The organism is Nocardia sp. NPDC056100 (assembly GCF_042266325.1).
GTDB lineage: Bacteria > Actinomycetota > Actinomycetes > Mycobacteriales > Mycobacteriaceae > Nocardia.
In genome coordinates, this window is sequence record NZ_JBHJVY010000003.1 from 1,320,110 (window position 1) to 1,377,780 (window position 57,671).

Annotated in this window: 29 protein-coding genes, 1 tRNA gene and 1 pseudogene (2 of these 31 running past the window's edge); 16 read left to right on the plus strand and 15 right to left on the minus strand. The window is 67.9% G+C overall.

The genetic code is table 11. The annotated features are described in order from the left end of the window. Positions 1-371, plus strand: the final stretch of a protein-coding gene (locus tag ACFC0O_RS28195; protein WP_375962853.1) for an excinuclease ABC subunit UvrA. 2,119 nt of this gene lie to the left of the window's left edge; 371 of the gene's 2,490 nt are visible here — the last part of the coding sequence; the start codon falls outside the window, past its left edge; the stop codon is at positions 369-371. 4 nt (positions 372-375) lie between these two features. Here ACFC0O_RS28195 and ACFC0O_RS28200 read toward each other — a convergent pair whose 3' ends face one another. Further along, positions 376-2,634, minus strand: coding sequence for a M28 family peptidase (locus tag ACFC0O_RS28200; RefSeq protein ID WP_375962855.1), 2,259 nt, complete (start codon positions 2,632-2,634; stop codon positions 376-378). A gap of 41 nt (positions 2,635-2,675) precedes the next feature. Next, on the minus strand, positions 2,676-3,437 hold the full coding sequence (locus ACFC0O_RS28205) for an SDR family oxidoreductase (RefSeq protein WP_375962858.1): 762 nt from the start codon (positions 3,435-3,437) through the stop codon (positions 2,676-2,678). 93 nt (positions 3,438-3,530) lie between these two features. Here ACFC0O_RS28205 and ACFC0O_RS28210 point away from each other — a divergent pair, with 93 nt between their 5' ends. The 6 genes from ACFC0O_RS28210 (at position 3,531) to ACFC0O_RS28235 (ending at position 8,289) form a co-directional block, all read left to right on the plus strand. Further along, positions 3,531-4,367: a helix-turn-helix transcriptional regulator gene (locus ACFC0O_RS28210; protein WP_375962860.1), complete on the plus strand. Its 837-nt coding sequence runs from the start codon at positions 3,531-3,533 to the stop codon at positions 4,365-4,367. 14 nt (positions 4,368-4,381) lie between these two features. Next, the gene (gene hutH, locus ACFC0O_RS28215) at positions 4,382-5,962 is read left to right on the plus strand and encodes a histidine ammonia-lyase (RefSeq protein WP_375962863.1); all 1,581 of its coding nucleotides are present in this window, start codon (positions 4,382-4,384) and stop codon (positions 5,960-5,962) included. A gap of 117 nt (positions 5,963-6,079) precedes the next feature. Then, on the plus strand, positions 6,080-6,736 hold the full coding sequence (locus ACFC0O_RS28220) for a hypothetical protein (RefSeq protein WP_375962865.1): 657 nt from the start codon (positions 6,080-6,082) through the stop codon (positions 6,734-6,736). Positions 6,737-6,777: 41 nt separating this feature from the next. Then, positions 6,778-7,287: a DUF3558 family protein gene (locus ACFC0O_RS28225; RefSeq protein ID WP_375962867.1), complete on the plus strand. Its 510-nt coding sequence runs from the start codon at positions 6,778-6,780 to the stop codon at positions 7,285-7,287. A 4-nt stretch (positions 7,288-7,291) separates the two neighbouring features. Next, positions 7,292-7,801, plus strand: coding sequence for a DUF3558 family protein (locus ACFC0O_RS28230; RefSeq protein ID WP_375962870.1), 510 nt, complete (start codon positions 7,292-7,294; stop codon positions 7,799-7,801). A 59-nt stretch (positions 7,802-7,860) separates the two neighbouring features. Beyond that, positions 7,861-8,289 (plus strand): DUF6636 domain-containing protein, encoded by a 429-nt coding sequence (locus ACFC0O_RS28235; protein ID WP_375962872.1) that lies wholly within the window; start codon positions 7,861-7,863, stop codon positions 8,287-8,289. 6 nt (positions 8,290-8,295) lie between these two features. Here ACFC0O_RS28235 and ACFC0O_RS28240 read toward each other — a convergent pair whose 3' ends face one another. Genes ACFC0O_RS28240 through ACFC0O_RS28250 form a run of 3 tightly spaced genes read right to left on the minus strand, consistent with a single transcriptional unit; the run spans position 8,296 to position 11,532 of the window. After that, positions 8,296-9,993, minus strand: a complete 1,698-nt coding sequence (locus ACFC0O_RS28240; protein WP_375962875.1) for a CocE/NonD family hydrolase — start codon at positions 9,991-9,993, stop codon at positions 8,296-8,298. 12 nt (positions 9,994-10,005) lie between these two features. After that, positions 10,006-10,818 carry an SGNH/GDSL hydrolase family protein gene (locus ACFC0O_RS28245; RefSeq protein ID WP_375962878.1) on the minus strand — a complete coding sequence of 271 codons (813 nt, stop codon included), beginning with the start codon at positions 10,816-10,818 and terminating at the stop codon, positions 10,006-10,008. Between the two features lie 33 nt (positions 10,819-10,851). Beyond that, entirely contained in the window at positions 10,852-11,532 is a 681-nt protein-coding gene (locus ACFC0O_RS28250; protein WP_375962880.1) for a hypothetical protein, read from the minus strand. A gap of 67 nt (positions 11,533-11,599) precedes the next feature. Between ACFC0O_RS28250 and ACFC0O_RS28255 the strand changes: the two genes are divergently transcribed. Then, entirely contained in the window at positions 11,600-12,100 is a 501-nt protein-coding gene (locus ACFC0O_RS28255; RefSeq protein ID WP_364641226.1) for a MarR family winged helix-turn-helix transcriptional regulator, read from the plus strand. 19 nt (positions 12,101-12,119) lie between these two features. On the opposite strand, the gene ACFC0O_RS28260 is transcribed toward ACFC0O_RS28255, so the two are convergent. The 7 genes from ACFC0O_RS28260 to ACFC0O_RS28290 form a co-directional block, all read right to left on the minus strand. Then, a complete protein-coding gene (locus ACFC0O_RS28260; protein ID WP_375962883.1) occupies positions 12,120-13,265 on the minus strand; it encodes an acyl-CoA dehydrogenase family protein in 1,146 nt (381 codons plus the stop codon). Between the two features lie 23 nt (positions 13,266-13,288). Continuing rightward, complete coding sequence (locus ACFC0O_RS28265; RefSeq protein ID WP_375962885.1) at positions 13,289-14,905, minus strand: FAD-dependent oxidoreductase; 1,617 nt, start codon at positions 14,903-14,905, stop codon at positions 13,289-13,291. A gap of 9 nt (positions 14,906-14,914) precedes the next feature. Next, positions 14,915-15,901: a diiron oxygenase gene (locus tag ACFC0O_RS28270; RefSeq protein ID WP_375962888.1), complete on the minus strand. Its 987-nt coding sequence runs from the start codon at positions 15,899-15,901 to the stop codon at positions 14,915-14,917. A 138-nt stretch (positions 15,902-16,039) separates the two neighbouring features. Continuing rightward, positions 16,040-16,999 (minus strand): ADP-ribosylglycohydrolase family protein, encoded by a 960-nt coding sequence (locus ACFC0O_RS28275; RefSeq protein ID WP_375962891.1) that lies wholly within the window; start codon positions 16,997-16,999, stop codon positions 16,040-16,042. Between the two features lie 15 nt (positions 17,000-17,014). Then, positions 17,015-17,087: transfer RNA gene (locus tag ACFC0O_RS28280), tRNA-Arg, on the minus strand. A 94-nt stretch (positions 17,088-17,181) separates the two neighbouring features. Next, positions 17,182-18,036 carry an SAM-dependent methyltransferase gene (locus ACFC0O_RS28285; RefSeq protein ID WP_375962894.1) on the minus strand — a complete coding sequence of 285 codons (855 nt, stop codon included), beginning with the start codon at positions 18,034-18,036 and terminating at the stop codon, positions 17,182-17,184. A gap of 109 nt (positions 18,037-18,145) precedes the next feature. After that, entirely contained in the window at positions 18,146-19,615 is a 1,470-nt protein-coding gene (locus ACFC0O_RS28290; protein WP_375962896.1) for a flavin-containing monooxygenase, read from the minus strand. Between the two features lie 494 nt (positions 19,616-20,109). Between ACFC0O_RS28290 and ACFC0O_RS28295 the strand changes: the two genes are divergently transcribed. Further along, positions 20,110-21,747 carry a long-chain fatty acid--CoA ligase gene (locus tag ACFC0O_RS28295; protein WP_375962898.1) on the plus strand — a complete coding sequence of 546 codons (1,638 nt, stop codon included), beginning with the start codon at positions 20,110-20,112 and terminating at the stop codon, positions 21,745-21,747. Positions 21,748-21,930: 183 nt separating this feature from the next. Next, positions 21,931-23,550: an acyl-CoA synthetase gene (locus ACFC0O_RS28300; RefSeq protein WP_375962900.1), complete on the plus strand. Its 1,620-nt coding sequence runs from the start codon at positions 21,931-21,933 to the stop codon at positions 23,548-23,550. A 49-nt stretch (positions 23,551-23,599) separates the two neighbouring features. On the opposite strand, the gene ACFC0O_RS28305 is transcribed toward ACFC0O_RS28300, so the two are convergent. Beyond that, positions 23,600-24,025 carry an EF-hand domain-containing protein gene (locus ACFC0O_RS28305; protein ID WP_375962902.1) on the minus strand — a complete coding sequence of 142 codons (426 nt, stop codon included), beginning with the start codon at positions 24,023-24,025 and terminating at the stop codon, positions 23,600-23,602. Between the two features lie 143 nt (positions 24,026-24,168). Between ACFC0O_RS28305 and ACFC0O_RS28310 the strand changes: the two genes are divergently transcribed. Beyond that, the gene (locus tag ACFC0O_RS28310) at positions 24,169-25,545 is read left to right on the plus strand and encodes a protein kinase (RefSeq protein WP_375962904.1); all 1,377 of its coding nucleotides are present in this window, start codon (positions 24,169-24,171) and stop codon (positions 25,543-25,545) included. Between the two features lie 54 nt (positions 25,546-25,599). On the opposite strand, the gene ACFC0O_RS28315 is transcribed toward ACFC0O_RS28310, so the two are convergent. Both ACFC0O_RS28315 and ACFC0O_RS28320 read right to left on the minus strand, forming a co-directional pair. Further along, positions 25,600-25,992: an SCO5389 family protein gene (locus tag ACFC0O_RS28315; protein WP_364641202.1), complete on the minus strand. Its 393-nt coding sequence runs from the start codon at positions 25,990-25,992 to the stop codon at positions 25,600-25,602. A gap of 57 nt (positions 25,993-26,049) precedes the next feature. Next, positions 26,050-27,099, minus strand: a complete 1,050-nt coding sequence (locus tag ACFC0O_RS28320; RefSeq protein ID WP_375962907.1) for a nitronate monooxygenase — start codon at positions 27,097-27,099, stop codon at positions 26,050-26,052. Between the two features lie 279 nt (positions 27,100-27,378). Here ACFC0O_RS28320 and ACFC0O_RS28325 point away from each other — a divergent pair, with 279 nt between their 5' ends. The 5 genes and pseudogenes from ACFC0O_RS28325 to ACFC0O_RS28345 form a co-directional block, all read left to right on the plus strand. Further along, positions 27,379-28,137, plus strand: a complete 759-nt coding sequence (locus tag ACFC0O_RS28325) for a M23 family metallopeptidase (RefSeq protein ID WP_375962909.1) — start codon at positions 27,379-27,381, stop codon at positions 28,135-28,137. Between the two features lie 59 nt (positions 28,138-28,196). Continuing rightward, a complete protein-coding gene (locus tag ACFC0O_RS28330) occupies positions 28,197-29,177 on the plus strand; it encodes a helix-turn-helix transcriptional regulator (RefSeq protein ID WP_364641192.1) in 981 nt (326 codons plus the stop codon). A 198-nt stretch (positions 29,178-29,375) separates the two neighbouring features. Next, entirely contained in the window at positions 29,376-36,695 is a 7,320-nt protein-coding gene (locus ACFC0O_RS28335) for an amino acid adenylation domain-containing protein (RefSeq protein ID WP_375962912.1), read from the plus strand. Between the two features lie 232 nt (positions 36,696-36,927). Continuing rightward, the gene (locus ACFC0O_RS28340; protein WP_375962914.1) at positions 36,928-50,595 is read left to right on the plus strand and encodes an amino acid adenylation domain-containing protein; all 13,668 of its coding nucleotides are present in this window, start codon (positions 36,928-36,930) and stop codon (positions 50,593-50,595) included. A 291-nt stretch (positions 50,596-50,886) separates the two neighbouring features. Next, a pseudogene (locus tag ACFC0O_RS28345) lies at positions 50,887-57,671 on the plus strand (amino acid adenylation domain-containing protein) (its annotated part continues 7,357 nt past the right edge of the window); the annotation flags it as partial.

The window sequence follows — 57,671 nt, forward strand, 5'->3', positions numbered from 1 at the left end:
ACCTCAGCCTCGGCGAACCCACGCCCAGCCTGTCCGGCGGCGAGGCCCAGCGCATGCGCCTGGCCAGTGGCCTGCGCACCGGTCAGCGGCATCTGCTCTATGTCTTCGACGAGCCGACCACCGGCCTGCATCCGCAGGATGTGCGCACCCTGGTCGGTGTGCTCGATCGCCTATTGCACGGTGGCGCGACCATTATCGCCATCGATCACGATCTGGATCTGATCGGCGACGCCGATCACGTCATCGATATGGGACCGGGCGGCGGTCCGGAGGGCGGCCGGATCATCGCCACCGGCACGCCCCGGCAATTGACCACCGCTCCGGACAGCCTGACCGGCCGCTATCTACGCCGTCATCAGCGGCGCGGCTGACCGGTCACAGTCCCGGCACCCGGGTGAACACCGCCGCCGCACTGTCCTGCCGGAAGAAGGCGTCATCGGGATGGCCGCGACCGGGTCCCTGCGTCAGCTTCGAATCGGGCAGCCAGGTGTAGTCGATGAGCGTGAGGTTCAGCGGCCCGGCCGGTGCCACCAGCCGCACCTCGATACCCTCGGCGGGCGGTGCGACGAAATGAAAACTCTTGTGCGGCACCGGGGTCAACTCCCGCCCGGCGACGGTCAGCGAGCTCGGCGCCTGCTCCCAGCGCAGATCGATGGCGGTGGCCCCGCGCGTGGAACGCACTCGCAATCGCACCGTCCGCTGCCCCGAATCGGTGGTGTCCGAAAGGATTTCGGCGACCGGCGCGCTGAGCGCCTCCGGCACCGCCTTTCCGGCGGCCACTATCCCGGGGAACAGATCCGAGTACGGTGCGCCCGGCGCGCCGTCGTTCACGAACTGCCGCGTCCAATCGTCCGGTGCGAGCACCGACAACCATTGCGCGTCACCGTGATCCGCGTCCAGCGCGTACGACACCTGGGTCACCCGGGGATGGTCCACATCGAAACGATCCACCGCCTGCCCCACGGCGGCCAGCACCACGGTGAGCACCACCGCCAGCGCCGGAACGGTCCAGCCGCGTCGTGCGGGCCAACTCCGGATGAGGGTGAGCAGCAGCAGTCCGCCCAGCACCACGATCAGCGGCACCCCCGTGAACGGCGCGGTCATCAGTCCGGCCTGGATACCGGACCAGGCGCTCCCGCCCAGGAACAGCGCCGCCGGAAGCAGCGACACCGTGAGCGTCAGCAACCGCCAGCGCTCCGGCACCACGAAGGTGAGCACCACCCCGAATGCCGCCGCGCACGCCGGGATCACGATGATCTCCGCCGCCGCGGGGGAGTACACCGTGACCCCGGCCCCGGCCGCCACCACACCGGTGAGCAGTCCGATCGCCGCGCCCGTCGCGCCGAACCAGCGGCGCGCCAGCACATAACCGGCGGTCAGTACGGCCACGGTCAATACCGCCACGGCGGCCTGGAAGAACTCCGGCCGATACGGATCCACCGGCCAGGCCCGGTACTCGGGACGGATGAACTGCACCAGCCACCACAGGCCGTACGTCGCGCCGATGGCCACCGGCAGCGCCGCCAATGTCACAGCGGCAGCACCGATCACGCCCTTCACGGTGGCCTCGCCATTGCGGCGCACCTGCCGGATCACCCACCCGATCGCCAGCAGCGACAACACCGCGAGCGTGATGATCACCCAGGCCGGCCACACCACCAGCACGCCGAAAGGCAGTGGGAAATAAGCAGGATTCGAGCGATCGGACGTGTCGCTCAGATCGCGGGCGCCGAAATCCCTTGCCAGCGCGAGGGTATTCTCGCCCACCTGCTGCACGGTGGCGAGATCGACGTGCTCCGGATCGTTCTTGATGTTGTGGTAGTAGGCGCTGCGCCCGGCATACGCCCAGTCCAGCACCGGGAGTCCGGCCTTGTCGAAGGCCACGAAATCGGTGGTGCTGGAGACCCCCGCACCGGCGAGCGCGGTGGTCATCGAATCGGTATTCGGATACGGCGTTCGCGCGGCGGCATCGATCAGCCCGCCGTCGGGCTGGGTGATCCGCCACAGCAGTACGGGTCCGCCCGCACCGCGAACGTCATTGTTGACCACCACACCGTTGCGGTCGTAATTACCCTCCGCGACAAAGGCTTCCGCACCCAGCAGGCCGGGCTCCTCGCCATCGGTGAGCAGGGCGACCACATTGTTGCGCAGGCCGTTCTCGCTGTCCCGCAGCGCGCGCATCGTCTCCACGATGGCCGCGACCCCGACCCCGTCGTCATTCGCGCCCGGTCCGGACTGCACCGAATCGTAGTGCGCCACCAGATAAACGGTGCCCGTCGGATTCGTACCCTTCAGCGTGCCGACGATATTGTCGACTCGCCCGAGGCCGGTGCGATCGGGTTTGAAATCGCCGGGCCAGCGGCCCACACCCGATCGAATCTCGGTTTCCAGCCCCAGTTTTCGCAACTCGCCCGCGAGATAGTCACGCACCCGGTCGTGTTCGGGGGTGCCCACCGGATGGGGTTTGCTCGCGATCTCGCGCACGGTGCCGATCGCCCGGCCCGCCGCGAACACCTCGGGCGGGGCGGATGCCTCGCGATATCCGTGCGGTTGTCCCTGCCAGGCGGTGGCCACCACCACCGCCAGCAGTACTGCGAATGCCAGAAATCCGGAAAGCCCTCGTCCCACCCGCATGGGATCGATACTAGGCATGAAATCCGTGCGGGCGGTGCGGCTCAGGCCTGCTGGGTCGGCAGCACGATGACCTGACGCAGGTTGACGTGCCGCGCGCGGCTGGTGGTGTACGCGATGAGATCGGCGATATCGTCCGCGCTCAGCGCGTCCAGGTACGCGAACATCCCGTCCAGTCCCGAACTCAGTTCCGCATTGTCGATATGCGAACCGAGTTCGGTCGCGGTGAGCCCCGGCTCGATATTGGTCACGCGCACCCGGCGCGGGCCCAGTTCGGTGCGCAGACTCGCCGACAGCTGCGTGAGCGCGGCCTTGGTCGCCCCGTACACCGCGTAGTTCGGGAAGTTCACGTGCGCGCCGATGGAGGAGATATCCACCAGATCGGCGGTGCGCCCGGCATCGGCGGCGGCCAGCAGATCCGGCACGAAGGCCCGGATGACGCGCAGCGCCCCGGTGATATTGGTGTCGATCATGCGCACCCATTCGTCCTCGCGGCCGTCGGCGATCGGATTGGGCAGCATGACGCCCGCCGCGTTCACCACCAGGTCCACCGGGCCGAAGGTCGTGTGCACCCGCTCGGCCGCCGCGCTCACGCTCGCCGGATCGGTGACATCCACCGGCACCGCCAGCGCCGTGCCGCCCTCGGCCTCGATCTTGGCGACCAGGGTCTCCAGCCGATCGGCGCGCCGGGCCAGCAGTGCGACCCGGGCGCCATTGCGGGCCAGCAGCAATGCGGTCGCCTCACCCATGCCGCTGGCGGCCCCGGTGATGACGGCGGTGCGGTTGTTCAGGTTCTCGTAGCTCATGAACTCATCCTGAGCTGGTGAAAAGGGGGCAGCGAGGGGTCCGGTTTTCCTGGGTCCGGCAGTACCAGGATGGAACTCCCTAGGGTGGTGTGCATGGACACCGATCTCGGCGAATTTCTGCAATCCCGGCGCGCTCGCATCGCGCCCGCCGACGCCGGGCTGCGCGAGTACGGCCGCCGCCGGGTGCCGGGCCTGCGCCGCGAGGAAGTGGCGCAGCTGGCCGGGGTCAGCGTGGACTACTACATCCGGCTGGAACAGGGGCGCGGCCGCAATGCCTCCGATGCGGTGCTGGACGCGGTCGCCCGGGCGCTGCGGCTCACCGATCCCGAACGCCTGCACCTGTACGCGCTGGCCCGGCCCACCGGCACCCGGCCGGTCGCATCGGGCGGGGTATATCAGTCCACGGTGCGCGAGGGCACCCGGCTGGTGCTGGACGCGCTGACCGCGCCCGCCTTCGTGCTGGGCCGCCGCATGGATGTGATCGCCTGGAATGCCCTGGGCGACAAGGTTTCCGGATTCTCGTCGGTGCCCGCCGAGGAACGCAATCAGGCCAGATATCTGTTCCTGAACCCGGTCGCCCCCGAGTTCTACCCGGACTGGGAGACCGTCGCGGTCGAGACCGCCGCTTTCCTGCGCCGCGATGCCGGTCTGCATCCGGACGATCCGGCCCTGCACGTCCTGGTCGACGAGCTGAGCGAGCGCAGCGCCGACTTCCGCCGCATCTGGGGCGCGCATCCGGTCAAGGAGAAGACGCACGGCGGCAAGCGGATTCAGCATCCCGAGGCCGGACTGCTGGATATGGGCTACGAATCCCTGCTGCTCCCCGGCGATCCCGATCAATTGCTCGTCGTCTACACCGCCGTCCCCGGCTCGGCCACCGCCGCCGCCTTGGACGCACTCTCGGAAAGCGTCACCAACGCACACGTCTGAGGAAAGGAGAGGTCTTGAGCGCCTCCATCGAACACACCCCCGGCCGGGCGGTCTCTAGTGAAACCGTCACCGTGGGAATCGGACCCGTGAGCCTCGAGGAGGTGGTGCGGGTTGCCCGCCACGGCGCGCCGGTCGAACTTTCGGCCGAGGCGCTCACGGCGATAGCCGAAAGCCGCACCCGCATACAGGAACTCGCGGATGATCCGAAACCGGTGTACGGCGTCTCCACCGGATTCGGCGCGCTCGCCAGCCGCCATATCCCGCAGGAACTGCGAACCCAATTGCAGCGCAGCCTGATCCGATCGCACGCCGCCGGTTCGGGACCGGAGGTCGAGACCGAGGTGGTGCGCGCGCTCATGCTGCTGCGCCTGTCGACACTGGCCACCGGCCGCACCGGCGTCCGCCCCGAGGTCGCGCGCACCTACGCCGCCATGCTGTCCGCCGGGCTGACCCCGGTCGTGTACGAATACGGAAGCCTCGGCTGTTCGGGCGATCTCGCACCGCTGTCGCACTGCGCGCTGGCCGCCATGGGCGAAGGTCAGGTGCGCACCGCCAATGGCGAACTGCTGCCCGCCGCAACGGCTTTGGCGCAGGCCGGTATCGAACCGGTGGTGCTCGCCGAAAAGGAGGGCCTGGCGCTGATCAACGGCACCGACGGCATGCTCGGCATGCTGGTGCTGGCCCTGGACGATCTGGACGCCCTGCTGCGCCTGGCCGATATCGCCGCCGCCATGAGCGTGGAGGGCCAACTCGGCACCGACCGGGTCTTCGCCGCCGATCTGCAAGCCCTGCGCCCGCATCCGGGTCAGGCCGTGGCCGCCGCGAATATGACCCGGCTGCTGGCCGATTCGGAAATCGTGGCCAGCCATCGCGGCCCGGACTGCGCCCGCGTCCAGGACGCCTATTCGCTGCGCTGCGCACCCCAGGTCGCGGGCGCGGCGCGGGACACCGCCGCGCACGCCCGCACCGTCGCGCTGCGCGAACTCGCCAGTGCCGTGGACAATCCCGTCGTCACCCTGGACGGCCGGGTCGAATCCAATGGCAATTTCCACGGCGCGCCCATCGCCTACGTGCTGGATTTCCTGGCCATCGTGGTCGCGGATGTGGCGAGCATCAGCGAGCGCCGCACCGACCGCTTCCTGGATGTGGCCCGCAATCACGGTCTGAACGCCTTCCTCGCCGACGATCCGGGCGTGGACAGCGGGCATATGATCGCCCAATACACCCAGGCCGCAATCGTTTCCGAGCTCAAGCGGCTCGCCGCCCCGGCCAGCGTGGATTCCATCCCCTCCTCGGCCATGCAGGAGGATCACGTCTCGATGGGGTGGTCCGCGGCCCGTAAACTACGTCGCGCCATCGACGGCCTGACCAGGGTGCTGGCCATCGAAATCCTCACCGCCGCACGGGGAATCGATATGCGTGTCCCGTTGACACCCGGCCCGGCCACGGCCGCGGTCATCGCCGCGCTGCGCGCCGAGGTCCCGGGCCCGGGTCCGGATCGCTACCTGGCCCCCGATATCGAATCGGCCGTGCGCCTCGCCGCCACCGGTGTGCTGGTGGCGGCGGCCGAAGGGGTCACCGGGTCGCTGGGCTGAACGATCCGGACCGGATGATTTCCGTCCATCCCGCAATCGGTATCGGCCCAGCACCGGGCCGGTATCGACTGCACAGCTTCCGGTCCGCACACTGTTTCGCGTGGTAGAACCGGGTTTATGACGGAGGCGGTCGGCACCGGGGCGGTGCCCACAGCGGCGGGACGCTCGGCGGAATTCTGGGGTTACCTCATGTGGGGCCTCGCGGGTTTGGCGATCGCCCTGCCCGAATTGGCATCGGTGTTCCGGGTGGCGGGCTGGCCCACCATTTCGGCGACCATCGGACATCTGCAAACCCAGCATTCGGTGGTGCGCGTGGTGGTGGTGTTCGTCATCGTGGTGATCGCGTACTACGCGGTCCCGCAATTGCTGATCAGCCCGAAACCCGTGGCGCGCACCGTGGCCGGGCGGCCAACCACCGCGAACGGACGCGTCACCACCGACACCGGGAATGTGGAACTGCTGGGCGCGGGCTACCTCGTGCTCGCCGCGGTGGCGCTGATCCTCGGTGTTTTGTTCGCCGCCGGTGACCGGAGTATGTCCCCGGACTCGTATCTCGGGGCGTACGTGCTGTACGGCGTCATCGCGCTCGTCTGGGTCGTGATCCCGAGCATCCTGTCGCTGTTCTTCAGCAGGGACGTCCCGTTCCCCACGCTCTTCCGGACGATCGGCTATCTGGAACGGCGCGCACACCCCGTCGCGGCGGTCCTACTCGCCCTGCTTGTGGTGTTGCTGCTGCACCTGGCGTTCTATCCGTGGCCGCGCGTGGTGAGCTAGCACCCGCGCACAGCGGGCCCCGCGTCGCTACTATCGCAATCGTGCGAGCGCGAATGGCGGGACCGGGTCTGGCGCTGCTCGCCGCACTGGTGCTGTCCGCCTGCGGAGCGAGCGACAGCGGCACACCCGCCGCCGCGCCAAGCAGTACACCGCACGAGATAACGCCCGCGCTCGATGTCGGCCTGTGCGGTTCGGCGGACGCGAACCAGGTCGGCGCGCTGTCCGGATTCGGCGCGGTCACGCTGATCAGTAGTGATCCGCTGCTGTGCCGGTGGGAGACATCGGACGGGTCGAGTATCGCCTTCCGCTGGTTCCGCAACAGCCCGATCGGCGAATATCGCTCCGAGGCAGGGGCTTCCGCCGGTCGAGCGGGGATCGATATCGTCGGCCGCGCCGGTTTCAGCTGGCAGGCCGCACACGCCTGTGAAGCTGCGGTGCAGACCGGCGATACCGACTTCATATCCTGGACAGTCGATTCCGTCGCCGTCACCGGAGCGAACGCCTGCGCCGCGGCCGACCGGCTGGCCTCCGCGACCCTGGCGAAACGGTAATCCCATGCGCGGCAATCGAATCGCGATCGCGGCACTACTCCTGACGGCCGGTGTGCTGACCGGCTGCTCCACGAATTCACCACCCGCACCCGTCGCCGCGCCGGTGGAGGACAACACCTTGGCGGGCTGCGGACCGCTGCCCACCGCCACCATCGAGCGCACCGTCGCGGCAACGGTTCTGCGGCAACAGCTTTCACCCACCATCTGCTCGTGGACCGGGGTTTCGGCCACCGGCAACCCGATCGACCTCACCTACGGCTGGCTGAAGAAGAACTCCCTCATGTTCGATCGCCAGACCGCCACCGATCTCGGCTACACCACCGACAATGCCGTGGTGAAGAGCTTCGGCGGCTTCTACTGGCACGACCCCCGCGATCCGGGAGCCTGCGGCCTGTCCGCCGCGGACTCCGGCACCGTCACCTGGTGGGTGCACAATCGCGACCATTCGGCGCAACCCGACCCGTGTGCCGCCGCGTTACAACTCATGCTGAATACCGTCCAGCTCGACGGTTGAGCGGTCGCCATTAGCGGGGCATAAGGTTTTCGAAATCGGCCGCGCACACTATCGATGCCATGAAAGCCACATACCTTTCGGCGGTCGTCGGTGCCGCCGCCATCGCCGCCGCCACCTTCGGTGTCGACGCCGGAACCGCGAATGCCGCGAGCCTGAGCCAATTCATCGCACCGTCCGGCAATATCGGCTGTCTCGTCGGGCCCGAGGGTGCGGTATGCCAGATCAGGGATCATTCGTACCTGTCACCGCAGCGTCCGGACAACTGCCACGGCGCGTACGGCGATGTGCTCGCCGTACAGAATGAGCGCGCGCGCATCACCTGCCACACCGACGCGCCGATCGATTTCCATTCGCCCATCGTCGATTACGGTCAGCAGGTCCGGCAGGGGAACTTCGTCTGCACCGTGAGCCTGCAAGATGTGCAGTGCGTCAACGTCACCACCGGGCACGGTTTCCAGATCGCCCGGGAGTTCTACACCGTGTACTGAACGCGACTACGAGCCGACGACGGGCAGTACCAGCGCCTGATCCGGTCCGGCCGCGATGGTGAGGCGATGGACCGCGGAGGGCGCGTCGAACCCTTCCGCGCTACCCGAGAGCTGTAGTCGCAGACTGTGACCCGGCGCTATCCGGTGCACCAGCCCGGACAGGCTGATGGTGATCGGATCCCGCAGGCTGGTGATCCGCGCGGGGGAGATGAGTCCGTCGATCAGGGCCGAACTCCCATCCGCCGCAACGTCATACAGCGATGCGAAGACCACCGCCGCATCCGCGACGCTCCCGTTCAACGGCTGTTCGGCACTCAGTCGGACGGTGAGCTTCGGAATGCCCGCGATATCCAGGGCGGTATCGACCGGTGCGGTGGTCCAGGACAGTGCGGTGCCGCCCGGACCTGTTGTCAGAGTCTGATCCCCGGGCAGCACCCCGGCCCGATCACCGATGAGTCGTGAATCGCCGGACAGGAACATGGTGCGCGGGGTGCCCACATCGGCGTTGTCGGCGGTACCGTACGCCGCCGCCGGATCACCGGTGAAGGGAATCCAATTGCGGTAGTAGGCGAATCGCGGCCCGGTATCACCGTCGCCGTCCCGCAGATAGCGCTCGAACCATGCACTCTGGCGGGCATCCCAGTAATTCAACGCCGGATCGACCACACCCACCTTCGACCCCGGCTCGGGTGTCAGCACCGAATGTCCGGCCGACATCCAGATCATCCTGGTCTCGGTGCCTTGGGCGCGCAGGCCGTCGTAGCTGGCGCGTGCCTCGTTGAGGTTGAAGAGCGTGTCCTGTTCACCCTGGATCAGCAGCACCGGAATCCGGATTTTGCCCAGATAGCTCGCCGGCGAATCCGCGCGCAGCATATCCACCTGTTCCGGGGTGGGATATCCGTTGCCGGACACCACATCCCGCAGCCCGCACAGTTCGGCCATCCCGGCCCGGCAGTTCGCGCCGCCGGAGAGCCGGTTCATCCACTGCGTCTTCGGCGCGCCCGGCACCGCCGTCGACACCCCCGAGGTCTGCCCGGTTCCATTGGGGACCAGCGAGTAGGACAGGTCGTTCCAGGTGATCATCGGCGAGATGGTGTCGATGCGCGGATCCCGTGCGGCCGCGGCGAATTGCACCGCGCCACCGTAGGAACCGCCGACCATACCCACCCGCGGATCATGCGGGCCGCTGTGCCCGTCGTGATCGGTCCTGTCGTGCACCACGTAATCCGGCGATGTCACCGGCTGGGTGTGCGCGGCATCCCGGAACGCGATGCCGTCCACCCCGCCGAGGAAATCCACCAGTCGGGCGGCGGCCTTCCCGTCGAAGTCGGGGCTGTCCAGATATACCTGACAGCCCGAACCGCCCTGCCCCAGACCGGAATACGCCAGCACCGCGTATCCGTGCGCGGCATAGTAGTTGCCGTACATGGCGACCTGCTCCTTGGACCCGCCCAGCCCGTTCGTGCTGAGCAGGGCGGGCACCGGATGCGCCGCGCTCGCATCCACCGGGGTGTAGAGATCGCCGACCACATCGCACGCCGTCTTATCGTCCGGTCCCACCGCGGTCGCGAAATGCAGTGTCTCCTTGCGGAATTCACCGGAGGGAGGCGGCTGCGCAGGCTGCGGCGCGGATGAGCACGCCGTGGCGGCGATCAGCACGGCGGCGGCAACGGCGGGAAAAGCGATCGATCGATTACTCGCCATTGCGACATTTTCTCACTCCAGGCGCGCCAATTCCGCGACCACGACGCGCGCCACGGCCACCTGTCCGGCGGGGGTGAGGTGCACGCCGTCCGATTCGAACAGGCGCTGCCCGGGTGTCGGATGCGTGACCGCGAGCGTATCGATCACCACCTCCGGCCGGGCGTCCAGCGCCGCCGCGGTATCCAGCTGATCCTTGGCCCGCCAGCTGATCCCGGCCGCCCGGAACGGCGCGAACTCGGCCAGCAGCGCCTCATCCACATCGGTGGGCGTGAGCCATACCCACCGGGCAGCCGCGCCGCGCTCCCGCAGCAGGTCGAAGTTCCGCACCGTCTCCCCGGCGCTGACCACGCGCACCGCATCCGCGCCCACCCGCTGCGTATCGTTCGCGCCCAGCTGGCACAGCACCCAGTCGGGCCGCACGAATCCCAGTGCGCCCGAACTCTTCAGCACCTGCGTGGTGGTGGCCCCGGAGACGGCGAGATTGGTGAAGGCGATTCCGTCACCGGGCCGGCGCAGCCACACCAGCTGCTTCAGGATCTCGAACCAGGACAGCCGATCGGCGGTGCTGCTCTCCCCGAGCGCGAGCACCCGCTGTCCGGGTGCGAACGGCAGTCGATCCACCTGTTCGGCGATGTCCGGTTCGGTGAGCAGATCGGCGGCCGCGGCCCGGGTGCGCGTGTCCAGCTCCTCCAGTTGGTCCCGGTATTCGTCGGTGTCGATACCGAAGAGTCCCGCGATACGCGCCTCGTCCAGACCGTTGAGATACGGCAGCGACAGCTCGGGCTTCTGGAATCGCACCAGCTTGGCGGTGAGTTCGTTCGTCATCACATCTCCTGTAAATCGCTGGGGTGTAGGGGTTTACGCGCGTGCGAGCCGGAATCCGGCGATGATCAGCCAGATCATCCCGGTGAACCGTGCGATGGGCAGCAGGAAGGCGGCGGCGGTGAAGGTCAGCGACACCGTGGTCAACAGGCCGACGCAGGCGATCGCCAATCCGATGCGAACCAGCAAGGGTGAGAGCGCTTTCCGTGGCAGCGCGCTGATCGCGATGCCCGCGATGAGCAGTCCCGTCGACAGCACGTTCGCCGGGCCGCCGACCAGGAACGCCAGGGTGTGCAGCGCTCGCACGGTGGCCGGATCCGCGGTCACCTCCGGCACCGTCAGCACCCAGCTGATGGTGCCCGAGCTGAACAGGAACACCGCCGCCAGCGCACCGCCCACGGTGGCGAGCGCGGGACCGAAGCCCTCGGCCTGCCGGCGCAACCGCGGCGTGATCGCGGCCACGAACAGGGTGAGCGGGATCGCGCTCGCGTATTGCAACACCGCGCCGGTGCGCACGGCCGAGCGATGGTCGCGGAAGTAGTCGAGCGCATCGCCCGCATCCGCGAAGGGGGAGGGGAACGGGCTGCCACCGGCCCGGATGGTGCTGATGGCGAGCCCCGCCACGAACACCGCGGCGAAGGCGGCCGCGAGCGCGCCGAGCGGTGGTTCCAGGCTGCGCGCGGGATAGGCGACTGGGGATTCGGCTGCTACGGCCATGGCTATCCATTCTCAGAAGTGAATCGTTCTCTACTGTGAACGATTATCTGATGTGTACGATAACGCCGTGGTCGATGCGGAGCAAGAGGGTTCGGGAAAGACGCGGCCGGACCGCCCGATGCGGGCGGCGGGCTTCCAGCTCGCACAGCTGGGCGCGCACGCGGCCCAGCGTTTCGCCGAGCGCATCTCCGAAATCGGGCTCACGCCACCGGAAGTCGGGATTCTGCGGATGATCGCGGCCCAGCCCGGGCGCAGCCAGCGCTCACTGGCCGAGGAATTGGGCGTGGTGCCCAGCCGGGTGGTCGCCCTGATCGATCCGCTCGACAAGCGGGGCTGGATCGAACGCCGCCGCAGCGCCGCCGACCGCCGCAATCACGAACTGCACCTCACCCCGGAGGGCGGGAAAATGCTGGCGGGGATGGCGAAGATGGCCGTCGCGCACGAGACCGAACTCTTCGAGGGCCTGACCGACGCCGAATACGAGCAGCTCAGCGTGCTGCTCCGGAAACTTGCCGCGGAACGCGGACTGACCCCGGGTGTGCACCCGGGGTATCGAACGCTCGGCTAGCGGCCGAGAAGGACAACGCTCACAGCGTGCGGGCGATGATCTCCTTCATGATCTCGTTGGTGCCCGCGTAGATCTTCTGCACCCGGTTGTCCACCCACAGCCGGGAGATCGGGTACTCGGTCATGTAGCCGTAGCCGCCGTGCAATTGCAGGCATTCGTCGATATTGGCCATGGCACGCTCGGTGGTCCACCATTTGGCCATCGCGACGGTCTGGATATCGAGTTCACCGCGCACATGCCGGGCGATGCAGTCATCGGTGAACACCCGCATGATCCGCGCCTCGGTGGCGACCTCGGCGAGGGTGAATTTGGTGTTCTGGAACGCGAAGATCGGCTTGCCGAACGCCTCTCGCTCCTTGGTGTACGAAATCGTATGCGCGAGAGCGGTTTCCACCGCGACCGTGGAACCCACCGCGAGAATCAGCCGCTCCTGCGGCAGCTGCTGCATGAGCTGGACGAAACCCTGCCCCTCGACCGCGCCCAGCAGATTCGTCACCGGCACCCGCACGGCGTCGAAGAACAGTTCCGAGGTGTCCTGCCCGCGCTGGCCGATCTTGTCCAGCACTCGGCCGCGCCGGAAGCCCGCGCGATCACCCTCCACGATGATGAGCGAAATGCCTGCCGCCCCAGCGGTTCCGGTCTTGGCCACCACCAGGATCAGATCGGCCTGACCGCCATTGGTGATGAACGTCTTGGAACCGTCGACGATGTACTCGTCCCCATCCCGCACCGCGCGCGTTTTGACGTTCTGCAAATCCGAACCGGTACCGGGTTCGGTCATGGCGATCGCGCCGATCACCTCACCCGAGGCCATGCGCGGCAGCCAGGCTCGCTTCTGCTCCTCGGTGCCGTACGCGAGCAGATAGTGCGCCACGATCCCGCTGTGCAGCGCCGCGCCCCAGGACGAATCGCCGATCCGGGCCTGCTCCTCGATCAGCACCGCCTCATGCGCGAAAGTGCCGCCGCCACCGCCGTATTCCTCGGGAATGGACATGCACAGCAGCCCCAGCGCACCGGCGATCTGCCACAGATCGCGATCCACATGATGCTGTTCGATGAACCGCTCCTTATGCGGCGCGATCTCCTTCTCGCAGAAGGAACGCGCCAGTTCGCGCAGGGCGTCGAGATCATCGTCGAGCCAGCAGGAACGATAGGGGCTTGTCACTTCGGTAACTCTCTTCTTCGATATCAGATGGTGGCGGGCGTCAGGCGTAGTGCTCTGCGCCACAGGGGTTTTGCGGTCTCCGGTGGGCGGTAGCCCGCGATCCGGGCAGTGAGCAGTGCGCGCAATGCGGCGTCATCGCGCACCGGGAACCGGGCCGGATCGCGCTCGGCGTCGGCGAGCAGGGTGTCGACGGTCTCGCGCGAGCAGGATTTATTGGTGCCCAGGAATCCGCTGGGCCCCCGCTTGATCCAGCCCGCGACGTAGGTGCCGGGGACGGCGTCCCCGGAGGCCGGATCGACCACGCGCCCACCGCGATGCGGGACGGTGGCGGTGACCGCGTCGAACGGCAGATCACGCACCGGGGTGCCGCGATAGCCGACCGAGCGCAGCACCAGCCCGGCCTCGAGGGTTTCGTGATCGCCGGTCGGGACCGCGTGGGCCTCGCCATCGGTATGGACGATTTCATTGCGGGCCAAGATGATTCCGCGCACCCGGTCCGGGCCGAGCAGTTCGATCGGAGTGCGCAGGTACCGCAGGATGATGCGGCGTTCACCGTCCGCGCGCATCGCTCCGGCATGGGCCCGCGCGAGTTCGATCTTCGCCCACTCGTGCGGTGCGGGCAGTGGCCCGATCAGTTCGTTGGGGTGTCCGCTGATCGCGACTTCCGCGGGGAGCGTGTGCAATCGGGCATCGGGATGTCGTGCCAGGCCCGCGAGTTCGGGCATGGTGTACGCGGCCTGCGCCATGCCCCGGCGGCCGATCACGACGACTTCGCGAATCCGGCTGCGCCGCAACGCCTGTAGCGCGTGCGGCGCTATCGCGGTGGCAGCCAGTCGATTCGGATCAGTGGTGAGAACGCGCGCCACGTCCAGTGCCACATTGCCGTTGCCGATCACGATCGCCCGCTCATGGCTCAGGTCGAATTCGCGCCCGGCGTACTCCGGATGCCCGTTGTACCAGGCCACCAGTTCGGTCGCGGAGGCGCTGCCGGGCAGGTCCTCGCCTGGAATGCCCAGGGTGCGGTCGGTGGCCGCGCCGACCGCGTAGATCACCGCGTGGTGATGCTCGAGCAGTTCGGCATGGCTGATATCGCGGCCGACCTCGACGCCGAGGTGGTACGCGAAACCATCCTGGCGCGCGATGGTGTCGAACACCTCGGTGACCTGACGGGTCGCGGTGTGATCGGGTGCCACCCCGAATCGGGCCAGCCCGTGCGGTCGTGACAGCCGCTCGAAGACATTGACGCGAATTCCGGGATGCCGCAGCAGTTCATCGGCGGCGTACATGGCGGCCGGACCCGAGCCGGCGATCGCGACGCGCAGCGGTGTGCGCGCCGGACGCAGGCGCGGGATGGACGGCACCGGGGCCATCGGCGGACGCGGGCGCGGCCCGGAGTAGAAGTCCGCGTTCAACCCCACGAAAACCTGTTGGCCCGCAGTCAGTTTGGTGTGCGGGACAATCGCGTCGACCGGGCAGGCCGCCGCGCACGCCCCGCAGTCCACGCAGGCGGCCGGATCGATGTACAGCATTTCGGCCCGGCCGAAATCGGGTTCGTCCGGTGTCGGGTGAATGCAGTTGACCGGGCAGGCGTACACGCACGAGGCGTCATTGCAGCACGACTGCGTGACGATATGTGGCACGGGCGCGGCTCAGTGCGCCGTGCGGGCGGGCTCGCTGCGGTAGCGCGAGGCCGGGCCGTCGATGCGGCTGATCTTCCACAGCACGCGCGCGATCGGATTCATCAGATCCAGCTCGTAGGCCAGCATGCGCACATCGGCGAAGAAGTCGCGCAACACCTTTCGCGATTCCGGGCTGTTCCAGAAGACCTCGTTCACCACTTCGCGCGGAACATCGCAGTCCCGCCGAAACTTTCGGGTCGGCACCGCGATGAGATCGCAGATGATCCGCATGGTCGGCGCGAAAACCAGGGACAGCACGAACTTCTTGAACCGGCCCATGCGCGGCACCGCGTTCTCCAGATAGTTGTGCGCGAAGCTGATGTGCCGGGCCTCCTCGGCCACGTGGATCGACATCACCCGCTCGATCATGGGATGCGCCTCCGCACCCGCCCGCAGCAGCGTTTTCTGCGCGTGATCGATCGGCTCCTCGCCCGCCAGCACCATGACGAAGAACCACTCCGGGAAGATCCCGGCCAGGAACGGCACCAGCGGCCCGACGTATTTCACCCAGGTGCGCATGCCACCGACATCCATGCCGATCCGGTTCACCACCTCCTGGAACATCATGGTGTGGTTGCACTCTTCAATGGATTCGTGTGTGCAGTAACGGAATTCGGGCGAACCATTGGGCAGCTGGAATACGTACTGCATGAGGCCGCGAATCAGGATGTTCTCGAATTGCAGGCCGACCTTCGCCACATTGGCCTGTCGCCACATACCGATGTAGATCTGGCGTTCCTTGGGGAGTGCGCGATACCAGGGATGCGCCCCGAACGGATCCGACGGCGGCAGAATCCACCGCTCGTCATCCGCCCGCACCGCGAAGTCCGGATCGTCCCAAGAGATATCCACATAGGGGTCGAACCGCTTGTGCACGGATCCGTAGGACAGGGTCGCCAGTGTCTCGATGTAGTGCTCGTCGTTCCGGGCCGTCGCGATATGCGCTGTGGTTTCCATCCCCGCCACTCCTGATCGATTGACCGTGACATGGTGTCGCGATCATGTCATGGCACGACGGTACCCCGGTGGATGCCGCATGGGCAAGGGTGACCGCGACACTATGTAGCGGTCAATGAAAAAGGGCAGGCTGACCGGCTAGGACTTACCGGACAGCCATCGCCGCAACCGCCCGGTCGCGGATTTTCCGGGTCCTGCGGACCGCACCGGCGGCAGCCAACCGGGCAACGGTTCCCGTGCCGCCAGCCACGCCGCGGGCAACCCGCCCGCGCGTCCCCCGGTATGCGCCGCCACGATCCCGCCGACGATCGCGCTCGTCGTATCGGTGTCCCCGCCCGCCCCGACGCAGGTCGCGACGGCCGCTCGATAGTCGTCGAGATGCGTTGCCGCCACCCACATCGCGAACGGCACGGTGTCCTGCGCCGTCACCCGAATCCCGGTGCCCAATTCCGCGGCGGCCTGTTCGGCCGAGCCGCCGAGCAGCCCGCGCGCCCGCCGAATCCCCTGTGCGGTCTCGCCATTGCCGAGTCGATCGAGCACCGAATCGATGAATTCCCCAGGGGCAGGCCGCTTTCCGGTGAGTCGTCCGCGCGCCGCCGTCGCGGCCGCGAGCGCCACCGCCACCGCACCGGCCACGCCCTCTCGATGCGCATGGGTGACCTGCGCCGACCGAACAGCCTCGGCCACAACCCTTTCCACATCCTCGGCATAGAACGCGCCCAATGGCGCGACCCGCATGGCCGCACCGTTCCCGCACGAACCGTCACCGCCGAACGCCGCCGCGGTCACCTGCCGCCAGGGCATCCCGCGTCCGATCCGCCCGAGCGTGTCCACGGTCATGAACCCGTAGTCCCGTCGCTGATCACAGCGCTCCGCGAACCTGACGGCAATCCGATCCTGATCGATCTCCCCGAATTCGAGCAGTTCCCCGACCACCGTGCACGCCATCTCGGTGTCATCGGTCCACTCCCACCGCCCCGGCGGCAACTCCCCACCGCGCAGCTCCGCCACGGACCGTCGCAGAATCGGAAATTCGGCCCCCACCGCATCCCCCACGGAAAGCCCGTCGAGTGCGTCCAGCATCAAATCGACATGCACCGCACGGACTCTAAGTGCCCTCGGCAGGAATCGAACCTGCGACCTACCCTTTAGGAGAGGGTTGCTCTATCCCCTGAGCTACGAAGGCTGAACCGGTGGCCGTGGCCGACCCGAACGTCGGGGAGTCTACCTGGTCGGGGGCCGCGAGGGCGCATTCATATCAGTGTGGATGGTTTTGGGTGCTACATCTTGGTGCCGACGGCGATGATGTAGTCGGCCCAGGGGCCCCAGGCCAGCAGGCCGGGACCACTGAAGGTGGCGCGCAGGACCGGATTCACGCGGCGCATGTCCGGATCGCGGAGGCGTTTGCCGAGGTAGCGGGCCAGGGGTGGGTAGACGTCATGGCGGATCGAGTACACCCGGACATTGTCGAAACCTGCCTCGAGCAGTGGCTTCTTATAGCGGCGCAGGTCGTTTCGCATGATGATGTCGGCGGTGACCAGTTTGCCGCCCGGCTTCAGCACCCGGAACGCCTCGGCGAAGAAGCGCGGGTAGGACGGGAAGTGGAAGGCCGATTCGAGTGCGGTGACCTTGGTGCAGGATTCGTCATGGCGCGGCAGGTCGATCGCGGAACCGTATTCGAAGCTGATCTGATCGCTCAGGCCGAGTTCGGCGGCGCGGCGGGTGGCGATCTCGATCTGCTCGGTGGCGATATTCATGCCGATGATCTGCTGCGGGCCGAATTCGCGCGCCCACAGGAAATCCTGATCGCCGTATCCGAAGCCGATATCGAGCTGGATATCGTCGGCGCCGAGTTCGGCTTCGCGCGCTACCAGCCGGGCCAGATCGCGGCTGGCCTCGTCCAGGCTGGCCGGATTGTCGTGCCAGTAGCCGAGATTGATGAACAGCGAATCCTCGCCGAAGAGATTGCGCGGGCCGACCACGTCGTAGACCCGGCCGACCCGGGTGCCCGCCGGCAGGAAGGGGACCTTGGCCCATTCGGCGCATTCGCGGGCCCAGCGGGCGGTGCGTTCGGGCAGGGTTTCGACGGGGATGGCGGCGGTCGAGTGGGCCGGGGGCGAAGAGTGCAGCGTCATTGAGACCCTCCGAACGGTCTGCCGATCTCATTGTCTGCGTCTCAGACAATTCTAGATGACGGCAGTAACAGTCTCAGACAGTTCGGGGGGTGAGTCAAGGGTGCGGACCTCAGCGTCCCGGGGCGCGCTCCTCGTCATAATCGGACGGCTTGAAAGTGCTTGTCTTCCAGCGGAAGAGCACCGTGGCCCCGGGCCAGTTATTGGTGATCCGCCCCGACGCGTTGCGATACCAGCTGGAGCAGAAGTTCCAGGGCGTGTCCTTCAAACGCCGCTGCAACCAGTCGTCCCAGGACTGTTCGACCTCGGGCTTGGCGGCCAGGAACCGCCCCGGCTTCGCCGCCAGATACTCCGCCACCTGCCGGATGTACCGGGCCTGCGACTCCAGCATGTAGATGATCGAACCCGAGCCGACATTGGTGTTCGGCCCGTACATCATGAACAGATTCGGGAAGCCCGGCACCGACATGCCCAGGTACGCGCGCGCGCCCTCCGCCGACCACTCATCGGCCAGCTTGCGCCCGTTCAATCCGTAAATATGCATGGGCGCAAGGAATTCCGTGCCCTTGAACCCGGTGCCGTACACGATCACATCCACCGGATGCTCCACCCCGTCCGCGGTGCGGATGCCGGTGGGGGTGACGGCCTCGATGGCGGTGGTCTCCACGTGCACATTGGACTGTCCCAGCGCGGGCATGTACTCGTTCGAGAACAAGCCGCGCTTACAGCCCGCCGCGTAATCGGGAGTCAGCTTGGCGCGCAAGGCCGGATCGGGCACCTGCTTCTCCCGATGCCGATCCGCGAGCGCGATCACCGGCGTCTTCATCGCGGGAATATCGGTGAGCGCCAACGCGAGTACCTCGAACAGCGCCCAGATGGCGAACCGCTCCGCCGCGCGCGTACCGGGCACGTGTTTGAACAGGGTGTGGTGCAGCGCGGTGTACTCGGTGTCGAATTTGGGCAGCACCCAGGCGGCCGAGCGCTGGAACAGCGTCAGCTGCGCGACCTTCGGCTGAATCGCCGGAATGTATTGAATGGCACTGGCTCCCGTGCCGATGCATGCCACGCGTTTGCCGGTGAGGTCGACCGAGTGATCCCATTGCGCGGAGTGGAACGCCGCCCCGGTGAAACTGTCGATGCCCGGCAGATTCGGCATGGCCGGGCGGGAGAGCTGCCCCACCGCCGGAATCAGAATATCCGCGATATGGGTGACGCCGTCGGCGGTGCGCACCCGCCAAATGCCGGACTGCTCATCGAATTCCGCCTCGACGACCTCCACCCCGAACTCGATTTTCGCGGGCAGGCCGTGCTTCTCGGCGACCGTGCGCATGTACTCGTGAATATCGGCCTGATGCGAGAACCGGCGCGGCCAATCGGATTTCGGCTCGAACGACCACGAGTAGAGCGGTGAGGGCACATCGCAGGCGGCTCCGGGATAGGTGTTCTCCCGCCAGACGCCGCCCAGATCGGCGGCCTTCTCCAGAATGGTGAAGTTGGTCAGGCCGTGGCGCTGCAGCTCCAGCGCCATGCCGAGCCCGGCGAACCCGGCGCCGATGATCAGGATGGACGGCTCACGATTCATGATTCGACAGTAAAGCCATCGGCGCTGGTCACGCAGACATCCACGGTCATCGAATCTATATTTTCGGCCATTTCAGCGAGTGTTCGCACCGCATTGTTTGCCCGCACCGGGATCCTCCGGGCTCACCGGAATCTTTCTGGGACGGTGAGCACCGTCTGACCTGCGACGCTGTCGCCGACTGGACAGCCCACCGCTCCACTACCTATATTCACGGAGAATCTTGCTCCAATTTGCTTGTCCTGGTTAGTGATTGGCTATTCTGCGGCGCCGCAGGGGGCGTCGTTGCAAGCTCGCTCCTGGCCGGGACTTCGAGGCCGGCAGGTCATCGCGTAGGCGGTGGCAGGTCGGCGCTGGCTGCGGGTGGCGGAGGTGGGGTCCGCCACCCGCAGCTGTTATCTGCCCAGCCCCGAACCCCCGATGTCCGATTTCAGCTATCCTCCGGGGCAGTGACTCAGTTCACTCTCCAGTAGGGATATGTAGGGAGCGGTTGGGAAATGTTGAGCACAATGCAGGACGAGCAGCTGTCGCTGGCGACACTGCTGAAGTACGCGTCCACCTTCCAGGGTGAGAGCACGATTTCGACCTGGACCGGTGACGGGGTCCGTACCCAGACTTTCTCCGAGATCGGCGCGGACGCGGCCCGTCTTGCCAATGCCTTGCGTGACCTTGGCATCGGTGAGGGTGATCGGGTCGGGACCTTCATGTGGAACAACAACGAGCACATGGTCGTGTACGTGGCGGTGCCGGCGATGGGTGCGGTGCTGCACGCGTTGAACATTCGCTTGTTCCCGGAGCAGTTGGTGTATGTGGCCAATCATGCCGAGGATCAGGTGGTGATCGTCGATGGCACGTTGGTGCCGATGTTCGCGCAGTATCTGCCGAACCTTAAGACGGTGCGGCATGTGATCGTGGCCAACGGTGACGCCTCCAGCTTGACTGCGCCCGAGGGTGTGCAGGTGCATTCGTACGCGGAACTGCTTGCCGCGCAACCTGATACCTATGATTACCCGGTCGTGGACGAGCGGTCGGCGGCGGGCATGTGTTACACCTCGGGCACCACCGGTGACCCCAAGGGTGTGGTCTACTCCCACCGGTCGAATTTCCTGCACGCGATGCAGGTCTGCGCCCCCAACGGTATGGGTTTCAGCGAAGCCGACACGGTGCTGGCGATCGTGCCCCTGTTCCACGCGAACGCGTGGGGTTTGCCGTATGCGGCGATGATGTCGGGTGCGAACCTGCTGATGCCGGACCGTTTCCTGCAGCCGGGTCCGTTGCTGGAGATGATGGCTGCGATCAAGCCGACGTTCGCCGCGGCTGTGCCGACGATCTGGGGTGGTGTGCTGGCGGGGTTGCAGGCCGCGCCGCAGGACATCTCCCACCTGCGCACCTGCGTCGTCGGTGGCGCGGCGGTGCCGCCGTCCATGATGCGTGCCTTCCAGGAGCGGCACGGCGTCAAACTGCTGCATGCCTGGGGCATGACCGAAACCTCCCCGCTCGGTTCCGTGGCGCATCCGCCCGCGACCGCCGAAGGCGATGAGGAATGGGCCTACCGCTACACCCAGGGCCGCTTCCCCGCGGGCGTGCAGGCGCGCCTGGTCGGCGATGACGGCGCAGTGGTGCCGAATGACGGTGTCGCCCTCGGTGAGCTGGAAGTGAAGGGCCCCTGGATCACCGGCTCGTACTACTCGCCGAGCGGCACGGTGGTCGATCCCGACAAGTTCGACGACGGCTGGCTGCGCACCGGGGATGTCGGCAAGATCAGCCCCAATGGCTATCTGACGCTGGTGGATCGGTCCAAGGACGTCATCAAGTCCGGTGGCGAGTGGATCTCCTCGGTGGATCTGGAGAACGCGGTCGTCGGTCATCCGGCGGTCGCCGAAGCCGCGGTCATCGGCATTCCGGATGAGAAGTGGGATGAGCGGCCGCTGGTCGCCGTCGTGCTCGCGGCCGGTGCGGAAGCCAAACCCGAAGAGCTGCGCGACTTTCTGGCCGACAAGTTCGCCAAATGGCAGCTGCCGGAGCACTGGACGTTCATCGACGAGGTGCCCAAGACCTCGGTCGGCAAATTCGACAAGAAGCGGCTGCGGGCGCAGTACGCCGACGGCGCGCTGACGGTCACCACGCTGTCCTGAGTTCCGGTCCGAGGCCCGCATCCACTTTCGGGAGGGTGCGGGCCTCGGCGTGTGCGGTGGCGCGCCGGGCGGGCGCCGCGCGCCGGGGTGCGAGGTTCGACGAGCTCTGGCGGTGGGCAGCGGGCGCGGTTAGTTTGAGGGCAGATGCCCACAGTGGGGTGGGACGTGAGGATGGGGTGTTGTATGACGCTCGGAGTGCTTCGGTCGGTGGGGGAGCGGGCTTATCTCGAGCTCGAATCCGCGCGGTTGTTCCTGGATGCGGGGCTGGCGCGCATCGAATCGCCGACGGTGCTGCTGTCCGCGGCCACCTCGCTGCTGCGCTACGGGACCATCGCCGCCGCACTGCGGCTTTCGGCCGCGCGCTATCCGGAGCGCACCGCGCTGATCGACGAACTGGGCTCGCTCACCTTCGCCGAATTGGAGGATCGCTCCAATCGGCTCGCCAACGCCTGGCGCGAACGCGGGCTGAAACCCCGTGAGGGCGTGGCGATTCTGGCGCGCAACCATCGCGGGCTGGTGGACGCCATTTTCGCGGCGGCCAAATGCGGGGCGCGCATCATCCTGCTCAACACCGACTTCGCGGGACCGCAAATTCGGGACGTGGCTACGCGCGAGGGCACCGATCTGCTGGTGTACGACGCGGAATACGCGCACATGCTCGATGAGGTGACACCGCTGCGGGGCGGCTATCTGGCCTGGACGGACGAGCCGAGCGACAACAGCCTGGAAGCGCTGATCGCGGCGGGTTCCCCCGCCGCCCCGCCCGGGCCCGGGGCCGAACCTCGAATCATCCTGCTGACCAGCGGCACCACGGGAACGCCCAAGGGTGCGGCCCGGCCGGAACCGAAATCGCTCGCACCGCTGGGCGGACTGCTGTCCAAGGTGCCGTTCCGGGCGGGCGAGGTCACCGAATGCTGCGCCCCGATGTTCCATACCCTCGGATTCGCCTGCGGCATGCTGACTCTCGGCTTCGGATCCACGCTCGTGGTGCGCCGCAAATTCGATCCGCAGGCCGCCATCGACAGCATCGCGCGGAACCGGGCCACGACGGTTATCGCGGTGCCGGTGATGCTGGCGCGCATGATCGACCTCGGCGGTAAGGGCGTCACCGGGCGCGATCTGTCGGCGCTGCGCATTATCTTCGTGGCGGGATCGCAATTGGGCGCGCAACTGTGCCGCGAGGTGACGGCGACTTTCGGGCCGGTCGTCTACAACCTTTACGGCTCAACCGAAGTCGCGTACGCGACCATCGCGACACCGGATGATCTGGCAGTGGAGCCCGGATGCGTGGGCAGCCCGGTTCTCGGGTCGCGGGTCGAAATCCTCGACGATGCGGGCAAACGATTGCCCGCCGGGAAGACCGGGCGGATCTTCGTCGGCAATGTCATCCAGTTCGAGGGATATACGGGCGGCGGGCACAAGGAGATCATTCGCGGTCTCATGTCGTCGGGCGATGTGGGGCATTTCGACAGTGCCGGAAGACTTTTCATCGACGGGCGTGATGACGACATGATCGTCTCCGGCGGCGAGAACGTGTTTCCCGCCGAGGTCGAGGAATTGCTGTACACGCATTCCTCGGTCCGCGAGGTCGCCGTCATCGGGGTTCCGGATGAGCAGTACGGGGCGCGGCTGAAGGCGTTCGTGGTCGTCCATGCGGGGCAGCGCTTCACCGAAGATGACGTGCGGCAGTTCGTGAAGACCAATCTGGCTCGGTACAAGGTGCCCCGGGAAGTCGTTTTCCTGGAAGAGCTTCCGCGCAACCCGACCGGGAAGGTGTTGAAGCGGAAGCTGCTCGAAGTGTAAGGCTGGGAATCCGGGGGGGATGGCCGCCAGCGCGATCGCGCCGGCGTCTCTACCTTTGGGCCAGCTCGGCGAGGAGGGCGGCGAATTCGGCTCGGGAGAGGTGGCCGTCGCCGTCGGTGTCCGCGGCCGCGAGGAGGGCTTCGGCGGACTCCTCGGAGAGGTCCGGGCAGGTGCGGAGGAGGGATTCGAGTTCGTCGACCTCGATGACCTGGTTCCGGTTGACGTCGAAGGTGTCGAAAGCGGCGTCGGCGTCGGTGATTTCGGGGTCGCGGCCCAGGCGCGCGGCGTCGAATTCGGCGCGGGAGATGAGCCAGTCGCCGTCGGTGTCGGCGGCGGCTACCAGGCGCTGCACGGCGGCTTCGTCGATTTCCAAGCCCAGGGCGGTGATTCCCGCGAGGATGTCGTCGGCGGAGATCTGGCCGTCACCGTCTCGATCCCAGAGGTCGAAGGTGTCGGCGGGGTCGTTGCTCGCCACGGGTGCTCCTCTATGCAGATTGTGGTCTCCGGCAGCAGAATTACGCACACGGGGAGTGGCGGTCAAGAGCGCGGGAGATACGTCACCCGTGGGTCGTATGCTGAGCGCCTGCCCGATACGGGTGTTTGAAAGGAAGACGGTTGTTGGGGGACGGGACGCTCGGTCACTATCGGCTCATCATGCTGCTTGGGCAGGGCGGTATGGGGCAGGTGTGGCTGGCACAGGACACCCGTATGGGCCGTGATGTGGCGCTGAAGGTGCTGCCCGCGGATCTCGCCACCGATATGGACTATCGGCGGCGATTCGAACGGGAAGCACAGCTGGCGGCGCGCCTGCGCGGACCGCATATCGTGCCCATCCACAACTTCGGTGAACTCGACGGACGCCTGTTCATCGATATGGAGTTGATCGACGGCACCGATCTCGACGATGTCCTCAAACACCGCGGGGCCTTCGCGCCCGCCGCCGCCGTCGACATGGTGGAGCAGATCGCCTCGGCGCTGGATATGGCGCATGACGCGGGGCTGATCCACCGGGATGTGAAGCCGTCGAATGTCGTTGTGCTGCCCAGCGGATTCGCGTATCTGATCGACTTCGGACTGGCACGGGGAGCGGGGTCGACGGCATTGACCTCCACCGGCGTCACCGTGGGCACCTGGGCCTATATGGCTCCGGAGCGGTTCTCCGGGGTGGATGACATCCGGTCCGACGTCTACTCGCTGGCCTGCCTGCTGTTCGAATGTCTCACGGGCAAAAGACCATTCGGCGACAAAGACGCGGCCCAGCAGATGCTCGCCCATATGACCGCCCCGCCACCGCGTGCCAGCGCGCTCGCACCCGCCGTGCCCGTGGCATTGGATCGGGTGATCGCGCGCGGTCTGGCCAAGACCCCGGACCAGCGTTACGAGAGTGCGGGCGAACTGGCCGCCGCGGCGCGAACGGCGCTCGACGCCCCCGCCCCGGTGCACGTGTCCGAACCCATACCGATGCGCGGCCCCGTCCCGATATCGCCCAATTACGGTCCCGCGGCACAGGGTCATCCACAGCCGATGCCGAGTTATCCACCGGCCGCACGGAGTTATGCACCGGCCGTACCGGGCGGCCAGGTCGCCGCGTCCGGGTACGCGGCCGCTCAGGTTCGGCTTTCGGTCGCACCGGGTTATGCGCCGGTGGAGAACAGCTATCCGCCGGTCGCTCAGCACTATTCACCCGCGCCGAGTTATCCGCCTGCGGCGCAGGCTTATTCGCCTACGGTGCAGCAGTTTCCGCAGCGGGGGTCCGGGCCGCATCCGACCCGGCCGCCGATCACGTTCTGGCGGGTGGTGCTGTGGGTGGCGATCGCCATCGGATGCGTGTTCTTCGGCATGCTGACGATCGCGGCGGTCTGCATCACCTTCTCGCCGGGCTGGGGATCGTGGGGTGCGGGGATATTCGCCCACGCCTGGTTCGACGGGTCATTCGCCCTATGCGTGTACGCGGCGTATCGGCAGGTCAAATTGTTCCGGCGGCCGAAACCCTGAGCGCGCGCAGCGGCGCGGCCGGAATGCTCCGGCCGCGCCGATACCGTTGTGCGCTCAGCAGTTACGGAGCTCCGGGCTCTGATTGAGCAGCTGTGCGCGGGTCGAGATGAAGGTGCTGTACGTATCGCCGCCGACCGCCGCCAGCGGGAACGCCGCGACGCGGTGACAGTTCTGGAAGGCGAGCTTCACGCCGAAGTGACGTTCGAGACCGCCGCGGATGGCGTCCGAGGCCATGGCGCGCAGCAGCTGGCCACGGGCCACCTCGTCCGGCGGCGGGATCACATTGTCCGCGTATTCCTGAGTGCCGGAATGTAAATCGGCCGCCACCCGGCTGACGACCTCATATGCGTAGGGCAGTGAGCTGCGGACGCATTCCACGAATTCGTCATCGCTGACTTCACCGCGTTCGGCGCGCTCGAGTAGTGCGCTGGGTACGTCGAGTGACATATCGCTCTCCTCATGGGATGGCGGATGGTGTCAGCCGATTCTAATCGCTAACCGTTGTCAATAACCCTGGATTCGGATCGAAACCGCCCTATTCAGAGCCTCTTTCGCTTCCAGCGACAGCTGCCGGACCAGCTCGCCCGCCGGTAGCTCGGGTGCGAGCGAATGCGCTTGACCTGCCCAGAGATTCACTTCGTCGGCATTGCCCGCGGCACGCGCGGCGGCCCGCAAAGGCCCGGTGGCGTAATGGATTTCGGGGTAGGCGGCCGGGGCCTGCTGATGGTCAAGCATGAACTGGTTGCGCAGTCCGCGCGCCCGGCGGCCGGTGAAGGCGCGGGTGAGCATGGTGGGGGTGTCGAGGGTGATGGCATCGCGGATCAGGGGTGCGGTGCCCGCCTCGGGGCAGCGCAGGAAGGCGGTGCCGATCTGGGCGGCCGCGGCTCCGGCGGTCAGCACCGCGGCGAGGGCCGCACCGGTGGTGACTCCGCCGGTGGCGATCACCGGGAGATCCACGGCGGCGGTCAACAGCTGCAATAGCGCGAGCAGGCCGAGCGGATCGGCGGTGTCGTCTTCGGGCCGGTCGGCGAAGCTGCCGCGATGGCCGCCCGCCTCACCGCCCTGGGCGATGAGCGCGTCCGCACCGGCTTCGGCGGCGATGCGGGCTTCGGCCACCGAGGTGACGGTCACCCAGACCTCGGTGCCGACCGCGTGCAGTCGCGCGATCTCCTCGGGGGAGGGGCAGCCGAAGGTGCTGGAGACGACGCGAACGGGGTCGGCGATCAGCAGTTCGAGCTTGGCCGCCCACGCGTCGGTATCGAATCTCGGTTCGCCGACAGGGAATTCGCGTGCCAGCTGATCAACATAGTCACCGAAACTGGTCACAGGACTAGGTGCGGAGGGGTAAAACAGATTCACGCCGAATGCCGCGGAGGTGAGGGTGCGCGTCTGCTTTATTCGCCCGCCGAGATCTTCCGCGCCGAGATATCCGGCCCCGAGAAATCCCAAGCCGCCCGCATCGGACACCGCGGCCGCCAGTTCGGGTGTGGACGGCCCGCCCGCCATGGGGGCCAGCACGATCGGCGTATTCAGCTCATCGAGTAGCACACGCATCAGTGTGCGCTCCCGATTTCCGGACGTGATCAACCGGTGGCAGCTACCACCTGGAATCTTCGAACGCAAGGTTGCGGAATGGTCACGGGGGAGTATTGTTTCTGTCACAGCGATGCCGAATCGTTACCGGACTATCGAACGCTAGGACGAGCTTTGTCGCACCACCGAGAGACCGCGAACTCCGTATCAGTTATGGACTTGCTTGGTGATTCTGGTGCCGGTCGTACTGGCGCCGTCGCACGTAAACGGCACCGGGCCGAACCCTCCACCGCTGACCGCGTGAAGGTCGCCGCCGGAGCCGCGGTCGCCGCGAGTGCCCTGATCGGCACCGCGACGCAGATGGTTCCCGCGCTGGCCCACGCCGCGCCGATCGCCCCCAATCATGAGGACAAGTCGGCTGGACAGGATCTCGCACTGCGCGATGTGGCGCAGTCGGTCAAGCAGGCCGCCGATGTCGCCGCGCCTGCTCCCGCTCCGACAGCCGAACCGGTTGCGGATGGCGGCAAACCTGTCGCGGCTCCCGCGCCCGCGCCCTTCGGATTGCAGAATCTGCCGCCGGAGATCGCGAACCCCCTCGCGCAGGCCGAAGCCACGCTGAAGGATCTGCAGCAGAAGCTGGCTCCCGCCCCCGCGGTGCGGCCGGTCGATGTGGGTGTGATCAGCTCCGGCTTCGGTTCGCGCTGGGGCGCAATGCATTACGGGATCGACTTCGCCGATGCCATCGGCACTCCGATCCACTCGGTCATGGGTGGCACGGTGGTGGAGGCCGGTCCGGCTTCCGGTTTCGGTCTCTGGGTGCGCGTTCTGCAGGACGATGGCACCACCGCTGTCTACGGGCACGTCAATGACATGTACGTATCCGCCGGGCAGCGGGTCAATACCGGCGATGTGATCGCCACTGTCGGCAATCGCGGCAATTCCACCGGACCTCATCTGCACCTCGAGATCTGGGATGCCAACGGAACGAAGACGGATCCTCTGCCATGGCTGGCCAGCAAGGGCGTAATCATGCAGCAGCAGTGGGGCCCGGACCAGTAGAGCGTTCACCGGCCCACGCGAACGGGCGCTTCCCGGACCGGCGTATGCCGGTGGGCGCGGTGACGACACTGGATGACCTATTCGACCCTGCCTCGCTGCACGGCCGCGCCTACGCGGTGCTCGTACAGCATCCGCGTTCGACCGCGTTCGAGGTGGCCGAGCGGTTGGGCTGCCCGCCTCGGATAGCCGAGGCGGCGCTGGAAGCGCTGTGCCATCTCGAGGCCGCGGTGCGACTGACCGAGAACAACGGCACCGTGCGCTGGGACGCACATGCCCCGGAAGCCTTGTCCGAGGCCGAGACTCGACGCCGCAGCGGCGATATGTTGCGCATGCAATCGGCCGCCGCTCGCCTGGGCGAGACGTTCCGCTCGGTGCGGCGCACCACCGATGCCGATGGCGCGGTGGTCGCGGTCTACGAACGACGGCAGCTGCTGGCCGATTTCGAGGATCTGCAGCATACGGCGCATTCGGTTGTGAAGGTTGTGGAGCGCGGGCCGTTCCTATCCGATGTCGAGACCGAGGAGCGGCTGTTCGAGTTGAAGTCGGCTCGGATCACCGCCGGCATCGACTATCGGACGCTCTATCAGGAGACGATCTACCAGGACGCGGAGCGGCTGCGGCATGTGCTGGCCACCAATGCGGTGGGCGCGCAGGCGCGGACGCTGCCCGATCCGCCCATGAAGTTGATCCTGGCCGATGATCGCCGGGCCGTGCTGGTACTGCACACCGATGAGCGGCGCGGGGATCCGATGGGTGTGCGGGTCGGCCCGTCACCGACCTTGGATCTGCTGGTCAAGACGTTCGACTCGCTGTGGTCCATGGCCACGCCCATCTCGGTGAATCCCTCGGAATCGCTCGATGAGCGGGATCGGGCCATTCTGACCTTGATGAGCATGGGCGCCACCGATGACACCATCGCGCGCCGGCTGGGCCTGTCGCGGCGAACCGTGGTGCGGCGCACCGCCAGTCTGCTGGAGCGGCTCGGGGCCAGCACCCGGTTCCAGGCGGGCGTGCAGGCCACCCGTAGAGGGTGGCTGTAAATGGCTGTGGCTCAGGTCACATGGTTGCAACGCTCCGGTACGGGTACCGATAGTCACTGAGCTCGAGGCCGTGATCGCGGCTCTGTGGGCCCGATATGATTGCTCAGTCCGCCTACCCGGGCGCCGCCGTCGTCGACTTGGGTCGGCCGAAGGTCTTCGGCGTGGGGACCGTTTGACCCGAGAGGTGAATGCACTCGAATGGATACTGCCCGCCGTACAGCTCGCGGTTCTCGTCGGCGTCGGTCCGGCAGCCCTCTCTTCGGGCAGCTCCTCACCGCCGCGGTCGAATCCGCGGCCGATACCATCGCCATCCGGTACAACCCGACCGGTCAGCCCGCTGACCAGCGCGAGATAAGCTACCGCGACCTGGACGCGCAGTCGTCCCAGCTGGCGCGTGAACTGATCGGCCGCGGTGTCGGACCGGGCGATATGGTCGCCATCGGCATCACCCGATCCATCGAATCCGTGCTCGCGGTGTGGGCCATCGCCAAGACCGGCGCGGCCTATGTACCGGTCGACCCGGCCTATCCGCCGGATCGGATCGAACATCTGCTCACCGATTCGAGTGCGGTGCTCGGGCTGACCACCCGGGAGCATCGGGGATCGCTGGGGACCGCCACCTACTGGATCGAACTGGATGATCCGGTGCGCGCGGAGCGGATCGCTTCGCAGCCTTCGCACCCGATCTCCTACGCGGACCGGGTGCGCGCGCTCACCGAGCAGCATCCGGCCTATGTCATCTATACGTCGGGATCCACCGGCAAGCCCAAGGGTGTGGTGGTCACGCACACCGGTTTGGCCGGACTGGTCGCCGCCGAGCGCGAGCACTACGACGTCACCGCGGATTCGCGAGTGCTGCACGTATGTTCGCCGAGTTTCGATGTGTCGGTCCTGGAGTTGATGCTGGCGTTCACCGCCGGTGCGACGCTGGTGATCGCGCCGGCCGGGGTGTTCGGCGGTGTCGAGCTCGCGGAACTGCTGGGGCGCGAACGGGTTTCGCATGTGCTGATCACGCCCGGTGCGCTGGAGTCGGTGGATTCGACTGGGCTGAGCGAACTTACGACCGTCGTGGTGGCGGGCGACAAGTTCGGACCGGAACTGGTGAGCCGCTGGGCCACCGCCGAGCGGTCGTTCTACAACGGTTACGGGCCCACCGAGGCGACGATTCTGGCCACCAGCAGCGCACCGCTGCTGCCGGGCGAGGCGGTGACCATCGGGTCTGCCGTGCCGGGTGTCGGTGCGTTCGTACTCGACGCACGACTGCGGCCGGTGCCGGACGGTGTCGTCGGTGAGCTGTATCTGTCGGGTCCGGCGTTGGCGCAGGGGTACAACCGTCGACCGGGGTTGACGGCGGAACGGTTCGTGGCCAGTCCATTCGGCGAGGCGACCGAGGCGCCGGGGGCGCGGCTGTACCGCACCGGTGACCTGGTGAAGCGGACCGAATCCGGTGTGATCGAGTACCTGGGCCGCTCCGATTTCCAGGTGAAGATTCGCGGTCTGCGCATCGAACTGGGCGAGATCGACAATGCTCTCACCGCACACGCGGATGTGGATTACGCTGCGACACTTGGCAAGACGCTACCGTCGGGCGCGGTAGCGCTGGTTTCGTATGTATTGCCACGCCCGGGAACCACCCTCGACGCCGATGAGCTGGCGGTATTCGTCGGCGAGTCCTTGCCCGCGTACATGGTGCCCGCCGCCATCGTGCTGCTGGACGAGATTCCGCTGACCCCGGTGGGCAAGCTGGACCGTAATGCCCTGCCGGAGCCGGTTTTCGCCGCCCGTGAATTCCGCGCGCCCGCCACGCCGACGGAAGAGGCGGTGGCGCAGGTCTTCGCGACGCTGCTGATTCCGGATAATCCGGACGCTCGCGTCGGCGCGGATGACGACTTCTTCGAGCTGGGCGGCAACTCGCTGCTGGCCGCGCAGGCGGCGGCCCGTATCGGCACCGCCCTCGATGTGCGGGTGCCGGTACACGTGCTGTTCGAGGCTTCCACGGTGTCCGCGCTGGCGCAGCGGCTCGATGGTGAGACCGCCCCGGCCGCCGGTCCGGCGCTGGGCTCGCTGCCGCGCCCGGAGCGGATACCGCTGTCGTTCGCACAGCAGCGCATGTGGTTCCTGAACCGGTTCGATCCCGACAGCGCGGTGGACAATATCCCGCTGGCGGTGCGGTTGAGCGGTGCGGTCGATGTCGAGGCCCTGCGGGCGGCCGCCCGGGATCTCGTTGCGCGGCACGAGGTTCTGCGAACCATCTACCCGGAGGTGGATGGCGAGGGCTACCAGCTGGTGCTCCCGGTGACCGACGCCCGGGCCGTGCCGGAGCTGCCGCTGGTCGATATCGACGCGGCGGATATTCCGGAGCGGGTGGCCGAAATCGTCGGCGCCGGTTTCGATGTCACGACCGCGCCGCCGATTCGCCTGCGGCTGTTGCGGATTGCCGCCGAAGAGTTCGTGCTGGTCGCCACCGTGCATCACATCTCCGCCGATGGCGTGTCCATGGGACCGCTGGCGCGGGATCTGGTCACCGCCTACGCCGAGCGGGCGCGCGGCGCCGAACCGCAGTGGACGCCGCTGGAGGTGCACTACGCGGATTACGCGGTGTGGCAGCGCGAGACGCTGGGCAGCGAGGACGATCCGGAATCGCTGCTGGCACAGCAGATCGCGTACTGGCGGGCGACCCTGGACGATCTGCCGGATGAGCTGGTGCTCCCGTCGGATCGGCCGCGGCCCCCGGTCGCCTCGTATCAGGGCGGGACCTTCGGTTTCCGGATCAGCGATGAGGTGTACGCCGGGGCGCGGCGGCTGGCCGAGAGCCGGAACACCACGCTGTTCATGGTGGTGCACGCGGCGCTGGCGGTGCTGCTGGCGCGGTTGTCGGGTACCCGGGATATCGCCATCGGCACGCCGGTGGCGGGGCGCGGTGAGGCCGAACTCGACGATCTGATCGGCATGTTCGTCAATACGCTGGTGCTGCGCAGCGATGTGGATCCGGCGCTCAGCTTCGAGGATCTGCTCAAGAGCGTGCGCGAGCACGATGTGCGCGCCTTCGGGCATGCCGACGTGCCGTTCGAGCGCCTGGTGGAGCTGCTGGATCCGGCGCGGTCGCAGGCGCGCAATCCGCTGTTCCAGGTGATGCTGGCGTTCCAGAACATGGCGCCGACGCGGCTGGAGCTGCCCGGGTTGAGTGTGGCGGGTGCCGATCTCGAGATTCCGTTCGCGAAGTTCGATTTGCAGCTGACCATGGCCGAATCGCATGACGAGCGCGGCGACGCCAGTGGACTCGCGGGTGAATTCTCTTACGCCCTGGACCTTTTCGACGAGGCCACGGTGGCGGTATTCGCCGAGCGGTTCGAACGGATCCTGGGCGTGGTGGCCGCGGATCCGGGTATCGCGGTCGGCGATGTCGCCATTTTCGATGCCGCCGAGCGGCAGCGGGTGGTGCGCGACTGGAATGCCACCGGATTCGATCTGGAGGCCGCGGTCGGATTGCCGGAAGGCGTTCCGCCGACGCTGGTTTCGATGTTCGACGCGCAGGTGGCGGCCACCCCGGACGCCATCGCGCTGGTCTTCGAGGATGAGCGGCTCACCTATCGGGAATTGCAGCAGCGGGCCAACAGGCTCGCGCGGCGGCTCATGATGGGGCAGTACGCGCTGGAGCCGGAAGCGCTGGTGGCGCTTGCCATCCGGCGCTCCACCGAACTCGTCGTCGCCATGTACGCGGTGGTGCAGGCGGGCGCGGCCTATGTGCCGATCGATCCGGATCAGCCGCTGGACCGCATCGGGCATATTCTCGATACCGCGCAGCCCCGGATGATTCTGACCACGCACGCGGACGGTTTCGAGTCCGGGCGGGCCATCACCACCCTGAACGTGGAAGAGCTGGAGCGGGCCGCGCAGGGTCTCGATGGGTCGCCCATCGCCGACCTCGAGCGCAATCAGCCGCTGGCGGCGGACAATACGGCCTATGTGATCTTCACATCCGGTTCCACGGGTAAGCCCAAGGGTGTGGCGGTGAGCCACCGCGCCATCGTGAACCGGCTGGTCTGGATGCAGGCGCAATACCGGCTGACCGCCGAAGACGCGGTGCTGCAGAAGACTCCGGCGACGTTCGACGTGTCGGTATGGGAGTTCTTCTGGCCGTTGCAGGCCGGGGCGCGACTGGTGGTTGCCAAGCCGGATGGGCATCGCGATCCTGTGTATTTGGCGCAGGTAATTGCCGAACAAGGTATTACCACAGCGCATTTCGTGCCGTCGATGCTTTCGGTGTTCGTTGGCACGCTCGGTCGGTCCGAGGCCGCCGGGCTGCGGTTGCGGCAGGTGTTCGCCTCCGGTGAGGCGCTGCCGGGCGGTACCGCCCAGCAGCTGCGCGAGCTGACCGGTGCCCGGCTGCACAACCTGTACGGGCCCACCGAGGCCGCGGTCGACGTCACCTATCACGAGGTGACCGATCTGGACGGCAGCTCGGTGCCGATCGGCGCACCGGTCTTCAATACCCAGGTGTACGTGCTGGATTCGCGATTGAATCCGGTGCCGGTGGGTGTCGCGGGTGAGCTGTATCTGGCCGGCGTGCAGCTGGCGCGCGGATATGTGGCGCGACCGGATCTGACCGCGGATCGGTTCGTCGCCGATCCGTTCGGGCACGGCGAGCGCATGTACCGCACCGGCGACCTGGTGAAGTGGAGCGATGCCGGGGAGCTGGAGTACCTGGGGCGCACCGACTTCCAGGTGAAGCTGCGCGGTCTGCGCATCGAACTGGGCGAGATCGAGGCGGCGCTGCTGGCGCGGCCGGGCGTCACACAGGCGGTCGTGGTGGTGCGCGCGGACGCGCACGCCGGGGATCAGCTCATCGGTTACGTGGTGGGTGCCGCCGAGCCGGAGGAGCTGAAAGCCGCACTGGCGCAGTCCCTGCCGTCGTACATGGTGCCGTCGGCGGTGCTGGTGCTTGACGAGTTCCCGCTCAACGCCTCGGGCAAGCTGGATCGCAGGGCGCTGCCCGCGCCGGTGTTCGAGGCCAAGGTGTTCCGCGCGCCCGCCACCCCGATCGAGGAGATCGTGGCGGGGGTGTTCGCGGATCTGCTCGGCACCGACCGGGTGGGCGCGGATGACGACTTCTTCGAGCTGGGCGGTAATTCGCTGATCGCCACCCGGGCCGTGGCCCGGGTGAACGAGGCGCTGGACACCAATGTCGGCGTGCGCGAATTGTTCGAGACCTCAACGGTTTCCGGGCTCGCGGCGCGCATCGTGCCGGGTGCGGGCACCGGGGCGCGGCCGCCGCTGGTGGCGGGGGAGCGGCCCGCGCGGGTGCCGCTGTCGCTGGCACAGCAGCGCATGTGGGTGCTGAATCAGTTCGATCCGGATTCGCCCGCGTACAACATCCCGATGGCCATTCGCCTGCAGGGCGCACTGGACGTGCCCGCGCTGCGGCAGGCCGTGGAGGATGTGCTGACCCGGCACGAGGTGCTGCGCACCCGGTATCCGGAGTCGGCTCCGGGGGCGGCGGCCTATCAGGAGATCCTGTCGGTGGCCGAGGTGCTGCCGAACGGGCTGGAGGTCGAGCGGGCGACCGATATCGGCGCGCGCGTCTCCGAGCTGGTTTTCACCGGATTCGATGTGGCGGAACGGGTTCCGGTCCGGGTGCGGTTGATCACCGGCGACGATCCGGACGATTATCTGCTGGTGCTGGTGGCGCATCACATCTCCGCGGACGGCGCGTCGATGGCTCCGCTGGCGCGGGATCTGATGACCGCCTATCTGGCGCGCGCCGCCGGACAGGATCTGAATTGGACGCCGCTGGCGGTGCAGTACGCCGATTTCGCGGTGTGGCAGCGCGCGGTCGTGGGCGTGGAATCGGACGAAGACTCCACCGCCGCGGCGCAATTGGCGTTCTGGCGGGAACAGCTGGCGGATCTGCCCGCGGGACCGGGTCTGCCGGTCGACCGGATGCGGACCGCGACGTCGACCATGGCGGGTGCGTTCCTGGACTTCAGCCTGCCCGCCGAGGTGCACGCCGGACTCAATCGTATTGCGCGCGGGCACAACGCATCGCTGTTCATGGTGGTGCACGCGGCGGTCGCGGCCTGGCTGGCGCGGTTGTCCGGCACCGGCGATGTGGTGATCGGCACCGCGGTCGCGGGCCGTGGTGAGCGGGCGCTGGACGATCTGGTCGGCATGTTCGTCAATACGCTGACACTGCGCACCGCGGTCGATGTGGCCGCGCCGTTCGACGCGCTGGTCGCCCGGGCGCGCGAGACCGATCTGAACGCGTTCGCCAACGCCGATGTCCCGTTCGAGCGGGTGTCCGAGGTGGCGGCGCCGGGCCGGTCGGCGGCGAATCCACTTCTGCAGGTGGTGCTTTCGCTGCAGAACACCGAGACGCCGGTGCTGGAGCTGCCCGGACTGCGGGTGTCCGCCATCGATACCGATCTGGCGGCGGCGAAGTTCGATCTGCAGATCAGCATGGAGCCGCGCGCGGGCGCGGACGGCGGGCTGGGCGAGCTGGATGTGATCTTCGCTTACGCCACAGACCTTTTCGACGAGACGACGGTCGAATCGTTCGGGCGGGTGCTGGAGCGCATCCTGATCGCGGTGGCTGCCGATCCGCATATCGCGGTCGGCGATATCGCGCTGCTGGATGCTCCGGAAGCCGGTGTGGCACAGCAGGTTTCGGAGGCCCCGGAGCCGGTCGCGGCGGTAACCCGCGGTGCGGCGCTGACCCAGGTGCTGACCACCGCGGTCGAGGACGATCCGGACGGCCCGGCGCTGGTCTGGGGCGATGAGGTCCTCACCTACCAGGAGCTCGACGCGCGGTCCTCGCGATTGGCGCGGGTGCTGATCGCGCACGGCAGCGGGCCGGGCGCGGGTGTGGTGGTGCATCTCGAGCGCGGTGTGGAACAGGTCGTCGCGGCATGGGCGGTGCTCAAGGCGGGCGCGATGCTGGTGCCGCTGGCCGCCGCCGATGCGGCGGGCCTGGATGTGAAGGTCGGTGTGACAGGCGGTTCCGCACCGGTCACCGCCGCCGGGATCGACTGGCTGGTGCTCGATGATCCGGAGGTGGTCGCGCAGATCGCCGCCGAGTCGAAGCGGCCGGTGACCTATGCCAGCCGGACCCGGGCACTGCGCGGGGATGACGCGGCGTACATCTCGGGCACGGGTGTGCTGAGTTATAACGGGCTGGCCGCCGCTGTCGAGCGGGTGCGCACCGCGACCGAGCTGACCTTCGAGTCCAGGACATTCCACCGCGGACCCGCCGATGCGGCGCTGGCACTGGTGGAGCTGGTTTCGGCGGGTGTCGTGGGTGCGTCGATCGTGCTGGTTGAAGAACTGGACGGTCTGTCTGAGGCATTGGCGGACGAGTGGGTCACGCACCTGTTCACCGATGCCGCGGGTGTGCTCGCCCTGAATTCGGTTGCGCCGGATGACCTGCGGGCCGTGATTGTCGAGGGGGGTTCCCATTCGAAGGAAGTGGAAAACGTGATTTTCACCACCCTCGAAGAGATCCCCGCAGGTCACGGCCTCTGATATGACCGCGCGGGCCGTCGTCCCAGACGGCCCGCGTTCGCTATCCACATAATTTTTCCGGGTTGTTCGCCCAGTGGGGTTACTCTCCGAGAGCTGGCAACGATAGGCGAGCCGGCCCGCGCACCCCCGACGCTTGTCGGCGCGCGGAAGCTTTGGGGAACTGGATAGGTCGGAACAATTCAATGATTCGGGTGGGCGGGGAACAGCGCAGCGATTTTCGGCTGGAGCTGGCATGACCCATACGCTTCGCACACGGCCCAGCCGACATCGGCGGTCGCGCACGACCACTCTCCCGCAGCTCATCACCGCGGCCGTGGAGATGAACCCGCACGGGACGGCGCTGGTATTCGGCGCGGCCGAACAGACGTACGCGCAGCTCAGCTATGCCGAGCTCGATGAGCGTTCGAACCGGCTGGCGCGCTTGCTGATCGACCGCGGCGTGGGACCGGAAAGCCTGGTCGCGATCGCCATTCCGCGATCGGTGCAGGCGGTGATCGCGATCTGGGCGGTCGCGAAGGCCGGTGCGGGATTCGTGCCGGTGGATCCGAACTATCCGGCCGATCGGGTGCTGCACATGGTTCGCGATTCGCGGGCGGTGCTCGGGCTGACGATCGCCGAGAAGCGCGCGGCGCTGCCGGATTCGGTGCGCTGGCTGGCCCTGGACGATCCCGAATTCGCCGATCGGGCACACGGTTTCCCGGCCGATATGGTGATCAATTCCGATCGAGTCCGGCCGCTTCGGGGGGAGCATCCGGCCTATGCGATCTACACCTCGGGGTCCACCGGCCTGCCCAAGGGCGTCGTGGTGACGCACGCCGGGCTGGCGGGACTCTGCGCCGAACAGCGCGAACGGTTCGGCCTCACGCCGGAATCGCGGGTGCTGCAGGTGGCTTCGCCGTCCTTCGACGCCTCGGTATTCGAACTGCTGATGGCCATCGGATCGGCGGCCACGCTGGTGGTGGCCGCGCCGGAGGTCTACGGCGGCGATGATCTCGGCGCGCTGCTGGCGCGCGAGGCGGTGAGCCATGCGGTGATCACGCCGTCGGTGCTGGCCTCCATCGATCCGAGCGGGCTCGATGAGCTGCGCGTGGTGCTGGCCGCCGGTGAGGCGTGCCCGCCGGAATTGGTGCGGCGCTGGGCGGCTCCGATCGCGGACGGACAGCGGCGGCTGCTCAATGGCTACGGCCCCACCGAGACCACCATTTGGTCCAATTGCGCCGAGTTGCTGCCGGATCGGCCGGTGACCATCGGTGCTGCCATTCGGGGCGCGTCGGCGCACGTGCTCGATGAGCGATTGCGCGAAGTCGCGCCGGGGGAGCCCGGTGAGCTGTACATAGCCGGGGCGTTGCTGGCGCGCGGATACCTGCGCCGTCCGGAGCTGACGGCGGCGCGGTTCGTGGCCAATCCGTTCGAGGGCGGCGGGTCGCGGCTGTACCGCACCGGGGACCTGGTGCGGTGGGACGCCGATGGTGAACTGGAGTATCTGGGGCGCAATGACTTCCAGGTGAAGATCCGCGGCCTGCGGATCGAGCTGGAGGAGATCGACGCGGTGCTCGCCGAGCATCCGGACGTCGATTTCGCGGTCACCGTGGGGCATGAATTGCCCAGCGGGGCAACGGTTCTGGTGTCATACGCACATGGCCTCGCGCTCACCGCCGGACAGGCGGACGAGCTGACCGCGCTGGCGGAGAGCCGGTTGCCCGCGCATATGGTGCCGGGCGCGATCACGGTGCTGGACCGGATTCCGCTGACACCGGTCGGCAAACTGGATCGGGCGGCGCTGCCACCGCCGGTATTCGAGGCGAACGCGTATCGCGCGCCGGAAACCGCCGTGCAGCGGACCATCGCCGAGGTGCTGGCGCAGGTGCTGCCGGTGGCGCGGGTCGGCCTGGACGACGATTTCTTCGCTCTCGGCCTGGACAGCATCACCTCCATTCAGATCGTGTCGCGGGCGCGGGCGCTCGGTGTGCTCTTCAAGGCCAAGGATCTGTTCGCCGCGCGCACGATCGCGGCGCTGTCCGAAATCGCCACCGTCGCAGCGGAATCCGCGGCGGTGCCGGAGCCGGTGACCGGACCGCTGGTGCGGCTCGGCGAGGGTGAGCTGGAACGACTACGGCAGCGGTATCCGACCATGTCGGATGTCTGGCCGCTGACACCGCTGCAGTCGGGCATGCTGTTCCACGCGCAACTGGCCGAATCGTCGGTGGACGCGTACATGACGCAGTTCAGCGTGGATCTCGGCGGCGCGATCGATATCGAGCGACTGCACACCGTCGCGCAGGCGCTGCTGGACCGGCATGTGAATCTGCGCGTGGTCTTCGCCGAAGACGCGAACGGGGAGCCGATCCAGGTCGTGCTCGACGACGTCGAAGTGCCCTGGCGCTATCTGGATCTCGGCGACAGCGAGCCGTACGAGCCCAGCGCCAAGACCGAGTGGATGATGGCCGCCGATCTGGCCGGGCATTTCGATATGACGGCCGGGCCGCTGCTGCGGTTCACGCTGGTGCGCACCGGACCCGAGCGCTTCCGGGTGTGGGTCACCAGCCATCACATTCTGCTGGACGGCTGGTCGATGCCGCTGCTCATGCAGGATATGTTCGCGCTCTACGCGTTCGGCGGGGATACCGGGGAGCTGCCGCCGCCGCGCTCCTATCGCGACTATCTGGCCTGGCTGGCGGCGCAGGATCAGGAGGCCGCACGGGCCGCCTGGCGGGCAGCGCTGGCGGGCTTCGACGAGCCGACGCCGCTGGCGGCCGTCGATCGATCGCGCGAGATCACCTCGGGCATAGGCGAACTCGGATTCGAGCTGGAGGCCGAGGAGACCGCCGCGCTGGCGCGGGTCGCCGCCGAGGCCGGGGTCACGGTGAACACCATCGTGCAGGCCGCCTGGGGTTTGCTGATCGGCCGGACCACCGATCGGGATGATGTGGTGTTCGGTGCGACCGTCTCGGGTCGACCGCCGCAGCTGACCGGTATCGAAACCATGGTCGGGCTGTTCCTCAACGCCATTCCGGTCCGCGTGCGGCTGGCCGCCGGAGACACCCTCATCGAGGTGCTGCGCCGGTTGCAGGACGAACAGGCCGCGTTGCTGGATCACCACTACCTGGCGCTCGGCGAGATTCAGGAAATCGCCGGTGTCGACGGGATTTTCGATTCGCTCATCGTCTTCGCGTCCTTCCCGGTCGACGCCGAGGCGCTGGACGCCGCCGCCCGGCCCATCGACGAGGTCGGACTGCTCGGCACAGAGGCGGCCAATGGCACGCACTATCCGATCACCGTCATGGTGACACCGGGCAGTGCGCTGCGGGTGAATCTCAAATATCTGCGAGATCTGTTCGACGAGAACGAGATCCGGGTGCTGGCGCAGCGCTTCGCACTGCTGCTGGAGCGATTCGGGACCGTGCCGCGGGCGCGGGTCGCCGAGGTGGACGCGCTCATCGATCGGGAGCGGGCCGCCCTCGACGCGGTCAATGCCACCGAAGTGGTTGAGCTGCTGGATGATTCGACGCTGCTGACGCTGTTCGACGCGCAGGCCGCGCGGACCCCCGACGCCATCGCGGTGATATTCGAGCAAACCACATTGACGTATACCGAGCTGGATGCACGTTCACGGCGGCTGGCCCGGGAGCTGGCGCTGCGCGGTGTGGGGCCGGAATCGCGGGTGGCCGTTGCCATGCGGCGCGGTATCGATCTGGTGGTGGCGATTTACGCGGTGCTGCGTGCCGGTGGCGCGTATGTGCCCGTCGATCCGGATCATCCGGCCGAGCGCAATGAGTACGTGCTCGCGAGCGCGGCACCGGTGTGTGTGCTGACCCGCACCGAGGACGGTTTCGAAACCGCTTCCGGGGTACCGCTTTTCCTGGTGGACGCGCTGGCCGGTGCGAGTGCGATCGAGTACTTCGGCAGTGCGCCGGTGGGACCGGACAACGCGGCCTACGTCATCTACACCTCCGGATCGACCGGCCGCCCCAAGGGCGTGGTGATCACGCATCGGCAGATGGCGAATCAGTTCCGCTGGGCGCAGCGGAACTATCCGCACGGTGCGGGTGATGTGGTGCTGCACAAGACGCCCATCACCTTCGACATCTCCACGTGGGAGTTGTTCTGGCCGTTGCAGACCGGTGCCGCGGTGGTCATCGCCGCACCGGACGGGCATCGGGATCCGGCGTACATCGCCCGGACGATTCGTGAATACGGCGTCACCTCGGTGCATTTCGTGCCGTCGATGCTCGAGGCCTACCTCGACGGCCCCGCCGCCGAGCAGGCATCGCTGCGCTGGGTGTTCGCCGCCGGTGAAGCGCTGTCGGCGCAGACCGCGCGCAATTTCGCGAGCGCGCTGCCGGGTACCGAACTCGTCAACTGGTACGGCCCGGCGGAAGCCACCGTGGTCACCGCGTTCCATGCCGAAGATGTTGCGGGCGTTGCCGTTCCGATCGGTGCCCCGGTCGCGAACACCCGCGTGCACGTGCTGGATCGGCAGTTGCGGCCGGTGCCGTTCGGCGCGGCCGGTGAGCTGTACGTGGCCGGGGTGCAGTTGGCGCGCGGCTACGCGGGTGCGCCGGGGCTCACGGCGGAGCGGTTCGTCGCACATGACGGCGGGCAGCGGCTGTATCGCACCGGTGATGTGGTGCGGTGGATCGTGGACCCGGCCGCGGACGGGCATGCGCTGGAGTATTTGGGGCGCAGTGATTTCCAGGTGAAGCTGCGCGGACAGCGCATCGAACTCGGCGAGATCGAGACGGTGCTGCTGGGGTATCCCGGCGTGCATCGCGCCGCTGTCGCGCTGGTGCGCGGAGTCACCGGTGATCGACTGGTCGCCTACATTGTGCTGGAAGACGCTGCCGCGGTGGCGGATTCGGAATTGCTCGCACATGTGCGGGGCACGCTGCCGTCGTACATGGTGCCGTCGGCGGTGGTGCGGTTGGCCGCCATGCCGCTCAATGCCAGCGGCAAGCTGGATCGTAAGGCGCTGCCGGAGCCCGAGTTCCAGGGTCGCGCGTATCGTGCGCCCGGCTCGCGCGCCGAACGCGCGGTGGCGGAGGTGTTCTCCACCGTGCTGGGAACGCCGACCGTCGGCGCGGATGACGACTTCTTCGAGCTCGGCGGCAATTCGCTCAGCGCCACGCAGGTGGTGGCGCGGCTCGGCGGAGCGCTGGGCGCACGGGTGTCGCTGCGCGCGCTGTTCGATGCGCCGACCGTCGCCGGTCTGGCGGAATTGATTGCCGCACAGGGTGATTCGTCGTACGCGCCATTGCGCCCGATGGAGCGGCCGGACTCGATTCCGCTGTCGTACGCGCAGCAGCGCATGTGGTTCCTGAACCGCTTCGACACCGCCGCGGGCACCTACAACCTGCCCTCGGCGCTGCGCATCACCGGACCGCTGGATATCACGGCCCTGCGCGCGGCGGTCCGGGATCTGGTGCAGCGCCACGAAGTGCTGCGGACCGTGTATCCCGAATACGACGGCGTCGGGCATCAGGTGGTGCTCGATGTCGATGATCCCGAGGCCGTGCCCGCCATTCCGATGGTGGACGTGCGCGCGGAGACCGTGGTGGCGGCCGTGGCCGAGACCGCGATGGCGGGTTTCGATGTGACGATCGCGCCGCCGCTGCGAGTGCGCCTGCTGCGCTTGGGAACCGACGATCACGTGCTGGTGTGCGTGGTGCACCACATCGCGGGCGACGGCTTCTCGGCCGGACCGCTGACCCGGGATCTGATGACGGCGTATCTGAGCCGGATCCAGGGGTACGCGCCGGAATGGTCGCCGCTGGCGGTGCAGTACGCCGATTACGCGCTGTGGCAGCGCGAAATCCTCGGTGACGAACACGATTCCGGATCGCTGCTGGCCCGGCAGCTGGAGTTCTGGCGCAATGGCCTGGCCGGACTGCCGGATCAGCTGGAGCTCCCCGCCGATCGGCCCCGGCCCGCCGTGGCGAGCAGCGCGGGCGGCCTGGTGACCTTCGAGATCGACGCCGAGGTACACGCCGGTCTGCATCGAATGACGCAGGAGCGCAACGCGACCCTGTTCATGGTGTTGCACGCGGCGCTGGCCGTGCTGCTGGCCCGGCTCTCGGGTACCCGAGATATCGCCATCGGCGCGCCGATCGCGGGCCGTGGCGCGGCCGAACTGGACGATCTGATCGGCATGTTCGTCAATACGCTGGTGCTGCGCGCCGACGTGGACCCGGCCGCCGGATTCGCCGAATTGCTCGCGGCGGTGCGGCGCACCGATCTGGCGGCTTTCGAGCACGCCGACGTGCCGTTCGAACGGATTGTGGAACTGCTGGATCCGCCGCGCTCTCAGGCCCGGCATCCGCTGTTCCAGGTCTCGCTCACCTTGCAGAATCTGGCGCGGGCGGAACTGTCGCTGCCGGGGATGTCGGTGGCGGCGGTCGAAATGGATCTGCCGGTCACCAAGTTCGACCTCGACCTGACCCTGGTGGAGGTCGTCGAAGACGGAGTGCCGCAGGGGATTTCGGCCTCGTTCAGCTATGCCACGGATCTGTTCGACGCCGAGACGGTGCGCATGTTCGCGCGGCGGTTCACGCGACTGCTGGCGGCCGTGACCCGGACGCCGGAGCTGCCGGTGGGCGAGCTGCCGATGCTCGACGACGGCGAATACGAGTGGCTGACAAGGAGTTCCGAGGTGGCCGCGGGCACCTCGGCGCTACTGCCGGACCTGCTGACCAAGGGCGTAACTTTGGGCCGGGACCGGATCGCGGTGCGCTCGGCGGGGCAGTCGTACACCTACGGTGAACTGGACGATTATTCATCGCGCCTGGCACGCGTGCTGATCGCGCGCGGGGTCGGACCGGAAGCCGTTGTGGCACTTGCCATGGGCCGGTCCTACGACATGATCGCCGCGGTCTGGGCGGTGGCGAAGTCGGGTGCGGCCTATGTGCCGGTGGATCCGGGCTACCCGATCGACCGCATCCGGCATATGGTCACCGATTCCGGTGCGGTGGTCGGCTTCACCCTCGGTGAGTTCGCGGCCGAGCTACCCGGGGATCTGGACTGGCTGGCCCTGGATGATCCCGCGGTGGTGGCCGAGTACGCGGCGGAATCGGCCGCGCCGGTCACCGATGCGGACCGGGTCGCGGCACTGCGGCCGGGGCATATCGCCTATCTGATCTACACCTCGGGTTCGACGGGCCTGCCCAAGGGCGTCAGCGTCACCCACGCCGGTCTCGGCGCGTTCGTCGAGCACGGTGTCGACCTCTGCGGTGTGACGGCGGAACACCGCTTCCTGCACGTCTGCTCACCGAGTTTCGACCAGTCCGTGGAGGAGTGGCTGTACCCCTTCTCCACCGGGGCGACGCTGGTCATCGTGCCGCCGGGTGTGCTGGGCGGTGCGGAGCTGAGCGAACTGCTGCGCGCCGAACGGGTCACGCACATCATGGTGACGCCGGGCATGCTGGGCACCATCGATCCGATCGGACTCGACGATCTGGTGCTGGTCGGCACCGGCGGCGAGTCGACCAGTGCGGAACTGATCGCGAAGTGGTCGAACGGCCGCCGATACCTGAACAGCTACGGGCCGACCGAGGTCACCATCGGCTCGTCGTATGTGGAACTCGACGCCGACAGCCGAATCACCATCGGCGCACCGATTCCCGGTGTCTCCGCGCTGGTGCTGGACGAGCGCTTGCGGCCGGTGCCGCCGGGTGTCGCGGGTGAGCTCTACCTCGCCGGTGCGGCACTGGCGCGCGGCTATCGCGGGCGGGCGGGACTCACGAGTGAGCGTTTCGTGGCCTGCCCGTGGGGCGGCCCGGGGACGCGGATGTACCGCAGCGGTGATCTGGTGCGCTGGGTGCCGGTCGGCGACGGCTGGGAGCTGGAGTACCTGGGGCGCACCGATTTCCAGGTGAAGATCCGCGGCTACCGGATCGAGCTCGGTGAGATCGACGCGGTGCTCGGCGGACACGACGACGTCGATTTCGCGGTCACGCTCGGACGGCAGAATGCTGCGGGCGCAACGATATTGGTTGCATATGTGCTCGCACGCTCGGTCGACGAGGCCGGACTGCGCGAGTACGCGAGCCGGTATCTGCCCGCGCATATGGTGCCGTCGGCGATCGTGCTGCTCGATGAGATTCCGCTGACGCCGGTCGGCAAACTCGATCGCGCGGCGCTGCCGGAACCCGAGCTGGGACAGCGCGAATACCGTGCGCCCGCAACACCTCTCGAAGAGACGGTGGCCGGGGTGTTCGCCGAACTGCTCGGCGTGGCACAGGTCGGCCGCGATGACGACTTCTTCGAGCTGGGCGGCAATTCGCTGATCGCCACCCAGCTGGTCGCGCGACTCGGCGCGGCCTTGGACACCCGCGTGCCCGTGCGCGCGGTCTTCGAGACCACCACGGTGCTGACGCTGGCCGCGTTCCTGGCGACCCAGGAGGGCGTCGGCGGGCGGATTCCGCTGGTGGCGCAGGAGCGGCCGGAACTGATTCCGCTCTCACTGGCGCAGCAGCGCATGTGGTTCGTGAATCAGCTCGATACCGCCAATTCGGCGTACAACGTGCCCGCCGCACTGCGGTTGCACGGTGAACTCGACACCGGCGCGCTGGCGCTGGCCGTGCGCGATGTGGTGGCGCGGCACGAATCGCTGCGCACGGTGTATCCGGAGGCGGACGGTATCGCCCACCAGGTGGTGCTGCCCGCCGAACAGGCCGCACCGGACCTGGAGCCGGAGCTGGTCGATCCGGCCGCCCTGCTGGCGCGGGTGACCGCCGAGCTGACCACCGGATTCGACGTCACCTCCGAAGTTCCCTTGCGTGCCAAGCTGTTCCGCGTCGATTCGGTCTCCCGCGAACCCGAGCACGTGGTGCTGTTCGTGGCACACCACATCAGCGCGGACGGCTGGTCGATGGGACCGCTGGCCCGCGATGTGATGACCGCGTACCTCGCCCGGACACAGGGGCACGCGCCGCCGTGGCATCCGCTGCCGGTGCAGTACATCGATTACACGCTGTGGCAGCGCGCGGTACTGGGCACCGAAGCCGATCCGGACAGCCTGATCTCGGCGCAGGGCGACTATTGGCGGCGCACCCTCGCCGGACTGCCGGACGAGCTGAATCTGCCCGCGGATCGGCCCCGGCCGCCGCGCCAGTCGTTCGCGGGCGGGCAGGTGATGTTCCGCATCGACGCCGATCTGCAACAGCGGCTGCGGGCGCTGGCGCGGGCCCGGCACGCGACGCCGTTCATGGTGGTGCACACCGCGCTGGCGATCTTCCTGGCCCGCATGAGCGGGACCGAGGATATCGCCATCGGCACCCCGGTGGCCGGTCGCGGCGCGGCCGAACTGGACGACATGATCGGAATGTTCGTCAACACACTGGTTCTGCGCACCCAGGTCTCCGGGCGGCTGAGCTTCGCCGAACTGCTCGCGCAGACCAAGGAGACCGATCTGGCGGCGTTCGCGCACGCGGACGTGCCGTTCGAGCGGCTGGTGGAACTGCTCAATCCGGAGCGCTCGCAGGCCCGCAATCCGCTGTTCCAGGTGCTGCTGGCCTTCGAGAATTTGCAGGACAGCACCTTCGAGCTACCCGGATTGCGCATCGGCGCACTGGATTCCGGCGTCGAGACCTCGCAGTTCGACCTCTCGCTGACCGTGCGGGAGAGTTCGGACGATTCCGGGATGGACGCGGTATTCACCTATGCGCGTGACCTTTTCGACCGCGATACGGTGCAGGAGTTCGCGCGGCGCTTCGTGCGACTGCTCGACGCCGTCAGTCACGGCGGCGATACCCCGGTCGGGGATCTGCCGCTGCTGAGTGGAACCGAGTACGAACTGCTCACGCACGTCCACGATGACGAGGTGACCGCGACGGCGCTGCTGCCGGATCTGTTCACCGCGGGCGTGGCACTGGGGCGCGAGCGTACCGCCATTCGCTATCGCGGTCATTCGATCAGCTACGGCGAACTCGACGATTACACCTCGCAATTGGCGCGGGTGCTGATCGAACGCGGCGTCGGCCCGGAACAGCTTGTCGCGGTGGCTTTCCCGCGCTCGTTCGAGATGGTGGCGGCGGTGCTGGCCATCGCCAAGGCCGGTGGTGCGCACGTACCCGTCGATCCGGCCTATCCGGCGGACCGGGTGCGGCATATGATCACCGATTCCGGTGTGGTGCTGGGCATTACGGGTTTCGCGCAGCTCGACGGGCTGCCCGGCGAGGTGGAGTGGCTCTGCCTCGACGACGCGGCGGTGGACGGGCGCTGCCTGGCGCAGTCCGCGGAACCGGTGACCGATCTGGATCGCCGTACGCCGTTGCGCCTGCGGCATCCGGCGTACGTCATCTACACCTCCGGTTCCACCGGTATGCCCAAGGGCGTCACCGTGACTCATGCCGGACTGGGCGGGCTCGCCGAGTACACGGCCGAACGCTACGGTGTGCGGCCGGGCGACCGGTCGCTGCACAATTGCTCGCCGAGTTTCGATCCCTCGGTGCTGGAATGGGTTTCGGCGTTCTCCACCGGGGCGACCCTGGTGATCGCGCCGTCGGAGATCATGGGCGGTCCCGAACTCGCCGAGCTGATCCGGGCCGAGGACGTCGATCACGCGGTGTTCACCCCGGCGGTGCTCGGCACCCTGGACCCGGCCGATCTGGACGGGCTGCGCACCATGTGCGTCGGTGGTGAGGTGACAACGCCTGAGCTACAGGAGAAATGGGCGTCCGGGCGCGTCTATCACAATGCGTTCGGTCCGACCGAGGCCACCATTATCGCCACCTATTCGCAATTGCGGCCGGGGCGGCAGATCACCATCGGCACACCGGTGCACGGGATGTCGGCGCTGGTGCTGGACGCGCGGCTGAACCCGGTGCCGCCGGGGGTGGCGGGTGAGCTGTATCTGGCCGGTGGCGCGCTCGCGCGCGGATACCGCAATCGCAGCGCGCTCACCTCGGAGCGCTTCGTCGCCAACCCCTGGGGCAAACCGGGTGCGCGCATGTACCGCACCGGCGATGTGGTGCGCTGGTACGCGGATCCCGCCGATCAGCGTGGGGCGCAGCCGAAGTGGGAGCTCGACTATGTCGGGCGCACCGACTTCCAGGTCAAGATCCGCGGCTTCCGCATCGAACTCGGTGAGATCGACGCGGTCATCGGACGGCACGAGGATGTCGAGTTCGTGGTCACCCTGGGCCGCGAGAACGCCGCCGGGGCAACGGTTCTGGTCTCCTATGTGCTCGGGGTGCCCGGCAGTTCGCCCAAACCGCGGGAACTGACCGAGTTCGCCGCGGCCAGCCTGCCCGCGCATATGGTCCCCGCGGCCATCGTGGTGCTGGACGAGATTCCGCTCACCCCGGTCGGCAAGCTCGACCGCAAGGCGCTGCCGGAACCCGAACTGGCACAGCGGGAATACCGCGCGCCCGTCACCGCGCTCGAGGAGTCCGTCGCCGCCGTCTTCGCCGAGGTGCTCGGCGTGGAACGGGCCGGGCGCGATGACGACTTCTTCTCGCTCGGCGGCACCTCGCTGCTGGCCAGCCAGGTGGTGAGCCGGTTGCGCAAGGTGACCGGCGCGCAGGTCATGGTCGCGTGGTTCTTCACCGATCCGACCGTCGCGGGACTGGGCGCGCGGATCGCCGCGGAATTCGACGGCGGCGAGGCGAGTGCGGCCGATACCGCGCTCGGCGTGGTGCTGCCGATTCGCGGCACCGGGACCCGGACACCGCTGTTCTGCGCCCCGCCCATGGCCGGAATGTCCTGGTGCTATGCGGGATTGGCGCAGTACCTGCCCGAGGATCAGCCGATTCTCGGACTGCAGTCACCGGCGCTCACCGAGCTCGGCTACTGGCCGGAATCGCTGACCGAGGTGGCGCGGCGGTACGTGCGCGAGATGCGCGAGATCCAGCCGCACGGGCCGTACCGGGTGCTCGGCTATTCGCTCGGCGGCAATCTGGCGCAGGCCATCGCCACCGAACTGTGGGCGCAGGGGGAGCGCACCGATGTGCTCGCCATCCTCGACGCGTACCCGGATGCGGATATGTCGGACTTCCGGGACGCGCTGCGGGACGAATTCGTCGCGCTCGGCGTGACGGACTTCCCGGAAGGCGATCTGCAGGAGCTCGGCGATGACGCGCTGCGCGCCCTGCAGGCCGCGATTCCACCCGATCTCGCGGTGCTGACGCTGGAGCGGATTCGCCGGATCTACAGCGGCGCGGTGCGCACCATCGAACTCGGATCCGCCTATCAGCCCGCCTATTTCGACGGTGATATCGAACTGTTCCGGGCGGAGTTCCGGGGACCGGGCGAGACGGTCTACGGGCCGGGGCACTGGCGGCCGTTCACCGGCGGCGCGATCACCGATCGGCCGGTGCCGGTCACCCATCAGCTGATGGTCGGCACCGAGGCGTTCGCGATCATCGGGCCGGAGCTGGCGGCTCTCATCGATGCCGCCGATCGGGGTCCCGCGCCCGCACCGGAACCGCTGCCGATCGAGGACGAGGTCTCGGACTGGGCCATCACCCAGGTGCTTCCGGTGGTCACCTCGCTACCGGGCTTCCAGGGCGATCCGACCGCGACCACGGTGCTGCCGGTCTTCGCACCGGAACCGCCCCAGGCCCCACTGGCCAGCGCCATCGCCGAGCGCCGCACCGCGACCAGCACCGTGTCACCGCTGCCCGCGGGTGCGGTGAGCCTGCTCGAGGTGGAGCCGACCGGATTGCATGTGCGGGCCATCGCCCTCGATATCGCGGAGGGCGTCTCGGGTTCGCGGGTGCGGCGCTCGGTCGCGAGCCTGCGCGAACGGCATCCGGCGCTGTGGGCGCGACTGCGCTTCGACGGGGACACCCCGCTGCTGGACATCCCGCTGCGATCCAATCCCTCGGACGCGGCGGTCTGGCGGGTCGATCCGGCGGTACAGGCGGTCGGCGATCCGATCGGGGCCGTGGTGCACGCGGCCGCGGCCGAACTGGACCCCGAAGAGGGCCGCAATATTCGATTCGTCCTGCTCGAGGGCCCGGCACCGGACGCACCCGTGGATCCGGATACGGGTGAGCAGCCGGTGGCCGTGCTCATCGTGGTCGCCAACGGCCTGGTGGTCGATGACGCCTCGTGGCGCATCATCATCGACGATCTCACCGATTCCTGGTCGGGCGGGCACGCCGGCGGCGGCGGTGCGCCGGGCACCGATCCCGCCGAGTTCGCGCACGATGCCGCGGACCGGGCGGGCGAACCGGCGACGGTCGCCGAATTGTCCTGGTGGCGTGCGGCATTGGCGGCGATACCGGCCGGGCTCGCACCCGACCGGGTGGCCGACGAGTCCCGCGGGCGGGTATCGGTGCAGATCACCGGTGCGGGCGCGACCGCGGTGGACGCGGTGGCGCGGCAGTACGGGGCCACGCTCGAGGAGGTCCTGCTCACGGCGTTCGCGGTCGCGCTCTGGGATGACGCGGGCGCTTCGGCGCGCGCCACCCTCGGTTCGGTGGTGCGACTGGTCGCTGACCCGCGGACGCCCGGCGATCCGGTGGTCGGCGCGTTCAGCACCGGCTACCCGTTCGTGCCCGCGCTGACCGGGGTGGATTTCGATCAGGTGCGCCGCGGCGGACCGGCCGCCGGATACGCCATCGCGCAATTGCGGGACAGCGTGCGGGCGGTCCCCTCCCACGGTGTGGGATTCGGTCTGCTGCGGCAGCTGAATCCGGCCGCGGCCGCGGTGCTCACCGGACTTCCCCAGGGCCGCATCGGTTTCCGCTATCGCGATCTGCGCCCGGCCCGGGTGCTGCCCGAACCGGTCGCCGATGACCTCTACCTCGATATCACCGTCGACACCAGCGCGGATGGGCTGCTGGCCCGGTTCGACTTCGCGGGCGCGGTGCTCGAACTCGATCAGGTCAAGGGCCTTGTCGAGGGGTGGGTACAGGCTTTGGGCGGGCTCGCCGAGCATGGAGAGGGGATCCATCCGTAGCATTGCCTGCTTACCACCCCGTTTCGACGTGGACACCTGTCTTCGGTGTGCCGGAAGGTACCCTGACGACGCGGTGCCCGCGTCGAGGCGCAGGTCGTGACCACTCCCTCTGTCGTGGCGCTTGGTGTTGCGGGCCCCGGCCGGTCTAGCTGGGGCGAGTAACACGACCCGTGCCCTCCCGATTTCCCTCGGGATGCGCGGGGAGGTTGGAGCAACGACGGACAGGATGAGGGACATCTTCATGATTCGGGTGGTCGGGCACCGGTGTATCGAGCGTCGGGCGGTAATCAAATGACCCGCACAGCGCGCGTCCGGCCCACCCGTACCCGGCGGCCCCGCGTCCCCACCCTGCCGCAGCTGATGTCCACCGCCGTCGAGGCCAATCCGGCGGGGATCGCATTGGTGCTGGCAGACGCCTCGGCGACGCTGGCGCAGCTCAGCTATGCAGAGTTGGATGAGCGTTCGACGCGGCTGGCGCATCTGCTGATCGAACGTGGGGTCGGGCCGGAGGATCTGGTCGCGATCGCCATTCCGCGCTCGGTGGAGTCCGTGGTCGCGGTGTGGGCGGTCGCCAAATCCGGGGCCGGGTTCGTTCCGGTGGACCCGAACTACCCGGCCGATCGCGTCCTGCACATGGTGTCGGATTCGCGGGCCGTGCTCGGATTGACCGTCTCCGCCAAGCGCGATGCCCTGCCCGATACGGTCACCTGGCTCGAGCTCGACAGTGCCGAGTTCGCCGAGGTTGCCCAGGGTTTTCCGGCGGAACCGGTCACCAATTCGGATCGGGTGCGGCCGCTGCGCGCGGAACATCCGGCCTACACCATCTACACCTCGGGCTCGACCGGGTTGCCCAAGGGTGTCGTGGTCACGCACACCGGGCTCGCCGGACTGAGCGAGGAGCAGCGGGAGCGATTCCGGATCACGCCGGAGTCCCGTGTGCTGCATGTGGCGTCGCCGTCGTTCGACGCCTCGGTATTCGAAATGCTCATGGCCATCGGATCGGGTGCGGCGCTCGTCGTCGCCGCGCCGGAGGTCTACGGCGGTGAGGATCTGGGCGCGCTGCTGGCGCGCGAGGCGGTGAGCCATGCGGTGATCACGCCGTCGGTGCTGGCCTCCATCGATCCCGTTGGGCTGGATGAACTTCGCGTCGTGCTGGCCGCCGGTGAGGCATGCCCGCCGGAACTGGTGCGGCGCTGGGTGGCCCCGATCGCAGACGGCGAGCGGCGACTGCTCAATGGCTACGGCCCGACCGAGACCACCATTTGGACCAATTGCGCTGAGCTGCTGCCGGATCGGCCGGTGACCATCGGTGCCGCCATTCGCGGCGCGGTCGCGCACGTGCTCGACGAGCGGCTGCGTCCGGTAGCGCCCGGGGTGCCCGGCGAGCTGTACATCGCCGGTGCGTTGCTGGCGCGCGGCTATCACGGGCGCGCCGAGTTGACGGCGGCGCGGTTCGTGGCGAATCCCTTCGAGGACAACGGTTCCCGGCTGTACCGCACCGGCGACCTGGTGCGCTGGACCTCCGGCGGTGAGCTGGAGTATCTGGGGCGCAATGACTTCCAGGTGAAGATTCGCGGCCTGCGCATCGAGCTGGAGGAGATCGACGCCGTACTCGCCGGGCACGAGACCGTCGATTTCGCGGTGACCGTCGGACATCAGGTACAGGACCGCGCAACGGTTCTGGTGTCGTACGTGCATCCGGCCCCCGGGGCCACCGTGGATGTGGCGGAGCTGTCGGCGCTGGCCGAGCGCGCGCTGCCGCCGCATATGGTCCCCGGCGCGATCATGGTGCTGGACGAGATCCCGCTGACGCCCGTCGGCAAGCTGGACCGGGCCGCGCTGCCCGCACCGGTCATCAAGGCACAGGAGTACCGGGCACCGGAAACGCCTGCGCAGCAGACGGTTTCCGAGGTCATCGCCGAGGTGCTCAAGGTCGAGCGGGTCGGCCTGGACGACGACTTCTTCTCCCTCGGCGTCGACAGCATCACCTCCATTCAGATCGTTTCGCGGGCGCGCGCACAGGGTTTGGCGTTCAAGGCCAAGGACGTGTTCGCCGCGCGCACCGTCGAAGGGCTCGCTGCTATCGCCGAATCGGTGACACCGGGCGAGGCCGAGGTCGAACTGGCCACCGGGCCGCTGGTCGAGGTCGGTGACGCCGATCGCGCACGGCTGCAAGAGCTTTACCCGACCATGTCCGATATCTGGCCGCTCACGCCGTTGCAGTCCGGCATGCTTTTCCACGCGCTGCTGGCGGAAGATTCCGTCGACGCGTACATGACTCAGTTCACCGTCGAACTGTCCGGCGCACTGGACATTCCGCGCCTGCGCGCCGCCGCACAGGCCATGCTGGACCGGCATGTGAACCTGCGCGCCGCGTTCGTCGAGGACTCCGACGGCAACCCGTTGCAGATCGTGCTCGACGATCTCGAAGTGCCCTGGCGCTACCTGGATCTGGGTGATCGCGAGGCCGATGAGGCACCCGCGCGCACCGATTGGCTGATGGCCGCGGAAATGAGCGGGCATTTCGATATGCGGTCCGCGCCGCTGCTGCGCTTCACCCTGGTGCGCACCGCGCCCGAACGCTTCCAGCTGTTCGTCACCAGCCATCACATTCTGCTCGACGGCTGGTCGCTGCCGCTGCTCATGCAGGACATGCTGGCGTTCTACGCACTCGGCGGGGATCCGGCGCTGCTGCCGCCGGTGCGGTCGTACCGCGATTACCTGGCATGGCTGGCCGCACAGGATCGTGCGACCGCCCGCGAGGCGTGGGCGCAGGCCCTGGCCGGGTTCACCGAACCCTCACCGCTCGCGCCCGTCGATCGGTCGCGCGAAATCTCCGCCGGTATCGGCGAATTGGGCTTCGAACTGTCCGCCGAGGAGACCGCCGCGCTGGGGCGCGTCGCCGCCGAGGCCGGAATCACGGTCAATACCATCGTGCAGGCCGCGTGGGGTCTGCTGATCGGGCGGACCACCGATCGCGACGATGTGGTGTTCGGTGCGACCGTTTCGGGTCGCCCGCCGCAGTTGACCGGTATCGAAACCATGGTCGGACTGTTCCTCAATGCCATTCCGGTCCGGGTGAAGCTGGATGCGAACGGCACCCTCGCCGGACTGCTGCGGCAATTGCAGGATGAACAGGCCGCGCTGCTGGATCACCACTACCTCGGGCTCGGTGAGATTCAGGAAATCACCGGTATAGACGGGATTTTCGACTCGCTCGTGGTGTTCGCGTCCTTCCCCGTGGATGACGCGGCGCTCGACGAGGCCGCCGCCCCCATCGGCGGTGTTGGCCTGCTCGGCACCTCCGCCGCGAACGGCACGCACTACCCGATCACGGTCATGGTCACCCCCGGCAAGCAGCTGCGGGTGAACCTGAAATACCTGCGCGATCTCTTCGACGAGGATGCCGCCGAGGCACTGTCGCGGCGACTCGCGTTGCTGCTCGGGCGTTTCGGGACCGATCCGCGGGCGCGGATCGCCGAAGTGGACGCGCTCATCGACAGCGAGCGCGCCGCCCTCGACGCGGTCAATGCCACCGAAGTGGCTGAACTGCTGGATGATTCGACGCTGCTGACGCTGTTCGACGCGCAGGCGGCGCGCACGCCCGAGGCGCTCGCGGTCATCTTCGGGGATGTCACGCTCACCTACGCCGAGCTCGACGCGCGCTCGCGACGGCTGGCCCGGGAACTCACGCTGCGCGGGGTGGGGCCGGAATCGCGGGTGGCCGTTGCCATGCGGCGCGGGATCGACCTGGTCGTGGGCATCTACGCGGTACTGCGCGCGGGTGGCGCGTATGTGCCCGTCGATCCGGATCATCCGGCCGAGCGCAATGAATACGTACTGGGCAGCGCCGCTCCGGTGTGCGTGCTGACGCGTACCGAGGACGGTTTCGAAACCGCTTCCGGGGTACCGCTTTTCCTGGTGGACGCGCTGGCGGGCGCGGGCGAGATCGAATTCGTCGGATCCGCCGCGGTGCGGCCGGACAATGCCGCCTACGTCATCTACACCTCCGGATCGACCGGCCGCCCCAAGGGCGTGGCCATCACGCATCGGCAGATGGCGAACCAGTTCCGCTGGGCGCAAAGGACCTATCCGCACGGTGCGGGTGATGTGGTGCTGCACAAGACGCCCATCACCTTCGACATCTCCACGTGGGAGTTGTTCTGGCCGTTGCAGACCGGTGCCGCGGTCGTCATCGCGGAACCGGACGGGCATCGCGATCCCGCCTACATCGCCCGGATGATCGGCGAATACGGCGTCACCTCGGTGCATTTCGTGCCCTCCATGCTGGAGGCGTACCTCGACGGGCTGGCTCGGCAGGCCCTGACGCCCTCGGGGCAGCTGCGCTGGGTGTTCGCCGCCGGTGAGGCGCTGTCCGCCGAAACCGCCGCGAAATTCGCCGCCGCCCTGCCGGATACCGCACTGGTGAACTGGTACGGCCCGGCCGAGGCGACCGTGGTCACCGCACAACCGGCGGAGCAGTCCGCGGGCACCGCGGTGCCGATCGGCAGCCCGGTGGCCAATACCAAGGTGCACGTACTGGATCGGCAGCTGCGGCCGGTGCCGTTCGGCGCGGCCGGTGAGCTGTACGTGGCCGGGGTGCAGCTGGCGCGCGGCTACCTGGGCGCGCCCGCGCTCACGGCGGAACGGTTCGTCGCACACGAGGGCGGGGCGCGGTTGTACCGCACCGGCGATGTGGTGCGGTGGATCGCGGAACCGGGCGGCAACGGATACGCGCTGGAATACCTGGGGCGCAGTGACTTCCAGGTGAAGCTGCGCGGACAGCGCATCGAACTCGGCGAGATCGAGACGGTGCTGCTGAGCCATCCGGCCGTGCATCGGGCCGCGGTGACACTGGTGCGCGCCGCGACCGGGGACCGGCTCGTCGCCTATGTGGTGCCGGAAACCGATGCGGCGCTGAATGATTCGGAGCTGCTGGCGCACGCGCGGGCGGCACTGCCGTCGTACATGGTGCCCTCGGCCGTGGTGCGGCTGGCCGCCATGCCGCTCAATGCCAGCGGCAAACTCGACCGTAAGGCGCTGCCGGAGCCGGAATTCCAGGCCCGGGCCTATCGCGCACCGTCCACCCCGGGCGAGCGCATGGTCGCCGAGGTCTTCGCCGCCGTCCTCGCGGTCGAGACCGTCGGCGCGGATGACGACTTCTTCGAACTGGGCGGCAACTCGCTCAATGCCACCCAGGTGGTGGCGCGACTCGGCGCGGCCGTGGGCGCGCGGGTGCCGGTGCGCGCGATCTTCGAAGCGCCCACCGTCGCCGAACTCGCGGCAAACCTCGGCGAACAAGCCGATTCGTTCAGTACACCGCTGCGGGTGATGGAGCGGCCGGAACGGATTCCGCTGTCCTACGCGCAGCAGCGCATGTGGTTCCTGAACCGGTTCGACACCGAGTCGGCCACCTACAACCTGCCCACCGCGCTGCGCATCACCGGACCCCTGGACGTGCCCGCGCTGCGGGCCGCGGTGCGCGATCTGGTGGAGCGGCACGAGGTGCTGCGCACCATCTACCCCGAATACGACGGTGTCGGACAGCAATTGGTGCTGGCCGCCGACGATCCCGACGCCATGCCGTCCATGCCGATGGTGGACGTGCGGGAGGACGGCATCATCGCCGCGGTGGCCGAGGTCGCCATCGCCGGATTCGATGTCACCGCGGCCCCGCCGCTGCGGGTACGCCTGCTGCGCGTGGCCGCCGACGATCACGTGCTGGTGTGCGTGGTGCACCACATCGCCGGTGACGGCTTCTCGGCCGGACCGCTCACCCGCGATCTCATGACCGCGTACCTGAGCCGGATCGCCGGGCGCGAGCCCGAATGGACCCCGCTCGCGGTGCAGTACGCCGACTACGCGCTGTGGCAGCGCGAAATCCTCGGCGACGAAACCGATTCCGGATCACTGCTGGCCAGGCAGCTGGACTTCTGGCGCAACAGCCTCGCGGGGCTGCCCGATCAGCTGGAGCTGCCCGGCGACCGGCCCCGGCCCGCGGTGGCCTCCGGGCGCGGCGCGACGCTGGCGTTCGAGATCGATCCGATCGTGCACGCGGCGCTGCTGCGGGTGGCCTCGGAGCACAATGCCACGCTGTTCATGGCCGTGCACGCCGCCTTCGCGGCACTGCTGGCGCGACTGTCCGGCACCGGGGATATCGCCGTCGGCGCGCCCGTCGCCGGACGCGGTGAGGCCGAACTCGACGATCTCATCGGCATGTTCGTCAACACCCTCGTATTGCGGGCACAGGTCGATCCGGCGCAGTCCTTCGGTGACCTGCTGAACGCGGTGCGCACCGGCGATATCGCGGCCTTCGGACATGCCGATGTGCCGTTCGAGCGGCTGGTCGAGGTGCTCGATCCGGCGCGCTCGCAGGCCCGGCATCCGCTGTTCCAGACCATGCTCACCTTCCAGAACGTCGGTGAGTCCGCGCTGTCGCTGCCCGGGGTCTCGGTCTCGGCGGTGGAACTGGATGTGCCGCTGGCGAAGTTCGATCTGCAGCTCACCGTCAGCGAGCGCACCGACGCGGAGAACACGCCGCAGGGTCTGACCGCGCTGTTCACCTACGCCACGGACCTTTTCGACGCGAGCACGGTGCAGGGATTCGCGGAGCGGTTCCGCCGCATCCTGGTCGCGGTCACCGCCGATCCGGCGCGCGCGGTCGGGGATATCGACGTGCTCGGCTTCGATGAGCGCCGCCGGGTGCTCACCGAATGGAATGAGACCGGCATCGATCTGCCCGCGGGACAGCTGTTCTCGCTGTTCGAATCGCAGGCGGTCCGCAATCCGGACGCGATCGCGCTGCGCGCCGAGGGCGAGGAACTGACCTACGCCGAACTGGCGGCGCGCGTGCACCGGCTGGCCCGGCTGCTCATCGCGGCGGGCGTCGGCCCGGAAACACTGGTGGCGCTGGGCATTCGGCGCTCGGTCGATCTCGTCGTCGCCATCTACGCCGTACTCGAGGCGGGCGGCGGCTACGTGCCGCTGGATCTGGATCAGCCCGCCGACCGCATCGACCACGTGCTGGAGACGGCCCGGCCGGTCTGCGTACTCACCACGCGCCGTGACGGTTTCAC

Coding starts and splice junctions, on each gene's coding strand:
- ACFC0O_RS28200 (WP_375962855.1), bottom strand. CDS start 2,634: ATGCGGGTGGGACGAGGGCTTTCCGGATTTCTGGCATTCGCAGTACTG.
- ACFC0O_RS28205 (WP_375962858.1), bottom strand. CDS start 3,437: ATGAGCTACGAGAACCTGAACAACCGCACCGCCGTCATCACCGGGGCC.
- ACFC0O_RS28210 (WP_375962860.1), top strand. CDS start 3,531: ATGGACACCGATCTCGGCGAATTTCTGCAATCCCGGCGCGCTCGCATC.
- ACFC0O_RS28220 (WP_375962865.1), top strand. CDS start 6,080: ATGACGGAGGCGGTCGGCACCGGGGCGGTGCCCACAGCGGCGGGACGC.
- ACFC0O_RS28230 (WP_375962870.1), top strand. CDS start 7,292: ATGCGCGGCAATCGAATCGCGATCGCGGCACTACTCCTGACGGCCGGT.
- ACFC0O_RS28235 (WP_375962872.1), top strand. CDS start 7,861: ATGAAAGCCACATACCTTTCGGCGGTCGTCGGTGCCGCCGCCATCGCC.
- ACFC0O_RS28240 (WP_375962875.1), bottom strand. CDS start 9,993: ATGGCGAGTAATCGATCGATCGCTTTTCCCGCCGTTGCCGCCGCCGTG.
- ACFC0O_RS28245 (WP_375962878.1), bottom strand. CDS start 10,818: ATGACGAACGAACTCACCGCCAAGCTGGTGCGATTCCAGAAGCCCGAG.
- ACFC0O_RS28250 (WP_375962880.1), bottom strand. CDS start 11,532: ATGGCCGTAGCAGCCGAATCCCCAGTCGCCTATCCCGCGCGCAGCCTG.
- ACFC0O_RS28270 (WP_375962888.1), bottom strand. CDS start 15,901: ATGGAAACCACAGCGCATATCGCGACGGCCCGGAACGACGAGCACTAC.
- ACFC0O_RS28285 (WP_375962894.1), bottom strand. CDS start 18,036: ATGACGCTGCACTCTTCGCCCCCGGCCCACTCGACCGCCGCCATCCCC.
- ACFC0O_RS28290 (WP_375962896.1), bottom strand. CDS start 19,615: ATGAATCGTGAGCCGTCCATCCTGATCATCGGCGCCGGGTTCGCCGGG.
- ACFC0O_RS28295 (WP_375962898.1), top strand. CDS start 20,110: ATGTTGAGCACAATGCAGGACGAGCAGCTGTCGCTGGCGACACTGCTG.
- ACFC0O_RS28300 (WP_375962900.1), top strand. CDS start 21,931: ATGACGCTCGGAGTGCTTCGGTCGGTGGGGGAGCGGGCTTATCTCGAG.
- ACFC0O_RS28315 (WP_364641202.1), bottom strand. CDS start 25,992: ATGTCACTCGACGTACCCAGCGCACTACTCGAGCGCGCCGAACGCGGT.
- ACFC0O_RS28320 (WP_375962907.1), bottom strand. CDS start 27,099: ATGCGTGTGCTACTCGATGAGCTGAATACGCCGATCGTGCTGGCCCCC.
- ACFC0O_RS28335 (WP_375962912.1), top strand. CDS start 29,376: ATGGATACTGCCCGCCGTACAGCTCGCGGTTCTCGTCGGCGTCGGTCC.
- ACFC0O_RS28340 (WP_375962914.1), top strand. CDS start 36,928: ATGACCCATACGCTTCGCACACGGCCCAGCCGACATCGGCGGTCGCGC.